The 56878-nt window shown below is 68.0% G+C and carries 51 protein-coding genes (1 of these 51 cut by a window edge); 26 read left to right on the top strand and 25 right to left on the bottom strand.

What is annotated here, in order from left to right:
* Window positions 1–337: 337 nt before the first annotated feature.
* From mnmE to FHP25_RS12470, 3 genes are all read right to left on the bottom strand, one after another.
* Entirely contained in the window at window positions 338–1828 is a 1491-nt protein-coding gene (gene mnmE / locus FHP25_RS12460; protein WP_147847264.1) for a tRNA uridine-5-carboxymethylaminomethyl(34) synthesis GTPase MnmE, read from the bottom strand.
* 190 nt (window positions 1829–2018) lie between these two features.
* A complete protein-coding gene (locus FHP25_RS12465) occupies window positions 2019–2303 on the bottom strand; it encodes a toxin-antitoxin system HicB family antitoxin (protein WP_147847265.1) in 285 nt (94 codons plus the stop codon).
* A gap of 302 nt (window positions 2304–2605) precedes the next feature.
* Complete coding sequence (locus FHP25_RS12470) at window positions 2606–3175, bottom strand: helix-hairpin-helix domain-containing protein (protein ID WP_147847266.1); 570 nt, start codon at window positions 3173–3175, stop codon at window positions 2606–2608.
* A gap of 188 nt (window positions 3176–3363) precedes the next feature.
* Between FHP25_RS12470 and FHP25_RS12475 the strand changes: the two genes are divergently transcribed.
* Window positions 3364–6198 (top strand): [protein-PII] uridylyltransferase, encoded by a 2835-nt coding sequence (locus FHP25_RS12475; RefSeq protein ID WP_147847267.1) that lies wholly within the window; start codon window positions 3364–3366, stop codon window positions 6196–6198.
* A gap of 196 nt (window positions 6199–6394) precedes the next feature.
* Here the strand turns inward: FHP25_RS12475 and FHP25_RS12480 are convergent, their stop codons facing one another.
* Together FHP25_RS12480 and FHP25_RS12485 are read right to left on the bottom strand one after the other, a co-directional pair.
* Window positions 6395–6832, bottom strand: coding sequence for a hypothetical protein (locus tag FHP25_RS12480; protein ID WP_147847268.1), 438 nt, complete (start codon window positions 6830–6832; stop codon window positions 6395–6397).
* A gap of 170 nt (window positions 6833–7002) precedes the next feature.
* Window positions 7003–7854, bottom strand: coding sequence for a pyruvate, water dikinase regulatory protein (locus FHP25_RS12485; protein WP_147847269.1), 852 nt, complete (start codon window positions 7852–7854; stop codon window positions 7003–7005).
* A 446-nt stretch (window positions 7855–8300) separates the two neighbouring features.
* On the opposite strand from FHP25_RS12485, the gene hemE reads away from it, so the two are divergent.
* The 7 genes from hemE to FHP25_RS12520 all read left to right on the top strand — a co-directional run bounded on the left by hemE (window position 8301) and on the right by FHP25_RS12520 (window position 13974).
* Window positions 8301–9368 carry a uroporphyrinogen decarboxylase gene (hemE, locus tag FHP25_RS12490; protein ID WP_147847270.1) on the top strand — a complete coding sequence of 356 codons (1068 nt, stop codon included), beginning with the start codon at window positions 8301–8303 and terminating at the stop codon, window positions 9366–9368.
* A gap of 2 nt (window positions 9369–9370) precedes the next feature.
* Window positions 9371–10414, top strand: coding sequence for a ferrochelatase (hemH, locus tag FHP25_RS12495; protein WP_147847271.1), 1044 nt, complete (start codon window positions 9371–9373; stop codon window positions 10412–10414).
* Window positions 10414–10839, top strand: a complete 426-nt coding sequence (gene hemJ / locus FHP25_RS12500; RefSeq protein WP_147847405.1) for a protoporphyrinogen oxidase HemJ — start codon at window positions 10414–10416, stop codon at window positions 10837–10839. Before hemH ends, hemJ begins: the two co-directional genes overlap by 1 nt.
* A gap of 192 nt (window positions 10840–11031) precedes the next feature.
* Window positions 11032–11559 carry a thiamine pyrophosphate-binding protein gene (locus FHP25_RS12505; RefSeq protein WP_218578348.1) on the top strand — a complete coding sequence of 176 codons (528 nt, stop codon included), beginning with the start codon at window positions 11032–11034 and terminating at the stop codon, window positions 11557–11559.
* A 1-nt stretch (window position 11560) separates the two neighbouring features.
* Entirely contained in the window at window positions 11561–12172 is a 612-nt protein-coding gene (locus FHP25_RS12510; RefSeq protein ID WP_147847272.1) for a thiamine pyrophosphate-dependent enzyme, read from the top strand.
* 191 nt (window positions 12173–12363) lie between these two features.
* Window positions 12364–13539, top strand: a complete 1176-nt coding sequence (locus FHP25_RS12515; RefSeq protein WP_178133480.1) for an MFS transporter — start codon at window positions 12364–12366, stop codon at window positions 13537–13539.
* Window positions 13540–13548: 9 nt separating this feature from the next.
* Complete coding sequence (locus FHP25_RS12520) at window positions 13549–13974, top strand: carboxymuconolactone decarboxylase family protein (RefSeq protein ID WP_147847273.1); 426 nt, start codon at window positions 13549–13551, stop codon at window positions 13972–13974.
* A gap of 71 nt (window positions 13975–14045) precedes the next feature.
* Here the strand turns inward: FHP25_RS12520 and FHP25_RS12525 are convergent, their stop codons facing one another.
* Window positions 14046–14669, bottom strand: coding sequence for a glutathione S-transferase family protein (locus FHP25_RS12525; protein ID WP_178133481.1), 624 nt, complete (start codon window positions 14667–14669; stop codon window positions 14046–14048).
* A 156-nt stretch (window positions 14670–14825) separates the two neighbouring features.
* On the opposite strand from FHP25_RS12525, the gene FHP25_RS12530 reads away from it, so the two are divergent.
* The 3 genes from FHP25_RS12530 (at window position 14826) to FHP25_RS12540 (ending at window position 22323) form a co-directional block, all read left to right on the top strand.
* Window positions 14826–18074, top strand: coding sequence for an adenylate/guanylate cyclase domain-containing protein (locus FHP25_RS12530; RefSeq protein ID WP_147847275.1), 3249 nt, complete (start codon window positions 14826–14828; stop codon window positions 18072–18074).
* Window positions 18075–18089: 15 nt separating this feature from the next.
* The gene (locus tag FHP25_RS42835) at window positions 18090–19205 is read left to right on the top strand and encodes a Bug family tripartite tricarboxylate transporter substrate binding protein (protein ID WP_218578349.1); all 1116 of its coding nucleotides are present in this window, start codon (window positions 18090–18092) and stop codon (window positions 19203–19205) included.
* Window positions 19206–19281: 76 nt separating this feature from the next.
* The gene (locus FHP25_RS12540) at window positions 19282–22323 is read left to right on the top strand and encodes an FAD-binding and (Fe-S)-binding domain-containing protein (RefSeq protein ID WP_231712309.1); all 3042 of its coding nucleotides are present in this window, start codon (window positions 19282–19284) and stop codon (window positions 22321–22323) included.
* Between the two features lie 101 nt (window positions 22324–22424).
* On the opposite strand, the gene FHP25_RS12545 is transcribed toward FHP25_RS12540, so the two are convergent.
* On the bottom strand, window positions 22425–23240 hold the full coding sequence (locus tag FHP25_RS12545) for an SDR family NAD(P)-dependent oxidoreductase (protein WP_147847276.1): 816 nt from the start codon (window positions 23238–23240) through the stop codon (window positions 22425–22427).
* An 82-nt stretch (window positions 23241–23322) separates the two neighbouring features.
* Window positions 23323–24699, bottom strand: a complete 1377-nt coding sequence (gene rho, locus FHP25_RS12550) for a transcription termination factor Rho (protein ID WP_147847277.1) — start codon at window positions 24697–24699, stop codon at window positions 23323–23325.
* Between the two features lie 359 nt (window positions 24700–25058).
* On the opposite strand from rho, the gene FHP25_RS12555 reads away from it, so the two are divergent.
* Together FHP25_RS12555 and FHP25_RS12560 are read left to right on the top strand one after the other, a co-directional pair.
* A complete protein-coding gene (locus tag FHP25_RS12555) occupies window positions 25059–25859 on the top strand; it encodes a glucose 1-dehydrogenase (RefSeq protein WP_147847278.1) in 801 nt (266 codons plus the stop codon).
* Between the two features lie 3 nt (window positions 25860–25862).
* Window positions 25863–26633: an alanyl-tRNA editing protein gene (locus FHP25_RS12560; protein WP_147847279.1), complete on the top strand. Its 771-nt coding sequence runs from the start codon at window positions 25863–25865 to the stop codon at window positions 26631–26633.
* A gap of 5 nt (window positions 26634–26638) precedes the next feature.
* Here FHP25_RS12560 and FHP25_RS12565 read toward each other — a convergent pair whose 3' ends face one another.
* The 5 genes from FHP25_RS12565 to FHP25_RS12585 form a co-directional block, all read right to left on the bottom strand.
* A complete protein-coding gene (locus tag FHP25_RS12565) occupies window positions 26639–27841 on the bottom strand; it encodes an LLM class flavin-dependent oxidoreductase (RefSeq protein WP_147847280.1) in 1203 nt (400 codons plus the stop codon).
* Window positions 27842–27880: 39 nt separating this feature from the next.
* The gene (locus FHP25_RS12570; protein ID WP_178133482.1) at window positions 27881–28663 is read right to left on the bottom strand and encodes an alpha/beta fold hydrolase; all 783 of its coding nucleotides are present in this window, start codon (window positions 28661–28663) and stop codon (window positions 27881–27883) included.
* A gap of 3 nt (window positions 28664–28666) precedes the next feature.
* The gene (locus FHP25_RS12575; protein ID WP_147847282.1) at window positions 28667–29902 is read right to left on the bottom strand and encodes an LLM class flavin-dependent oxidoreductase; all 1236 of its coding nucleotides are present in this window, start codon (window positions 29900–29902) and stop codon (window positions 28667–28669) included.
* Window positions 29903–29908: 6 nt separating this feature from the next.
* Window positions 29909–30694, bottom strand: a complete 786-nt coding sequence (locus FHP25_RS12580) for an alpha/beta fold hydrolase (RefSeq protein WP_147847283.1) — start codon at window positions 30692–30694, stop codon at window positions 29909–29911.
* A 112-nt stretch (window positions 30695–30806) separates the two neighbouring features.
* Window positions 30807–31190 carry a RidA family protein gene (locus FHP25_RS12585; protein WP_147847284.1) on the bottom strand — a complete coding sequence of 128 codons (384 nt, stop codon included), beginning with the start codon at window positions 31188–31190 and terminating at the stop codon, window positions 30807–30809.
* A 141-nt stretch (window positions 31191–31331) separates the two neighbouring features.
* Between FHP25_RS12585 and FHP25_RS12590 the strand changes: the two genes are divergently transcribed.
* Window positions 31332–31946 (top strand): LysE family translocator, encoded by a 615-nt coding sequence (locus FHP25_RS12590; RefSeq protein ID WP_147847285.1) that lies wholly within the window; start codon window positions 31332–31334, stop codon window positions 31944–31946.
* Window positions 31947–31977: 31 nt separating this feature from the next.
* Here the strand turns inward: FHP25_RS12590 and FHP25_RS12595 are convergent, their stop codons facing one another.
* Window positions 31978–32877 carry an NAD(P)-dependent oxidoreductase gene (locus FHP25_RS12595; protein ID WP_147847286.1) on the bottom strand — a complete coding sequence of 300 codons (900 nt, stop codon included), beginning with the start codon at window positions 32875–32877 and terminating at the stop codon, window positions 31978–31980.
* Between the two features lie 22 nt (window positions 32878–32899).
* Window positions 32900–33220, bottom strand: coding sequence for a carboxymuconolactone decarboxylase family protein (locus FHP25_RS12600; RefSeq protein ID WP_147847287.1), 321 nt, complete (start codon window positions 33218–33220; stop codon window positions 32900–32902).
* Window positions 33221–33428: 208 nt separating this feature from the next.
* Between FHP25_RS12600 and FHP25_RS12605 the strand changes: the two genes are divergently transcribed.
* The 5 genes from FHP25_RS12605 (at window position 33429) to aqpZ (ending at window position 38916) form a co-directional block, all read left to right on the top strand.
* Entirely contained in the window at window positions 33429–34643 is a 1215-nt protein-coding gene (locus tag FHP25_RS12605; RefSeq protein ID WP_147847288.1) for a pyridoxal-phosphate-dependent aminotransferase family protein, read from the top strand.
* 344 nt (window positions 34644–34987) lie between these two features.
* Window positions 34988–36283, top strand: a complete 1296-nt coding sequence (locus FHP25_RS12610) for a glycosyltransferase family protein (protein WP_218578350.1) — start codon at window positions 34988–34990, stop codon at window positions 36281–36283.
* Between the two features lie 44 nt (window positions 36284–36327).
* Window positions 36328–37605, top strand: coding sequence for a glycosyltransferase (locus FHP25_RS12615; protein WP_218578361.1), 1278 nt, complete (start codon window positions 36328–36330; stop codon window positions 37603–37605).
* A gap of 162 nt (window positions 37606–37767) precedes the next feature.
* Complete coding sequence (locus tag FHP25_RS12620) at window positions 37768–38175, top strand: DUF1036 domain-containing protein (RefSeq protein WP_178133483.1); 408 nt, start codon at window positions 37768–37770, stop codon at window positions 38173–38175.
* 42 nt (window positions 38176–38217) lie between these two features.
* Entirely contained in the window at window positions 38218–38916 is a 699-nt protein-coding gene (gene aqpZ, locus FHP25_RS12625) for an aquaporin Z (protein WP_147847290.1), read from the top strand.
* Between the two features lie 25 nt (window positions 38917–38941).
* Here aqpZ and FHP25_RS12630 read toward each other — a convergent pair whose 3' ends face one another.
* The 3 genes from FHP25_RS12630 to FHP25_RS40765 form a co-directional block, all read right to left on the bottom strand.
* Window positions 38942–39937 (bottom strand): D-2-hydroxyacid dehydrogenase family protein, encoded by a 996-nt coding sequence (locus FHP25_RS12630; RefSeq protein WP_408068524.1) that lies wholly within the window; start codon window positions 39935–39937, stop codon window positions 38942–38944.
* A 189-nt stretch (window positions 39938–40126) separates the two neighbouring features.
* Complete coding sequence (locus FHP25_RS12635; RefSeq protein ID WP_147847292.1) at window positions 40127–41116, bottom strand: tripartite tricarboxylate transporter substrate binding protein; 990 nt, start codon at window positions 41114–41116, stop codon at window positions 40127–40129.
* A 33-nt stretch (window positions 41117–41149) separates the two neighbouring features.
* Window positions 41150–41299 (bottom strand): hypothetical protein, encoded by a 150-nt coding sequence (locus tag FHP25_RS40765; RefSeq protein WP_178133484.1) that lies wholly within the window; start codon window positions 41297–41299, stop codon window positions 41150–41152.
* A gap of 349 nt (window positions 41300–41648) precedes the next feature.
* Here FHP25_RS40765 and rnk point away from each other — a divergent pair, with 349 nt between their 5' ends.
* The 5 genes from rnk (at window position 41649) to FHP25_RS12660 (ending at window position 48309) form a co-directional block, all read left to right on the top strand.
* Window positions 41649–42098, top strand: a complete 450-nt coding sequence (gene rnk / locus FHP25_RS12640; RefSeq protein ID WP_147847293.1) for a nucleoside diphosphate kinase regulator — start codon at window positions 41649–41651, stop codon at window positions 42096–42098.
* A gap of 173 nt (window positions 42099–42271) precedes the next feature.
* Complete coding sequence (aspT, locus tag FHP25_RS12645) at window positions 42272–43948, top strand: aspartate-alanine antiporter (RefSeq protein WP_147847294.1); 1677 nt, start codon at window positions 42272–42274, stop codon at window positions 43946–43948.
* A gap of 27 nt (window positions 43949–43975) precedes the next feature.
* Window positions 43976–45664 carry an aspartate-alanine antiporter gene (gene aspT, locus FHP25_RS12650; protein WP_147847295.1) on the top strand — a complete coding sequence of 563 codons (1689 nt, stop codon included), beginning with the start codon at window positions 43976–43978 and terminating at the stop codon, window positions 45662–45664.
* Window positions 45665–45709: 45 nt separating this feature from the next.
* Window positions 45710–47362 (top strand): bifunctional aspartate transaminase/aspartate 4-decarboxylase, encoded by a 1653-nt coding sequence (locus FHP25_RS12655; RefSeq protein ID WP_147847296.1) that lies wholly within the window; start codon window positions 45710–45712, stop codon window positions 47360–47362.
* A gap of 23 nt (window positions 47363–47385) precedes the next feature.
* The gene (locus FHP25_RS12660; RefSeq protein WP_147847297.1) at window positions 47386–48309 is read left to right on the top strand and encodes a pseudouridine-5'-phosphate glycosidase; all 924 of its coding nucleotides are present in this window, start codon (window positions 47386–47388) and stop codon (window positions 48307–48309) included.
* Window positions 48310–48319: 10 nt separating this feature from the next.
* Here FHP25_RS12660 and FHP25_RS12665 read toward each other — a convergent pair whose 3' ends face one another.
* The 7 genes from FHP25_RS12665 to FHP25_RS12695 all read right to left on the bottom strand — a co-directional run bounded on the left by FHP25_RS12665 (window position 48320) and on the right by FHP25_RS12695 (window position 55251).
* On the bottom strand, window positions 48320–49303 hold the full coding sequence (locus FHP25_RS12665) for a Bug family tripartite tricarboxylate transporter substrate binding protein (RefSeq protein ID WP_147847298.1): 984 nt from the start codon (window positions 49301–49303) through the stop codon (window positions 48320–48322).
* A gap of 29 nt (window positions 49304–49332) precedes the next feature.
* The gene (locus FHP25_RS12670) at window positions 49333–50256 is read right to left on the bottom strand and encodes a dihydrodipicolinate synthase family protein (protein WP_147847299.1); all 924 of its coding nucleotides are present in this window, start codon (window positions 50254–50256) and stop codon (window positions 49333–49335) included.
* Window positions 50257–50296: 40 nt separating this feature from the next.
* A complete protein-coding gene (locus tag FHP25_RS12675; protein ID WP_147847300.1) occupies window positions 50297–51082 on the bottom strand; it encodes an IclR family transcriptional regulator in 786 nt (261 codons plus the stop codon).
* Window positions 51083–51210: 128 nt separating this feature from the next.
* Window positions 51211–52074 carry a substrate-binding periplasmic protein gene (locus tag FHP25_RS12680; protein WP_147847301.1) on the bottom strand — a complete coding sequence of 288 codons (864 nt, stop codon included), beginning with the start codon at window positions 52072–52074 and terminating at the stop codon, window positions 51211–51213.
* Window positions 52019–52330, bottom strand: coding sequence for a c-type cytochrome (locus tag FHP25_RS12685; RefSeq protein WP_218578351.1), 312 nt, complete (start codon window positions 52328–52330; stop codon window positions 52019–52021). The genes FHP25_RS12680 and FHP25_RS12685 overlap by 56 nt, the downstream gene beginning before the upstream one ends.
* 114 nt (window positions 52331–52444) lie before the next feature.
* Complete coding sequence (locus tag FHP25_RS12690; RefSeq protein WP_147847411.1) at window positions 52445–54154, bottom strand: pyrroloquinoline quinone-dependent dehydrogenase; 1710 nt, start codon at window positions 54152–54154, stop codon at window positions 52445–52447.
* Between the two features lie 479 nt (window positions 54155–54633).
* Complete coding sequence (locus FHP25_RS12695) at window positions 54634–55251, bottom strand: helix-turn-helix transcriptional regulator (protein WP_147847302.1); 618 nt, start codon at window positions 55249–55251, stop codon at window positions 54634–54636.
* A gap of 209 nt (window positions 55252–55460) precedes the next feature.
* On the opposite strand from FHP25_RS12695, the gene FHP25_RS12700 reads away from it, so the two are divergent.
* Both FHP25_RS12700 and FHP25_RS12705 read left to right on the top strand, forming a co-directional pair.
* Window positions 55461–56444, top strand: coding sequence for a LysR family transcriptional regulator (locus FHP25_RS12700; protein ID WP_147847303.1), 984 nt, complete (start codon window positions 55461–55463; stop codon window positions 56442–56444).
* A gap of 25 nt (window positions 56445–56469) precedes the next feature.
* Window positions 56470–56878, top strand: the 5' portion of a protein-coding gene (locus FHP25_RS12705; protein WP_147847304.1) for a DeoR/GlpR family DNA-binding transcription regulator. Its footprint extends 362 nt past the window's final position; the window shows 409 of its 771 coding nt (coding positions 1–409); the start codon lies at window positions 56470–56472; its stop codon lies off the right edge, out of view.

The raw sequence follows: 56878 nt of genomic DNA on the forward strand, positions 1-56878 counted from the left end.
CCGTAGCACAATATATCCATAATTGCTACTCAAAAACACCATTTACATGCCTACATACTGGACGCAAAATCGCCGCTTTTTTCAACAAAGCCAAATACTTACCTGACTCTGTCAGGGGTAACTTCGGGCTAAACATCGATAAGAAATGAGTCGGGCTTGCGAAAGCAGGCCCGAGTGTTGGGAATCGCAGGTCGCTGATACATCCGTCATCCCGAGCGCAGCGAGGGATCTCCCGCATGGGACGCACAGTGCGCCACTCGCAGGAGATCCCTCGCTACGCTCGGGATGACAGTCGCGACTCACCTTCCACCGATAGCCGGTACGGACTGATTCCGCCTCACTTCCCGATGCAGAAGTCCCGGAAGATCACGTCCAGCAGGTCCTCGACCCCGACCCGACCGGTGATGCGGCCCAGCGCGCGGGCGGCCAGGCGGACGTCCTCGGCCACCAGCTCCGCCGGCGCCACCCCGTCGGCCGATGCCGCCAGCGCCCGGTCCAGCGCCGCCAGGCAGTCGGCCAGCGCCTCGCGGTGGCGCGCGCGCGTCAACGGTGGCGGCGCCAGCATGTTGTCCGATGCCGCCAGCGGCGCCGGATCGTTCGCGCCCGGCGCATCGCCCAGCAGCGTCGCCACCGTGGCGCCCAGCCGGCCCAGCAGCTCCGGCACGCCGGCGCCGGTGCGCGCCGATAGCCGCATGGACGCGATCCCGTGATGCCCTTCCGGGCCGGGATCCGCGGCCCCCAGCAGGTCCGCCTTGTTGACGATCACGAGGTCGGTGTCCGGGCTCCATGTCGAGAGCGCCGCGATCGCATCGTGCGCCAGCGCCGGCCAGTCGAGCGCCTGTCCATCGTCATCCGCGGCCGGCACCACCAGCAGACGCAAATCGGCGGTCTCGGCGCGCGCCCGGGCACGGCGCACGCCCTCCTGCTCGATCGGGTCGTGCGATCGGCGCAGGCCGGCGGTGTCGGCGATGGTGACCGGATAGCCGTCGAGATCGAGATGCACGTCGATCACATCGCGGGTCGTGCCGGCAACGGTCGAGACGATGGCGGCATCGCGCTGCGCGATCAGGTTGAGCAGCGACGACTTGCCGGCATTGGGCGGCCCCACGATCGCGATCGACACGCCGTCGCGCAGCCGCTCGCCACGCCGGTCGGCGAGATGGCCCGCGATCGCCGACCGCAACCCCGCGAGCTCGGGCCGCACCGCCTCGGCGACGCCCTGCGGCAGATCCTCGTCGGGGAAATCGATATCAGCTTCCAGATGCGCCAGCGCCCGCAGGAGGCTGGCGCGCCACGCCTCGTAGAGCCGGCCCAGCGCGCCATCCACCTGCCGCAGCGCCTGGCGCCGCTGCGCCGCGGTCTCGGCCCCCACCAGGTCGGCGACGCCCTCGGCGGCGGTCAGGTCGAGCTTGCCGTGCTCGAACGCCCGGCGGGTGAACTCGCCGGGCTCGGCCAGCCGGCAGAACGGCAGGCGTGCGATCGCCGCCAGCGCCGCGTCGATCACGGCCCGTCCGCCATGGAGATGGAATTCCACGACGTCCTCGCCTGTGTAGGACCGCGGCGCCGCGAAGCGCATGGCCAGCCCGCGATCGATCACCTCGCCGTTGGCGGGATCGAGGAAGGGGCGCAGCACCGGCCGCCGCGGTTCAGGCAGCGCCGGATCGCGCGCCGAGCCGCCGCGTGCGAAAGCGCCAGGCTCGGTGAGGAAGACCAAGGCATCGCAGGCCCGCGGCCCTGACAGGCGGATCACCGCGACCCCGGCGCCGCCGCTGCGCGTGGGCAGGGCCGACGCCAAGGCATAGATCGTGTTGCGCGCAGCGTCAGTCATGGGCGGCGGATATAACGGTCCGCTGCCGCCTGCAACGGTCAGTGGCGCCGGGCAGCAGCCATCGCCCGCTCCGGCGCCGCTCCCACCAATCGTCGTCAAGGATCAAACGGGCGCCCTCAACCTCACTATGACCGGCCGCAGCCGTGCCTATCACCATGCCGCTGGCGGCGTCTTCAGAGCAGGTACGCACTCATGGTTTTGTCGCGCGCCTGCCTTTGTAGCCTTCTGGTATTTCATCACCACCTTGCGGCGGCATACCCGTCTCGCGGCGCATGATTCTGTCGAACGCCGCCCAATCTGCATGGCCTTTTCTTTCAGCGAAGTAGCTTGCCGTGTGCAGGGCAGCGACCTTCTCAGCGACAGCGGTTGCCACGAATTGATTGAGGCTGATGCCCTCCTCGGCGGCGAGCTTCTCAGCGGCCGCTTTGATGGAACTGGGTAGCCGCAAGGCATAGGCAGACGTGGACGTCTTCATGGCACGACCCTCATCAAGGCTTCCGCGGGCAGAAGAACCTCAACAGCAAACCGATTCGCGGCCTCTTCGAAGTCCCGGCGGCAGCGCGGGCTCGAGCCGCTGCCACGAAAAAAGGCCGGGAGGTCGCGTCCCGGCCTTTTCTTCCCTGGGTGTCAGCTTGCGCCGGAGGATGTCACCCGCAGGGGAAATCCATCGATCATCAGCCGTGTACCGATCAACCGTGCACGACTTTTGCGTGCATCAGTCCGTTGAAGCGTACCACGTCTGTCGAGCATGTCACCTGCAAATTTCCCGGCACGCCATCACTGCGCCGGCTTCGGGGCCGGCGCCGGCAGCGGAACGGGGGTCGCCGGTGCCGACGGCTTGGCGGCCGGCGCGGATCCCTTGGCCGAAGCCGGCGTCACCGACGCGGCGACGCCCGATGCGGTGATGCACGACTTGATCTTGTCGTACGCCGCCTTCTTCAGGACCTTCTTCTTCAGCAGATCCTCCGGCGCCGCATAGGGGCGTGCGCGAACGATGGCATTGCTGCGCTGCACGCCGATCTGCGGCAGCTTCTTCAGCGTATCGGTCGTGGCGCTGTTGATGTCGACCTTCTCCTCAGGGCAGGCGTTGCTGGCCTGCGTCGGCTTGGCCGCCGGCTTGGTTCCGGCCGTGGGCGCCTTGGGCGGATCCGTCTTCACCGTCGGTGCCGGCGCGGACGGAGCCGGCGCCGCCGGCGGGGTCGACGGGGTCGTCGTTGTCTGGGGCACCTGCGGCGTGCCGCTGGGCGGCGGCAGGGGCTGCGACTGGACCTGGGCCAGCAGCGGCGTCGCGAGCAAGGCTGCGCCGGCAATCACTGCCGGCAGCACGAACTTCAAACCACGAATCATGAATGACTTCCTCCACATTGACGACCCCGGGGGAAGGGCCGGATGCACACTGAGCTGTCGCAATCGAGGCACGTGTCCCATATCAGCTGCCGGCGACGATAGAAGGCGCCGCAAGACGGCAAAAGTGCGGCGCAAGGGCGCCCTGTCGCCATTTGCGCGTCCTCTGTATGATGGCGGCAAGGAGCACCATGGCAGCCGGTCCCTACGATCATATTCCGCGCCGCCGCGACATCATCGACCGCAAGGCCCTGATGATGGCGATCGAGACGCTGCTGGGCGATTCGCCGGCCGGCACCGAGCCGCCGCGCCCCGCGACGCTGGCCCTGTTCAAGGACGCGCTGGCCAGCGGACGGGCCGAGATCCGCCGCCGGTTTCTCGGCGGCAACGGCGAGAGCCCATCCGACGCCAGGGGCCGCAACGACGGCCCTGCCGTGCTGGCCGCGACGTCGTTCCTGATGGACCAGCTTCTGCGGGTGTTGTTCGACCTCGCCAACGAGCATGTCTTTCCGGCCGCCAATCCGAGCATGGGCGAGCAGATCGCCCTGGTCGCCACCGGCGGCTACGGCCGTGCCGAGCTGGCGCCGCAGTCCGACATCGACCTGCTGTTCCTGAGACCCTACAAGCAGACTCCGCGCGGTGAGCAGATCGTCGAGTACATGCTCTATCTGCTGTGGGATCTCGGGCTGAAGGTCGGGCATGCGACGCGCTCGGTCGAGGAGTGTATCCGCCAAGCTGACAAGGACGTGACGATCCGCACGGCGTTGCTCGAGGTGCGCTACCTGTGGGGCGAAAAGACGCTGTTCGAGACCCTGCGGCGCGACTTCACCCAGAAGTTCCTGACCGGTGATGGCCGCGACTTCGTTGAAGCCAAGCTCGCCGAGCGTGACGCGCGCCACCGGCGCATGGGTGATTCGCGCTACGTCGTGGAGCCCAACGTCAAGGAAGGCAAAGGCGGCCTGCGTGACCTGCAGACGCTCTACTGGATCGCCAAGTACCTGTATCGCGTTGACGATGTCGCCGGCATGGTAACCAAGCACGTGCTGACCCAGAGCGAGGCGCGCCAGTTCCGGCGGGCCGAGCAGTTCCTGGTCACGGTGCGCTGCCATATCCACTATCTCACCGGCCGGCCCGACGATCGCCTGCCGTTCGACCTGCAGCGCGAGATCGCCCAGCTGCTGGGCTACGCCGACCGCCCCGGCTCGCGCGGCGTCGAGCGCTTCATGAAGCACTACTACCTGCACGCCAAGACGGTGGGCGACCTGACGCGCATCTTCGTGGCGGCGCTGGAGGACACGCGGCGGCGCAAGCCGCGGCTGCGCGTGCTGTGGGAGACCTTGCGGCCCAAGCAGCTCGAAGGCTTCCGCATCGACGGCCAGCGGCTGGCGGTGGCGGGCATCGACGACTTCGCCAAGGACCCCGTGCGCTTCCTGCGCCTCTTCCATGTCGCGCAGGAGAACGACATCGACATCCATCCCGCGACGCTGCGGCTGATCACGCAGAACATCAAGCTGGTGGACGCCAGGCTGCGCGACAACCCCGAGGCCAACCGCCTGTTCATGGCGATGCTGACCTCGCGCAAGGATCCCGAGACCACGCTGCGGCGCCTCAACGAGGCCGGCGTGTTCGGACGGTTCGTTCCCGACTTCGGCCGGGTCGTGGCGCAGACCCAGCACGACATGTACCACACCTACACTGTCGACGAGCACACGATCCGCGCCATCGGCATCCTCTCGCGCATCGAGGCGGGCACGCTGAAGGAGGATCTGCCGGTCTCCTCGGAGGTGGTGCACAAGGTGCTGTCGCGCGAGGTGCTCTACCTCGCCGTGCTGCTGCACGACATCGCCAAGGGCCGCGGCGGCGATCACTCGGTGATCGGGGCCGAGGTCGCCAACCAGCTCTGTCCGCGCCTGGGCCTGGATGCCGCCGAGACCGAGACCGTCGCCTGGCTGGTGCGCTACCACCTCGCGATGTCCGCCACCGCGTTCCAGCGCGACCTGCAGGATCCCAAGACGATCAGCGATTTCGCCCAGCTCGTGCAGTCGCCCGAACGCCTGCGGCTGCTGCTGGTGCTCACTGTCTGCGACATCCGCGCCGTCGGCCCCAACGTCTGGAACGGCTGGAAGGCCGCGCTGCTGCGCGAGCTCCATTTCGCCACCGAGCAGGTGCTGTCGGGCGGCACCCTGCAAGGCGGCCGGCGCAGCCGTGTCAGCTGGGCCCAGGCCGAGACCAACAAGCTGCTGGCGGACTGGAGCGAGGCGGACAAGGAGGCCTTTGCCGCCCGTGCCAATGCCGCCTACTGGCTGTCGTTCGAGCCCGCGGTCCTGGCCCGCCACGCCCGCATGATCCACGAGGCCGAGCGCACCGGCGCGCATCTGCGCATCGAGCACCGTGTCGACGCCGAACGCTCGGCCACCGAGGTCACCGTCTACACGGTCGACACGCACGGCCTGTTCGCGCGGCTGGCCGGGGCGATGGCGCTGTCGGGCGCCACGATCGTCGATGCCAAGATCTTCACCCTCAGCAACGGCATGGCCCTGGACACGTTCTGGATCCACGACCTGGAGGGCAAGGCGTTCGACCGCCCCGATCGCCTGGCCCGGCTGCGGGCGCGCATCGAGCTGGCATTGGTCAACCGCCTCGACATTGCCGTCGAGCTGCAGCGCCAGCAGCCGAACTACCCGACCCGCGACCGCGTCTTCACCGTCGAGCCCCGGGTGCTGATCGACAACAACGCCTCCAACAACCACACCGTGCTTGAGGTGAACGGGCGCGACCGTCCCGGCTTCCTGCATGTCGTGACCCGGGCGCTGACCAGCCTCAATCTACAGATCGCATCGGCCCACATCACAACCTACGGCGAGCGTGCCGTCGACGTCTTCTACGTCAAGGACCTGTTCGGCCTGAAGGTTGTCAACCCGCGCAAGCTGGCGGAGATCGAAACCACGGTCGAGGACACGATCCGCGCCTTCGACGCCAAGTTCCATCACCCGCCGGCCCTCGCCCGCAGCGCCGCCGCAAGGTAGCGCCAGATCGAGCACCGGAGAAAGAAGAGCCTTCATGGTGAGCTTGTCGAACCATGAAGGCGACTCACGGCGGTCTGTGCGGGACGCTTCATGGTTCGACAAGCTCACCATGAAGCGCTACTGCAGCGAAAAACGCCAATCCTATCGGGATAGTTTCCCGGATAGCCCTGCGCAAGCGGGGAAAGGCAACAAGAGCCTACTTCTTGCCCGGGTCGACGGCGATCACGCCGGTGCAGGGCTTGCCCCCCGACTCGCAGATCGCATCGGTCACCGTCACCGAAACGATATCGGGGCAATCGACACCCAGCGGCCGCGACATGTCGGGCTGCACGGTGAGGTTGGCGGTCGAGCCCGGTGGGATCGGCTGCTCGATTCCGTCACGGTAGCGGGACCGGAACTCCAGCGTCCGGGATTCGCCCGACTTCAGCGTGAAGCCGAGCACGACCTCGAGGTAATCGAGCATCATCGCCGTGTTGTTCAGGACCTTCAGCGACGGCATGCACGATCCATAGACGACGCGGTCGGCGCCGCGCGATATCTCGATGCGGTCCTGCGCCGCGACCCCGTCGCCGGCGGCCGACACCATCGCGGCCGTGACCAAAAGCGTCGCGAAACGAGCCTGCCCAGCACGCATCGCACCCTCCCTGGTGAACCCTCCCCCAACGCAGTTGGGGGAGGTGGCCGAAGGCCGGAGGGGGAGCCGACGTGATCTCTCAGTCGCAAACACCACGTCGGCTCCCCTCCGCCCCTTCGGGGCACCTCCCCACTGCGTGGGGAGGAAGATGTGTCCGGACGACGCCGACGCTACGCCGTTTCCATGCGGACCGACCCGGCAGCCTCGCGCCGCCGGTCCAGCATCTGCAGGATCGCGGCCGCCGTCTCCTCGATCGAGCGGCGCGTCACGTCGATGCTGGGCCAGCGATTGCGGGCATAGAGCCGGCGGGCGTTCTGCATCTCCTCCTGGACGTGCTCGAGATCCGTGTAGTCGGTCTCGGTCTCCTGCTGCAGCAGATGCAGCCGGTTGCGCCGGATCTGCACCAGGCGCTCGGGGTCGGTCACCAGGCCCACGATCAGGGGCCGCTGCACCGCATCCAGCTCCTCGGGCGGCGGCACCTTGGGCACCAGCGGCACGTTGGCGGCCTTGATGCCGCGATTGGCGAGGTAGACGCAGGTCGGCGTCTTGGAGGTGCGCGACGGGCCGACCAGGATCACGTCGGCATCGTCGAGGTCATGCGTCGACTGCCCGTCGTCATGGGCCAGGGTGTAATGCATGGCATCGATACGGCCGAAATACTCGTCGTCCAGCGCGTGCTGCCGCCCAGGCCACATCGCGGTCTTGCTGTGAAAATGCACCCCCAGCGTGCTCATGACCTGGTCGAGGATGCCGACACAGGGCAGGCCCAGCCGCCGGCAATGCTCCCGCAGCCTGTCGCGCAGCTCGTGGTCGACCAGGGTGTAGAGCACCGGACCGCGGTTCACCTCGATGGCATCGGCCACCTTGTCGATCTGCGCCGGCGTGCGGATCAGTGACCAGACATGCTCGGTGGCGAAGACGCCCTCGAACTGCACCAGGCAGGCTCGCGCCACGCTGGTCACCGTCTCACCCGTCGAGTCGGACACGAGATGGAGGTGAAAGTTTCGTGCGCGGACCGGCATGCCTCTCCGTTTCTCCTGGTGGACCGACTTTACTCCACTGACGGCGCGGGAAAAGGCCTGTATCGCCGGACACGTGATCCCCGCAATCCCCGCCGCGCCGGCCTCGGGCGTTCGGTCATGGACAACAGCCGGTCGGCCCGCCTGCCGCTTGCGCACGTGTGCGTGGCGGCTGCCCCCGCCCCGGGAAAACCGCCGGCGCCACCCGGCTTGCGCTCTTTGTCCCCGCAATCCACGCTTCTGCCGGCCTGAACCGCGCGCAGGCAATCTGCCTGACAAACATCGCTTTTTCTGGACTTGTCAGGTTTGACCCGATACCTGCCCCCAGATGGTGGACTGATGCCGATCGCTCCCGCTTCCCTTTGGATATGAGTCCGCGATCGATTTGATCCCCCGTTCTCCCAGGGCCTGCTATTTCTTCAACCTTCTAAGATTCTATGATTCAGATAATGGAAGAGCGTCAAACTCCTCAGGACCATGCCCTGGATAACCCGCTTGTCCGGGCGCTGAACGGCGAACGTCTGGCAACACCGCCGATCTGGCTCATGCGCCAGGCCGGGCGATACCTGCCCGAGTACCGTGCGCTGCGCACCCAGGCCGGGTCGTTCCTCGACCTTTGCTATGCGCCGGACCTGGCGACCGAGGTGACGCTGCAGCCTATTCGCCGCTATGGCTTCGACGCGGCGATCATCTTCTCGGATATCCTGGTCGTGCCGCAGGCGCTGGGCCGCAAGCTGTGGTTCGAGGAAGGCGAGGGACCGCGGCTCGATCCGCTGGCCGGCCCGGCCGACGTCGCGGCGCTGGCGCCCGAGGGCATCGAGGCGACGCTGCAGCCGGTCTATCAGGCGATCCGCCAGACACGTGCCGCCCTGCCGGCCGCGACGGCCCTGATCGGCTTCTGCGGCGCGCCCTTCACCCTGGCCTGCTACATGATCGAAGGCCGCGGCAGCCGCGACTTCCTGAAGGTCAAGCAATGGGCCTACGGCCATCCCGACAGCTTCCGCCGGCTGACCGAAACGCTGGTGCAGGCCTGCATCGAGCATCTCGACCTGCAGGTCCAGGCGGGCTGCAACGCGGTGCAGATCTTCGACAGCTGGGCCGGCATCCTGCCCGAGGAGCAGCTGTTCCGCTGGTCGGTGCAGCCGATGCAGGCCATTGCCCGCGGCCTGCGGGCGCGTCACCCGACCGTTCCGGTGATCGCGTTCCCGCGCGGCGTCGGCCCGGCGGCGCTGATGTATCGCCGCCTGCCGGAATTCGCGGCGCTGTCGATCGACACCACCATCGGCGCGCATTGGGCGGCCCAGGAGCTGCAGCCGCATATCGCCGTGCAGGGCAATCTCGACCCCGTGATGCTGCTGACCGGCGGGTCGATCATGGTGCATGAGGTGCGGCGCATCCTGGGCAAGCTGTCGGGTGGCCGGCATATCTTCAACCTGGGCCACGGCGTCCTGCCGCAGACGCCGCCCGACAATGTCGCCCGCCTCGTCGAGACGGTCCGCGACTGGACTAGCCGCTGAGCATGAGCCGCGTCGCCGTCGTCCTGTTCAACCTGGGCGGTCCCGATTCACCCGAGGCGGTCGAGCCGTTCCTGCGCAACCTCTTCGCCGACCCGGCGATCCTGCGGGTGCCGGGCTTCGTGCGCCGCTTCCTGGGGCCGTTCATCGCCAGGCGCCGCGCGCCGACGGCGCAGGCGATCTATGCCCGCATCGGCGGCCGTTCGCCGATCCTGCCGCAGACGCAGGCGCAGGCCGCCGCGCTCGACGCGGCGCTGGCGGACAGGTCGCCGGACCATTCCTGCCGTGCCTTCATCGCGATGCGCTACTGGCATCCGTTCAGCGCCCAGACGGCCGCGGCGGTGAAGGCCTACGGGCCCGATAGGGTGGTGCTGCTGCCGCTCTATCCGCAGATGTCGACCACGACGTCGCAGTCGTCGATCGACGACTGGCGGCAGGCGGCGCAATCGGTGGGCCTCGACGCGCCGACCCGGATCGTCTGCTGCTATCCCGTTCAGTCCGGCCTGATCGAGGCGGCGGCGGCGCTGATCCGGCCGCAGATCGACGCCGTGGCCGGCGGGAAGGTACGGCTGCTGTTCTCGGCGCACGGATTGCCGGAAAAGGTGATCCGCGGCGGCGATCCCTATCAATGGCAGGTCGAGTGCACGGCGCGCGCCATCGTCGAGCGGCTCGGGAGCGCGGGCCTCGACTGGGCCGTGTGCTACCAGAGCCGGGTCGGGCCGTTGAAGTGGATCGGCCCGTCGACCGACGACGAGATCAGGCGCGCCGGCGGCGACGGCAAGGCCGTGGTGCTGTTTCCCGTGGCGTTCGTCTCCGAGCACTCGGAGACGCTGGTCGAGCTGGACATCGAGTACCGCGAGCTCGCGCACCGGTCGGGCGTTCCCGCCTATCACCGGGTGGCGACGGTCGGCGTGCAGCCTGCGTTCATCGACGGCTTGGCCGAGCTTGTGCTGCGGACCCTGGCGGAACCGGCGCAGGCCGTGTGCAACGACGGCAGCATGCCGGCCTGCGACTCTCGCTTCCCCACCTGCCTGATGCGGGCATCGTGATGCTGTACCTGGTGCTGAAGTCGCTGCACATCGTGGCCGTGATCGCGTGGATGGCGGGCATGCTCTATCTGCCGCGCCTGTTCGTCTATCACTGCGATGCCGAGCCCGGATCGAAGCAATCCGAGACCTTCAAGGTCATGGAGCGCCGATTGATGCGCGCCATCATCAACCCGGCGATGAGCCTGGCCTGGGTGCTGGGCCTGTCCATGGCCTGGCTCAACGACTACTGGATGCAGGGCTGGTTCATCGCCAAGCTCGTGCTGGTGCTGGCCCTGTCGGGTGTGCACGGCCTGTTCTCGCGCTGGCGCCGCGACTTCGAAGCCGACCGCAACATGAGGCCGGCCCGCTTCTACCGCATCTGGAACGAGGTCCCGACCCTGATCATGATCGGCATCGTGTTCATCGTGGTGATGAAGCCGTTCTGATGCCAGGGCTCGCTGCGAGAATCGCTTCATGGTGAGCCCGTCGAACCATGAAGCGGGCGCACCGCTGCCAGTGCGACGCCTTCATGGTTCGACTCGGTGAATGCGAAGCATTCACCTGTGCTCACCATGAAGGCTATGTTCCCTGGGGCCGGAACATGTCCTACGATCACACCTCGATCGCAGGGAGACGGCATGACGATGGCCACCGCCGACTGGCGCGAGCAGATTTTCGAGACGTTGCAGGGGCACGATATCCGTCAGGTCTACTACGTGCCGGATGCGGGTCATTCGAAGCTGATCGAGGCGTGCCAGAATTCCAACTCGATGCGGGCCATCGTGCTCACCACCGAGGAGGAGGCGATGGCGGGCACCCTGGGTGCCTGGCTCGGCGGCGAGAAGAGCGTCACCCTGATGCAGTCATCGGGCGTCGGCAACTGCATCAACATGCTGGGGCTGAGCAAGACGCTGCGCTATCCCATGCTGATGCTGATCACCATGCGCGGCGATTTCGGCGAGATGAATCCCTGGCAGAATGCGATGGGCCAGGCAACGCCCAAGGTCCTGGAGGCGACCGGCTGCATCGTGTTCGCCGTCGACCGGCCGGAGGACGTGCAGCCGACGGTGAACGCCGCCGCCAACATGGCCTTCGAGGGCAACCAGGCCGTCGCCGTCCTGCTGCGCCAGAAGCTGATCGGCGCCAAGAGCTTCGGGAAGAACTGAGATGACCGCCACGCTCCACCGCCGCGACGTGGTCAAGGCGCTGATGCAGGATCCGACCGACGATCTGCTGGTGATCGCCGGCCTGGGCCAGTGCACCTGGGACATCACCGCCGCCGGCGACCGGCCGCAGAACCTGCCACTCTGGGGCGGCATGGGCGGCACGGTGATGATCGGCCTGGGCCTGGCGCTGGCGCAACCGCGCAAGCGGGTGCTGGTGATAACCGGTGACGGCGACATGCTGATGGGCCTGGGCTCGCTGGCCACGGTGGCGGCGCAGCGTTCGGCCAACCTCGCCATCGTGGTGCTCGACAACGAGAAGTTCGGTGAGACCGGCAACCAGGCGACGCACACTGCGCCGGTGGCCGCCGGGCCGAGCGATCGCGGCGCCGGCACCGACCTCACGGCCGTGGCGCGGGGCTGCGGCATCGCCGACTGCGCCACCGTGACGGCAGAGGCCGAGGTGGCGCAGCTGGTCAGGGACGCGCGCGCCAAGGCGGGGCCGATCTTCCGCACCGTCAAGGTGATGGTCGAGACGTTGCCGGCCGCCATGCCGCCCAAGGACGGCGCCCATCTGAAGGACCGCTTCCGCCAGGCCGTGCTGGGCGCGGCCTGACCTCCGGCTGTTTATTTGCGGCGCCGCCTTTCGTTCCGTTGCCGGCGCGACGGGCGATGCGCATATGGGCTGAACGCCTGTGGGCTTGGCTGGTATTTTCCGTATTTTGCGACGTTTGCGTCACGGGGTTTTTGCGGGTTGTTTTTGATCGATAAGCAATTTCAATAACTTAGCTTCTTGGGGCGGCGTCCGTGTCCCCGACCGTCACCCTGCATCTGCTGACCCTGGCGCGGGCCCTGCGGGCCTTCGCCGACGGGCTGGTGAGCGTGCTGCTGCCGCTGTATCTGCTGCGGCTGGGCTACGACGCCTTCGATGTCGGCATGATCGCCACGGCCACCATGCTGGGCTCGGCGCTGCTGACGCTGGCGGTCGGCCTGTGGTCGGCGCGTCTGCCGCGCCACGCCGTGCTGCTGGCCGGCAGCGGGCTGATGGTGGCGACCGGGCTCGCCTTCTTCAGCCTCGAGGCCTTCTGGGCGCTGCTGCTGGCGGCCGTGATCGGCACGCTCAACCCGTCGGTTGGCGATGTCAGCCTGTTCCTGCCGGCCGAGCAGGCGCGCATGGCCGACCTGGCGGCGCCGGAGCGGCGCACGACGGTGTTCGCGCGCTACAGCCTGTTCGCGAGCCTGGCGGGCGCCGCCGGCACCGGCGCGGCGGAGCTGTTCGACCGGCTGGCCTGGCCGCCGGCCACGGCCTTCCTCAGCTATGTCGTGGCCGGCCTGGCGCTGGCGCTGATCTATGCCGTGTCCATGCCGCGCGCCGAGCCGATGGCCGAGGCGCCGCGGGCCGGGCTGTCGCCGCAGACGCGGCGTCCGATCCTGGTGCTGACGGCGTTGTTCTGCATCGATGCCTTCGGCGGCGGCTTCGTGCTGCAGTCGTTGATCGCGCTGTGGCTCTACGACCGCTTCGGCTTCTCCGTCACCGACGCCAGCCGCACGCTGTTCGTGATGAGCATGCTGGGCGCCTTCTCCCATCTTGCCGCGCCCTGGGTGGCGCGCCGTATCGGGCTGGTGAACACCATGGTGTTCACGCACCTGCCGGCCAACCTCTTCCTGCTGCTGGCACCGTTCGCGCCCAGCCTCGAGGTCGCGCTGGTGCTGCTGTTCCTGCGCAGCGCGCTCTCGTCGATGGACGTGGCGCCGCGCACGGCGCTGATCCTGTCGCTGGTGCCGCCGGCCGAGCGCGCCGCCGCGACCAGTGTGACGGCCGTGCCGCGGGCCCTGGCGGCGGCCGGCGCGCCGATCATCGCCGGCTGGCTGCTGGCGTCGTCGCCCTTCGGCTGGGCCGTCGTGGTGGGCGGCGCGCTGAAGGCCAGCTACGATATCCTGCTGCTGCTCGTCGGGAGGCGGCTCGCGCGTGAACGCCCATAGGAGATGATGATGGCCAAGTCGAAGGTGAAGCCCCAGTCCAAGCCAAAGCCCAAGCCTGCCAATCCGAAGGTGTTCAAAAAGGGCCTGGAGATCCGCAAGGCGGTGCTGGGCAAGGAGTATGTCGAGAACTCTCTGGCCAATGCCGACGACTTCATGATGGCCTTCCAGGAAATCACCACCGAGTATTGCTGGGGCTATGTCTGGGGCCGCGACGGCTTGCCCAAGAAGACGCGCAGCATGCTGAACCTCGCCATGCTGGCGGCGCTCAACCGCGGCCCCGAGCTCAAGCTGCATATCAACGGCGCGCTGACCAACGGCGTCACCAAGGAGGAGATGAAGGAGATCTTCCTGCAGGTCGGCATCTATTGCGGCATCCCGGCCTGCCTCGACGCCTTCAAGACGGCGAAGGACGTGTTCAAGGAGCGCGGCGTCTAGGATCCGGCCGATTGCGGCGCCGATGGCGCACGACATCGTGATCCGCGCCGCCGCGGTCGACGAGGCCGCGGCTATGCCTTGAGGCGTGCCGCGTACTCGGCCTCGATCTTCATCGTACGCTGCAGCGCCGGACGCGCCTCCAGGCGCGCGACATAGGCGCCGAGCTCGGGACGTGCCGGCAACAGCTTGTTGGCGAGGCAGAAACGCACCATCGAGCCCAGCACGACGTCGGCGGCGGTGAACTGCTTTCCCAGTAGGTACGGGCCGCCGCGCACGGCGCCGGCGAGAGTCTCGATGACCGTCTCGTAGCTGCCCCAGCTGGTCTGGACGGATGGCACCGGCCACTTGTTCGTCTGCACCATCACGGCCGGCTCGACATTGCTTGCGGCGTAGAACAGCCAGGTCAGGTACGACGCGCGCTCGGGCGCGTCGGTGGCCGGCGCCAGTCCGGCACCGGGGAAGCGGTCGGCGAGGTAGGCGCAGATCGCCGCCGAATCGCGGATGATGTGCTCGCCGTCGCGCAGTGTCGGCACCTTTCCTGTCGGATTGATCGCGAGGTAGGCCGGGTTTCTCTGCTCGCCCTTGTGGGTGTCGATCAGCCGCAGGGCATAGGGCTCGTCCAGCTCCTCCAGCATCCAGAGCCCGCGTGATGCGCGGGTGAACGGCGAATAGTAGAGCGTCAGCGGCCGAGCCATGACGGGTCGCTCTCTCGATCGGTGGGATGGGCCGGGATTAAGCATGGCGATCGTGACGGAAGTGTGGGTGCATCCGGCCCGTGGAAAACGGCTTGACGGAACGCGGATCGCGGCGCGTTGTGGCGGCATGGGGCAACGTCTGCGGGGTATCGCCCGATGGATGTGTCGGCGTGGCTCGAGCAGCTCGGACTTGGGGAATACGCAGCCGCGTTCGCGGCCAACCATGTCGACGCCGCCACCTTGCATCAGCTCACGGCCGACGATTTGCGCGAGATCGGTGTCGGCTCGGTCGGCCATCGACGACGGCTGCTCGATGCCATCGCGCAGCTCAAGGCTGCGGCGCCGACGGCCGAGGCCGCAACCGCGCTCGATACGGAGCGCCGGCCGGTGGCGGTGCTGTTCGCCGATCTCTGCGGCTTCACGGCGCTATCGCGTGATCTGCCCGATGAACGCCTGCACGCCCTGCTGGACGGGTACCTGACAGCCGCTGACACGATCGTGAAGCGTCACGGCGGCATGGTCGACAAGCATATCGGCGACGCCGTGATGGCCTTGTTCGGCGCGCCGCTGGCGCATGACGATGATGTCGTGCGCGCCGTGCGCGCGGCCCTGGAGCTGCGTGCCCGGATGCCCGCGCTGTCGGGCGAGCTGGGCCGCGAGCTTGCGATGCATGCCGGCCTCACCGTCGGCGAGGTGATCGTCGGCGGCTCCGGCGGCGGCTACACCGCGGTCGGCGAGACCGTGAACCTGGCGGCACGGCTCACGGCCCTGGCCCCGGCCGGCGAGATCTTCGTGTCGGAGCCGGTACGGCGCACGTTGACGGGCCGGGCGATGTTCGAGGCCCGCGGCCGCCATGCGCTGAAGGGCTTCGCCGAACCCGTCGATGTCTGGCGGCTGTCAGGGCTTGTCGACCGCGATGCGGCGGAACCGACGCCGTTCGTCGGTCGCGGCGCCGAGCTGGCCCAGATCGCGGCGCTGGTCGAGAGCTGCCGTGCGCGATGCGCCGGCGCGGTGATCTACGTGCGCGGCGAGCCGGGGATCGGCAAGAGCCGTCTGGTCGGCGAGACCCGCGCCCTGGCGGTGGCATCCGGCATCGCCTGCCATGTCTGCCACGTCCTGGATTTCGGTGCCGGCCATGAGCGCGATCCGCTGCGGCGGCTCGCCGACAGCCTGCTCGGGCTGGTGCCGGACTCGGTGCCGGCGGTACGTGCCGCAGCCGTGGCCGGGGTGGTCGCCGCTGCTGCCGTCGAGCCGCGCCTGGAAGCCTTCCTTCGGGAGCTTGCCGAAGCGCCGCTGACGCCGGGCCTGCGCGGCCTGATCGACGCCTCCGACGAAGCCAGCCGCCGTGCCGGCCGCCACGAGGCGATGGCGATGCTCGTCGAGCGGGCGCTGGCCGATTCGCCTCTGCTGCTCGTGGTCGAGGACCTCCATTGGGCCGACGCGGCGCTGGTCGAGGCGCTGCTGCGCGTGTCGCGCATCGCCACCGACCGGCCGCTGATCCTGGCGCTGACCTCGCGACCCGAGAACGAGCGCCTGTACGAGGCGCTGCGCCTGCAGCCCGGCGGCGCACCGCTGGCCACGATCGATCTGGGGCCGCTGCGGGCGCAGGATGCGGTTGCGATCGTCGGCCATGTGGCGCGCCTGCCCGAGGCGATCCAGCAGCGATGCATCGAACGCGCCGGCGGCAATCCCTTGTTCCTGGAGCAGCTTCTGCGCAACGCCGCCGAAGTGGCCGGCGAGCTGCCGCCGTCGCTGCGCGGGCTGATCGTGGCGCGGGTCGATCGGCTGGGCGCGGCCGATCGGGCTGCGATCCATGCCGCCGCCGTGCTGGGCCAGCGCTTCGATATCGCGGCGCTGCGGGCTGTCGTCGTCAACCCGGCCTATGTCGCGGATCGGCTGCTGCAGGCCGGCCTCCTGCGCGCCGACGGCATGGAACTGGTGTTCGCCCATGCGCTGATCTGCGAGGCGGTGCAGCGCTCGCTGCTGGCCCAGCCGCGCCGCGTGCTGCACGGCCGCGCCGCGGCCTGGTTCGCCGGCCGTGATCCCATCCTGCGGGCTTCGCATCTCGATCGCGCCGAATCGCCCGAGGCGGCCGATGCCTACCGTGTCGCGGCGGAGGATCGGCTGCAGCGCTATCGTCCGGCCGAGGCGCTGCCCCTGGCCGCGCGCGGCCTGGAGCTGGCGGCGGAGCCGGCCAGCCGCGCTGCGCTGCTGCTGCTCAAGGGCGACGTGCTGTTGGACGGTGGACGTGCGCGGGAGGCGCTGGCCGCCTATCAGGAGATGCTGCAGGTCGGCGGTGATGACCGCAGCCGCAGCCTGGCGCTTCTGGGCAGCGCCTCGGCGCGTCGCATCCTCGATGACCTGCCGACGGCGCTCGACGATGTCGCGGCGGCGCAGGGATTGGCTGAGAAGGGCGGCTGGCTCGATATCCAGGCGCGCTGCCGGTTCACCCGCGGCAATCTCTGCTTCCCGCAAGGACGGGTCGAGGAATGCCTGGTCGAGCATGAGGCGGCGTTGGACTTGGCCGAGCGCGCGGGCAGCGCCGAAGCCAAGGCGCGGGCGCTGGGCGGGCTGGGTGATGCCGAGTACGCGCGCGGCCGGCTGGTCACCTGCGGCGCCCATTTCCAGCGCTGCGTCGAGGAAAGCCGCCGCATCGGCCTGGGCCGGGTCGAGGTGTCCAACCTGCCGATGTATGCCCACACGCTGCTCTTCGCGTTGCGGCTGGATGAAGCCATCGCGGTGGCCCGCGAAAGCGTGGCGCTGGCGGTCGCTGTCGGCCAGAAGCGGGCCGAGATGATCGCCAACCATGCCTGTGTCGGCGCCCTTCTCGAGCTCGCCGGCTACGACGAGGCGCGGCTGCGGCTGCAGCGTTGCCGCGCGATCGTGAAGGAGCTGGAAGCCTGGCGCTTCGAGCCTGAGAATCTCGCCTTCCTTGCCGACGTCGAGCTGGCGGAGGGCCGGCATGACGTCGCGCGCTCCCTTGTCGGCGAGGGCCTGGTCCTGGCGCGCAAGACGGGCATGGCCTACTGGGGCCCGGCCCTGCTGGCCTTCAACGCCCGGCTCAGCGACCAGGCCGATGCACGCGATGCGCTGGTCGGCGAATGCGAGACGCTGCTGGGCGGCAACGTCCTTGCCCATAACCACTACCTGGCACGGCATCACCTGATCGCGCTGGGCCGCGACATGGGCGATCCGGACTTCATCGAGCAGCAATGCGGGCGCCTCTCGGCCTACTACTGCCAGGAGGCCATGCCACTGGCCGACTTCATGGCCCGCCGCGGCCGGGTGCTGGCTGCGGCGCTGCGCGGCAAGCTGTCGCGCGAGATGGCCGCCGAGGCGCAGGCCCTGCGCGACTGGTCAGCCCGCATCGGCGCTGTGCGCCTCGCGGCCGGCCTCGACGCCTGAAAACAGTCTCTCACCATGCCGCTTGCCTGGCCCGGCGCGGCGGGGAAGGATCGGTGCTGGTTGTGGGACAACGACAGAACGATGCATCGAGGAGACGTCATGACGGTCAAGCGCAGGAGCCTGCTGGGGGGCATGGCCTCGGTGGCGGGGGCGGCGGTCCTGCCGCGCGCGGCCCGGGCGGATGCCTGGCCAGACAAGCCGATCACCTGGATCAACCCGTTTCCGGCCGGCGGCGGCACCGACGTGTTCGCCCGGCCGCTGGCGGCCCGGCTGACCGAGGCGCTGGGCCAGCAGGTGCTGATCGACAACAAGGGCGGCGCCGGCGGCACGGTCGGCGCGGCGCAGGCGGCCAAGGCCCGGCCCGACGGCTACACCTTCTTCGTCGGCGCCATCCATCACACCATCGCGCCCAGCATCTACAAGAAGCTGGAGTACGACCTGGAGAAGGACTTCGTGCCGATCACCATGATCGCGCTGGTGCCGCAGGTGGTGTCGATCCATCCGCAGCGTGTGCCGGCAGCCACGCTCAAGGAATTCATCGACTACGCCACGGCCAATCCCGGCAAGATCAACTATGCCTCGCCCGGCGCCGGCACGGCGCATCACCTCGCCGGCGAGCTGTTCCAGATCCTGACCAGGATCAAGCTGACGCATGTGCCATTCCGTGGCGCCGGCCCGGCGATGCAGGACCTGCTGGCCGGCCAGGTCGACATGATGTTCGACGGACGGCATGGGCACGTCGGCGCAGCCGATCCGCACCGGACGGCTCAAGGGACTGGCCGTCGCTACGCGCGAGCGCGTGACGGCGTTCTCCGAGATCCCCACCGCGCTCGAGCTCGGCGTGCCGGGATGGGAAGTCTCGACCTGGTACGGCGTCTGGGCGATCAAGAACACGCCCGCGCCGGTGGTCGAGCGCATGCACGCCGAGATCGCGAAGGCGCTGCAGCATCCGGAGATGCAGAAGATCTGGGCCGAGCAATCGGCGCAGGCGGGCGGCGAGTCGCGCGCCGACTTCGCCAAGCGCATCCGCGGCGAGATCGAGAAATGGGCCAAGGTCTGCCAGGAAGCAAGCGTGAAGCTAGAGTAGAGTTCGAGGAAAGATCGCTTCATGGTGAGCTTGTCGAACCATGAAGCGCCCTCTCCCACCTCCGTGCGAGGCCTTCATGGTTCGACAAGCTCACCATGAAGGCAGAGAGAAGCAGTGATCGTGATCGACACGACGGTGCCGACATCCAAACCCGCAACCGTGCCCGCGCTGACGCTGGAGCGGGCGTTGCGGCGCGAGCTGCGTGGCGAGGTGATGTTCGACGCCGCGACGCGCGGCCGCTACAGCACCGATGCCTCGATCTATCAGATCGATCCCGTCGGCGTCGTCGTGCCGCGCGACGAGGCCGAGCTGAAGACGATCGTCGACATCGCGCGCGGCCTGGCGGTGCCGATCCTGGCGCGCGGTGCCGGCACCTCGCAATGCGGCCAGACGGTGGGCGCGGCGCTGGTCATCGATTGCAGCAAGCATCTGCGCGAGATCGTGTCGTTCGACCGCGACCGCGCCGAGGTCACGGTGCAGCCCGGCCTGGTGCTCGATCACCTCAACGCCTGGCTCAAGCCGCACGGCCTCTGGTATCCGGTCGACGTGTCGACGGCGGCGCAGTGCACCCTGGGCGGGATGGCGGGCAACAACTCCTGCGGCTCGCGGTCGATCCGCTACGGCAACATGGTGCACAACGTGGCGGGCATCGACGCCATCCTCGCCGACGGCAGCGAGGTTGCGTTCGGCCGCCTCGACGGCAGCGAGCCTGCCGCCGTTCGTCGCCTGGGCGATGCCGTGCGGGCGCTGGCCGACCGCGAGCGCGACGAGATCGAGCGGCAGGTGCCCAAGGTGCTGCGGCGCGTCGGCGGCTACAACCTCGACATCTTCCATCCGCAAAGCGAGCTGCCCTACACCACCGACAACACCGTCAACCTGGCGCACCTGCTGGTCGGCAGCGAGGGTACGCTGGCGGTGACGCGCCGCCTGACCCTGAAGCTGGCGCCGCTGCCCAGGCATAAGGTGCTGGGCGTGGTGAATTTCCCGACCTTCCACAAGGCGATGGAGTCGGCCCAGCACATCGTGCGGTTGAAGCCGGTCACGGTCGAGCTGGTGGACCGCACCATGATCGAGCTGGCGCGCGCCAATCCGGCTTTCCGGGCAGTGATCGAGGACGCGCTGATCGGGGCGCCCGACGCGATCCTGCTGGTCGAGTTCACCGGCGATGCCGAGGACGCGCCGCGGCGCGACCTGAAGACGCTGGTCGAGCTGATGGGCGATCTGGGCCTGCCGGGCAGCGTGGTGGAGATGACGGATGCCAGGCGCCAGTCGGCGCTGTGGGAGGTGCGCAAATCAGGCCTCAACATCATGATGTCCATGAAGGGCGATGGAAAGCCGGTGTCCTTCATCGAGGACTGCGCCGTGCCGCTGGAGCACCTGGCCGACTACACCGCGCGCCTCACCGACGTCTTCGAGCGCCACGGCACCCGCGGCACGTGGTACGCGCATGCCTCGGTCGGCACGCTGCATGTGCGGCCGATCCTCGACATGCGCCGCGACGGCGCCGCCAGGATGCGCGCCATCGCCGAGGAGGCATCGGCGCTGGTGCGCCAGTACAAGGGCGCGTATTCCGGCGAGCATGGCGACGGGCTGGTGCGCAGCGAGTGGGTAGCGTGGCAGTTCGGCCCGCGCCTTGCGCGTGCCTTCGAGGAGATCAAGGGCCTGTTCGATCCGCAGGACCTGCTCAATCCCGGCAAGATCGTGCGGCCGACCCGCATGGACCAGCGCGAGCTGTTCCGCTACCGGCCGGGCTATCGCGGCATCACGCTCAGCACCGCGCTCGACTGGTCGGCGTGGGACGTGCAGAACGACCCGCGCACCGAGGCGCTGACGGCGCCGGGCAGCGGCAGTGATCCCGCCGGCGGCTTCGGCAAGGCCGTCGAGATGTGCAACAACAACGGCCACTGCCGCAAGTTCGATGCCGGCACCATGTGCCCCAGCTACCGCGCCACCCGTGACGAGCAGCACCTGACCCGCGGCCGCGCCAACACGCTGCGGCTGGCGCTGTCCGGCCAGCTCGGCGCCGAGGCCTTCACATCGCAGGCGCTGCACGAGACGCTGGATCTGTGCGTCTCATGCAAGGGCTGCAAGCGCGACTGCCCGACCGGCGTCGACATGGCGCGCATGAAGATCGAGTTCCTGCACCACTACAAGGCACGCCACGGCCATACGCTGAAGGATCGGCTGATCGCGCACCTGCCGCGCTACGCGCACTGGGGCGCCCGCCTGCCCTGGCTGTTCAATCTGCGCGATACGCTGCCGGGCGCGGCCGCGCTGTCGCAGCGCATGCTAGGCTTCTCCGCCCGGCGCAAGCTGCCGACATGGCGCCGCGATACGTTCCTCGGCGGATTGGCTTTTTCCATCGGCAGCGACGGCAGGAGCCTGCCTCAGTGCGAGGGAGCGGCCGGCGAGGTCGTGCTGTTCGCCGACACGTTCAACAACGCCTTCGAGGCGGAGAACGCGCACAGCGCGCTGGCGGTGCTGGAGACGGCCGGATACACGGTCCATGTCGCGATACCGGCCGCCGAAGGGCGCCGCTTCCGGCCGCTGTGCTGCGGGCGCACCTATCTGGCGAGCGGCATGGTCGACGAGGCCAAGGCCGAGGCCCGCCGCACTTTGGCGGCGCTGGAGCCCTACGCCGCGCGCGGCGTGCCGATCGTCGGCCTCGAGCCGTCATGCCTGCTGACGCTGCGCGACGAGTACACGGTCATGGGCCTGGGACCGGCTTCAGGCCGCGTCGCGGCCAACAGCTTCCTGCTCGAAGAGTTCCTGGTGCGCGAGCACAAGGCCGGGCGGCTGAAGCTTGCCCTCCAGGCGCTGCCGCACAAGGCCGCGCTGGTGCACGGCCATTGCCACCAGAAGGCGTTCGACGCCTTCACGCCGGTGCAGACGGTGCTGGGCTGGATCCCCGATCTTGCCGTAAAGCCGATCGAGTCGAGCTGCTGCGGCATGGCCGGTGCCTTCGGCTACGAGGCGGCGCACCACGACGTGTCGATGGCCATGGCCGAGCTGTCGCTGCTGCCGGCCGTGCGGTCGGCCGACGCCGGCACGCTGATCGTCGCCGACGGCACCAGCTGCCGGCACCAGATCCACGACGGCGCCGGCCGCGAGGCGCTCCACGTCGCGCGTGTGCTGGCGATGGCGTTGGATCAAGGCAGGTAGCTGGTCGGGCCGCGTCGCTCCAGCGACGCTCATGGCAATAGATCGCAAGGGCGCCGCTGGAGCGGCGCGGCCCGACCGATTGCCAGCGGTAACGCGGACGCCTACCGCGTCGCGGCCTGGGTGAAGCCAGGCCGTGGGATCAGGCCCATCAGGGTCTGCGTGACGCCACCATCGACGATCACCTCCTCGCCGCTGACATAGGCGGCCCGGTCGCTGGCCAGCCAGACCACGGCATCGGCGATGTCCTGCGGCGTGCCGACCCGGCCGGCAGGCACCAGCTCGGCGCGTCGGTGGGCCGTCTCCTCGTGTTGGTAGAAGGCCTCCGACATCGGGGTGCGGATCAGGCCCGGGCTGACGGCGTTGCTGCGGACCCCCTGCGATCCCCACTCGGCAGCGAGCTGCCGCGACAGCATCGCGACACCCGCCTTGGTGACGCTGTAGGCGCCGCTCCAGGGCTGCGGGTTGGTGGCCGCGATCGAGGCGATATGCACCAGCGCGCCGCACTTGCGCTCCAGCATGGCGCGGCCGAAGACCTGGGCGCAGATGAAATAGCCGGTCAGGTTGACCGCGATGTTGGCGTTCCAGGCCTCGAGCGGCAGGCTGGCGAGCGCGCCGGGGCTCAGGAACCCGGCATTGTTGGCCAGCACGTCGCACGGTCCCAGCGCCGTCGTCACCGCGGCGGCGGCGGCCTCGACACTGGCCGGGTCCGCCGTGTCGCATGCCAGCGCGATAGCCTTGCTGCCCTTGGCGGCCAGCGCATCCGCGGTCTGCCTGCAGGTCTCGGTGTTCTTGTCCAGCAGCGCCACATGGGCGCCGGCAGCCGCGAAGCTGGCCGCGATCGCGCTGCCGATGCCGCCTCCGGCGCCGGTCACGACACAGACACGCCCGGAAAGCCCCAGCCAATCGCCGCCAGCCATCGCCCTCTCCCTCGCTGCCGGGACCTTTCGTCCCGGCACGAGCAGATCACCGGCGGCGGCGCGACTCAAGCGGCCATAGCCGCTATTGGTTCATGGCCGAGAAGAAGTCGGCGTTGTTCTTGCTGGTGCGCAGCTTGTCGAGCAGGAACTCGATGGCATCGACCGGGCCCATCGGCATCAGGATGCGGCGCAGCACCCACATCTTGCTGAGCGTGCCGCGGTCGACCAGCAGCTCCTCCTTGCGGGTGCCCGACTTGGTGATGTCGATGGCCGGGAAGGTGCGCTTGTCGGCCACCTTGCGGTCGAGGATGATCTCGCTGTTGCCGGTGCCCTTGAACTCTTCGAAGATCACCTCGTCCATGCGGCTGCCGGTATCGATCAACGCCGTCGAGATGATGGTGAGGCTGCCGCCCTCCTCGATGTTGCGGGCGGCGCCGAAGAAGCGCTTGGGCCGCTGCAGGGCGTTGGCGTCGACACCGCCGGTCAGCACCTTGCCGGAGCTGGGCACCACGGTGTTGTAGGCGCGGCCCAGGCGGGTGATCGAGTCGAGCAGGATCACGACGTCCTTCTTGTGCTCGACCAGGCGCTTGGCCTTCTCGATCACCATCTCGGCCACCTGCACGTGGCGCGACGCCGGCTCGTCGAAGGTCGAGGAGATCACCTCGCCCTTCACCGTGCGCTGCATGTCGGTGACCTCCTCGGGGCGCTCGTCGATCAGCAGCACCATCAGGAAGCACTCGGGATTGTTCTGCGCCACCGCATGGGCGATGTTCTGCAGGATCATGGTTTTGCCGGTGCGCGGCGGCGCCACGATCAGCGCGCGCTGGCCCTTGCCGATCGGCGCGATGAGGTCGATCACGCGGGTGCTGATGTCGACCGTCTGGGCCGGCGACGACTGCTTCTTGGCCGTCAGCGTGCCGCGCCGGCCGGTGCTGACCCGGCCGGCAGTCGATACCCGGGCGGAGCCCGCCTCTTCGGCCATGGCCACGGCGGCGGCATAGCCGGCGCCTTCCATCTCCAGGTTCAGCTTCTCGTCGGGATAGAGCGGCGTGAGGTTGTCGAAGTTGATCCGGTGGCGGACCGCGTCGGGATCCTCGAAATTGATCAGGTTGATCTTGGTGAGGGCGAAATAGCGCTCGCCGTCCTTCGGCGCGCGGATCTCGCCGTCGACCGTATCGCCGGTGCGCAGGCCGTGGCGGCGGATCTGGGCCGGGCTGACATAAATGTCATCAGGCCCCGGCAGGTAGTTCGACTCGATCGAACGCAGGAAGCCGAAGCCGTCGGACAGCACTTCGACCACGCCGGAGCCGTAGATCGCCTGGTCGCTGTCGGCCATGCGCTTGAGGATGGCGAACATCAGCTCCTGGCGCCGCAGCGTGGAGGCGCCTTCGATCTGCAGCTCCTCGGCGGCAGCCAGCAGCTCGGCGGGGGTCTTCTTTTTGAGGTCGTTGAGATTCATCTTGAGTGTCGGGGGTGGCAGTAGGCGGTGCCTGGGCGGGCGCAGGCGATGGATGAACCGACCACCAGGTCGAATTCATGAGAAACGTCAGGAGGTTAGCCGCAGACGTCGGCCGCCTGAAGACGGCTTACCTGAGGTATGTGACGCAGCGGAGTCTGGCGCGACCCGGTGCTGCGCCACTCATCGGGGCACCCCGGTATCTGCGCCCTAGATAGCGACGGGTTCCGAGAATGTCAAAGGGCGTCAGCGAATTTGGTTCCCTTCGGCTGCACGTCGCCGCATGGCAGCCCCGCCGCGCCGCCGGCTCGTCTCGGCCGGCGGCCGCGGCGATACTGGCGCTCAATTTGGGAGGTGTGGGCATGGATTTCACCGGCAAGATCGCCCTGATCACGGGCGGCGCCAACGGCATCGGCCGCGCGGCGGCCCTGGCTTTCGCCACCCGCGGCGCCAAGGTGGTGGTCGTGGACCGCGACGCCGCCAGCGGCGAGGGCACCGCCGGCGCCATCCGGCAGCAGGGCGGCGACGCCCGCTTCGTGGCCGCCGACGTCACCAAATCGGCCGACGTGCAGGCCTATGTCCAGGCGACTCTGGACGCCCATGGCCGGATCGACTGCTTTTTCAACAATGCCGGCATCGAGGGGCGGGTGCAGCCGACTGCCGACTATGACGAAGCCATGTTCGACGCCGTCATCGGGGTCAACGTGAAAGGCGTGTTCCTGGGCCTGCGCCACGTGCTGCCGGTGATGCTGCGGCAGAAGGCCGGCACGATCGTGAACACGGCCTCGGTCGCCGGCTTGGTCGGCACCCCCGGCATGCCGGCCTATGTCGCCTCCAAGCACGCGGTGATCGGCCTCACCAAGACGGCCTCGGGTGAGGTGGCGCGGCATGGAATCCGGGTCAACGCCGTCTGCCCCGGGCCGGTCGACACCCGCATGATCCACTCCCTGGAGGCGCAGCTCAGCCCCGGCGACCCGGGAGTCGCCAGCCAGCGCTACCAGGCCTCGTTGCCCACCGGCCGCTACACGACGCCGGAGGAGATCGCCAACATCGTGCTGTTCCTGTCCAGCGATCTCTCCGGCAACGTCACGGGCGCGCAGTGGGTCGTCGATGGCGGCCGCACCGCCACCGGCGGTGCCGCGACCAGCGCCATGCAGAAGTAAGCGTTGCCCGGCACCATCCGCCTGTATCTGCAGGACGATCACTGCGTCGACGCCACGGCCACGGTCGTCGCGGTGCGCGGCGCCGCCCTCGCCATCGATCGCACCTGCTTCTATCCCGGTGGCGGCGGCCAGCCGCCGGACCAGGGACGCATCGAGCCCGCGGGCGGTCCGGCGCTCGAGGTCGTCTCCGTCCATGCCGGCGAAGACGCCCTCGTATGGCATGTCTGCGCGCCGCCACCGTCGCCCGACATCGTGGGCCGTCCGGTCCGGCTGGCGGTCGATCCTGTCCGGCGGCGTGCCCTGGCGCGCTACCACACCGTGCTGCACGTGCTGAACACGATCGCTCTGCGCGACTACGGCGCCTGGATCACCGGCGTGCAGATCGGCGTCGACTACTCCCGCATCGACTTCAAATGGGACGGCTTCACCACCGCCCTCAGCGCCGAGCTTGAGGACAAGGTCAACGCAGTCCTCGGCGCCAGCCGGCCGCTGCGGTCGTACTACATCAGCGAGGACGAATTCCGGCGCCGCGAGGACCTGCTGCGCACGCTGGAAGTCAGGCCACCGGTCGTGCAGGGCCGCGTCCGCGTCGTCGAGATCGAGGGGTTCGACGCCCAGGCCTGCGGCGGCACGCACATGCCGACCACCGGCGATGTCGGGCGGTTTTCGATCTTCCGCACCGAGAACAAGGGCCGGATCAACAAGCGGCTCTACGTGCGGCTGGACGAGCCCGTCCCCGGTGCCATCCCCGGCGGGGTCCGCGACCTGTTCTGAGGCTCCTACCTCACCGCTGCGGTCGCGGTCCTTGCCGGCGCCGGGCTGAGCTCGCGCAGGCGCGGCAGCACCTCCCGCGCGAACAGGGTGATGTTCGCGACCGTGTCATTGTGATCGAGGAAGCCGCCCTGCCCGAAGAACAGCAGGTGACCGAAGCCGCCGATGCGGTCGTTGAAATCGCGGATCTGGTTGAAGACGTCGTCGGGCGTGCCGGCAAACACCGTGTCGGAAGCCATGAACTGCTCGACCGTCGCGGTGCGATGGTCGACGGGCTTGCCGTCGCGGTCGAGCACGAAGCCACCCCGCTTCGGGCCGGCCTTCAGCATCGCGACATTGGCGCCGACGGAGTTGTAGCCCGGCGGATTGGTGAACGGCTCCAGCACGACGGGTGCCGTGCGCACATAGCCGGCAGCGAGGTCGGCGCGGCGATAGCCCTCTTCCCGCGTGTCGCCGACGCCGACCACCGCGGCATAGGCAAAGCGGTCGGGCCCGGCCGTCCAGCCCAGCTCCTGGGCGCGCTTGCGGTAGGTGTCGAACATCGGCTTGGCGACGGCGCCGGACAGCAGGGTGCCGATGACGTGCCCACGCTCGGCGGCGGCGCGCCCGGTATCGGCGCTCAGCCCCGTCATCCACACCGGCGGGGTCGGCTGCTGCAGCGGCCGCGGCCAGATGTTGACATTGCGGTAGTGGAAGAACTCGCCCTCCCAGTTGAACGGCCCGTCGGTGGTCGACATCGCCTTCAGGATCAGGTCGTGCGCTTCCCAGTAGCGGCGCATGAGGTTGGCCGGGTTGCTGTTGGCCGGCGCGATTTCGTAGGGCGCGCCCTTGACCAGCCCCATCTCCAGCCGGCCACCCGACAGCACGTCAAGCCATGCCATCTCCTCGGCGACGCGCACCGGATCGGGCCGGTTCGCGATCGGCGTGCCCAGCGACAGCAGCCGCGCCCGCTTGGTCTCGCGCGCCAGGATCGCCAGCGCCATCGACACCGAAACCGTGAGGCACGTCGCGGTGCTGTGGTGCTTGTTGACCATGATGTCGAGCCCGACCTCGTCGCACAGCGCGAACTCGTCGAGGTAGCGGTTCAGCAGGCCGTGCCCGACCTGCGGATCGAAGTTCTTGTTGGGCAGCACGACGCGCATCGAGCCGCGGCTGAGACCTTCGTCCCAGGCCGGATGGTAGGCCATCTCCGAGAAGTACCAGACGCGCATCGCTCGATTCTCCTCTTTCGGCCGTGCGCGGTCCGAGATCTATGACGGAACCTTCCCGTCCACGAACGCGGCTAGCCGATCGACAAACTGTTCCGGCTGCTCCCAGTGCGGGAAGTGACCGGCCTGCGGGATGATCTCCAGCCGGGCGTCGGGGATGGCGTCGCACCAGCCTTCGCCGTAGGCCGGCGTCACGATGCCGTCCTGCGCGCCCCACAGCAGCAGGGTCGGCAGGTCGATCCGATGCAGCCAGCGCTTGAGCCGCGGGTTGTGCATGTAGGGCTTCCAGCCGAACAGCGCGAACGCATCGCGGCCGCGGACTCGGGCGGCGATCTCGGTCTCGGGCATGGCCGCATAGTCGATGGCGCCCTTGGCCGGGTCGGCCCAGGCCAGCTTCATGTACGCCTCGCGCGGCATGCCATGCATGTCGGCGATGTCGCGATCGTGCACGCCGCCGTTCTTGATGCCCAGAGGATCGATGAGCACGAGGCGCGAGAACCGCCTTGTGTCGCGCACCGCCATCTCGGCCGCGATCCAGCCGCCGAAGCAGGCGCCGGCAAGGATGGCGTCCTCGAGCTCCATGCGCGCGGCGAGATCGAGATAGAGATAGGCGAGGTCCTCGACGCTGCTCATCCAGCCCGGCAGCTCGGACCGGCCATAGCCCGGATGCGCGGGGGCGATGACGCGATAATGCGCGGCCAGCAGGTCGAGCCACGGCTTCTGCGGCTCAAGCCCTTCGCCGGCATGCAGGAACAGCAGCGCCTGGCCCTTGCCGCGCTCGACGACGTCAAGCGTCATGCCGGCCACGGGAGTGGTTGTTGGCACCTCCTACTCCGCCGCCACCTTCCTGAGATCCTTCGAATAGGCGATGCTGACCGGCGCGTCGGCCTCGAACGGACTCTTCAGGCCCAGGGCATCACCGTGCTCGCGCAGCGCCGGCAGGACCTCCTGCGCCAGCAGGCGGATGCAGGTCATCGAATCCTGGTGCGAGACGGCGCCGTCGTTGGCCCACAGCGCCATGATGCTGGGCCGCGTCTCGTCGAGGATGCGCTTGAGCTTGGGAATCACCGTCCGCGGTGTGCCGGCGATGATCTGCATGTCCTCGAGCTGCTGCTCGAAGCTGGGCCGTCCACGCGGGCTGACCGCCCGGCCCGAGGCGAACTCGACGAAGGCGCGCCGCTGCGTCGGCGAGAAGTAGCCCGAGGGGCTGCTCCACACCGGATGCGCCAGCCCCGTGAACTCGCCCTGCATCCACATGAACTGGCGCGCGTTCTCGATCGCCTTCTCCTCGGTCTCGGCGACGTGCACGCGCTGCAGGTAGCCGCGGTTCTCCGGGCCGGCGGTATAGCCGGCCTCGGCCGCCGCCTTGTCGTAGGTCTCCCAGATCTTCTTGGTGGCCTCGATCGAAGTGTTGAGCGCGATGTAGGGGTAGCGCTGCTGCGCCGACCAGACGATGGTCTCGCGGCTCACGACGCCGGGGATCCAGACGCGCGGATAGGGCTTCTGCAGCGGCACGGCCCAGGGATTGACCACGCGGTGCTGGTAGTGGGTGCCTTCCCAGCGGAACGGTCCGGGCTGCGTCCAGGCCTTGACGATGAGGTCATGCGCCTCCTCGAAGCGCTCGCGGTTGTAGGCCGGGTTGACGCCGGTCGCGAGCTGCTCCTGGCCGCCGCCGCGCACGAAGCCCGACACCAGCCGGCCCTTGGAGATCATGTCGATCATCGCCAGCTCTTCGGCCAAGCGAACCGGGTTTTCGGCTAGCGGCAGCGGATTGCCCAGCATCACCAGCTTCACCCGCTTGGTGACGCCGGCCAGCACGCTGGCGAAGATGTTGGCCTTGGCCTGCATGCAGAACGGCGCGTTGTGGTGCTCGTTCAGCATGATGCCGTCGAAGCCCGTGTCCTCGGCGTGCACGTACTGCTCGATATACTCGTTGTAGAGCCGGCTGCCGGCCGCCGGGTCGAAGTGCTTGTTGGAGAACAGCAGCGCCGTGGCGCCGAACTTCAGCCCCTCGGCCGAGGCATAGGCCGACATCGGTTGCTCGGTGAAGTACATCAGGTGCATGACGAGTCACCTTCCATCCGTGAACGACGTGACCAGGGCAGCGAACGCGTCCGGCTTCTCCATCTCGACGCAATGGCCGCAGGCTTTGACGATCTCCAGGCGCGCATCGGGCAGGCGCGATGCCCAGAGGTGGCCGGCGCTGAGCGGCACCACGCGGTCGTCGTCGCCCCAGACGACCAGCGACGGCACGCGCACGCCGCCCAGCAGGTGCGGCAAGGTCTGGCTGTACATGTAAGGCTTCCAGGCGATCCGGAAGCTCATCTCGCGGCAGATGTCCCACTGCTCCAGCTGGTCTGTGGTGGGCTCCTCGCCGTAGCAAGCGACGAAGGCCTTAGGCGCGTGGAAGCCCGCCCCGGCATAGTCGATGTAGCTCAGCAGCGCCTGGTCGAGGATATCGCCTTCGGGCGGCTTCAGGCCCATGGCGCCGACGAGCACGAGCCGTTCCACGTCGCGCGGCGCCATGCTCGCCATCTCGGCGGCGATCCAGCCGCCAAAGCCCAGGCCGATCAGGGAAGCCTGGCTGATGCCCAGGTCGGCCAGCAGCCAGCGATACATCACCGCCACGTCGCGCACGCTGCGCAGCCAGGCCGGGCGCTCCGACTTGCCGTAGCCGGGGTGATGCGGCACCAGCACGTCGAAATGCTGCGCCAGCGCATCGTAGATGGGCAGCCGCTCGAGCGTGCCGATGTCATGATGCAGGACAAGAAGCGGCGCGCCTTTGCCGGCGCGCGACAGGTGCATTTTCACGCCGGCCACATCGACGTGCTTGTCAGTCCACGCCACCGCCACCATCGCGTTTCCTCGATCCGTTGTTTGAGCAACGCTCGCAACGGGCGTTTGGCGAGTCAATTGAGGCCGGATGCGCTTGGCGCAACCCTGTCAGTCGGCAAGTGGTGGTGTTTTTCTAGGCATCGGTGACGACGGCGGTGGCTTCGATCTCCACCAGCAGGCCGGGCACGGCCAGCGCCGTGATGGCAACGAGGGTCGAGGCGCAGCGCGATTTCTTGATCCAGCGCGCCAGCTCGGTGGTGATCGCGCCGCCGTCGCGGATGTCGGTGCAGTAGATGGTCAGGCGCGTCACGTGCTGCATGCCGGCGCCGGCCTCGCGCAAGGCACGCGCGATCTTGCTCATCGTGATGCGCGTCTGGGCGCCGGCATCCTTGCCGCGCGGCTTGCCCTTGGCATCGAGCGACGTGGTGCCGGCCACGAACACGAACGGGCCTGTCTTGACCGCCCGCACATACCAGCCGGCGATCTCGGTGCCGTCGGGAAATTCCTCGCGTGTCATTCGAACTGATCCCCTGTGTCGTTCAAAGCGGGCAGACCACCACGTTTCGCCGACAATGGCCAGCTTGCACCGCCATTGCGGTGCTCTTGTCGCCGGATGCACCACATGACAAGGTCGCCGCCCTCGCGTCGGGGAAGGTCCATGTCGCTCGAGCTGTACGTCGCCTATCTCGTGGCTTGCGTCGTGATCACCATCGTTCCCGGCCCGACGGTGACGCTGATTGTCGCCAACAGCCTCACGCACGGCATGCGTGCCGGCCTGCTCAACGTTGCCGGCACGCAGCTGGGCATCGCCATGATGATGGTGGTGCTCGTGGTCGGGTTGGCCTCGATCGTCGAGACCATGGGCTTCTGGTTCGACTGGGTTCGCCTGCTGGGCGCGGCCTACCTGGTCTGGCTCGGTTGGAAGATGCTGCGCACATCAGGCGCCATCGACGCGGGCGGCGCCGTGCCGAAGCCACGCGGTGGCTTCTTCCTGCAGGGATTCCTGGTGATGCTCAGCAATCCCAAGACGCTGATCTTCTTCGGCGCGTTCATTCCGCAGTTCGTGAATCCCAATGGCGACTATGTCGGGCAGGTCGTGCTGCTGTGCGCCACCGCGATGGCGGTGGCGATGGTCACGGACAGCCGCTACGCGATCCTCACCAGCCGGGCCCGCATGCTGTTCTCACGCCGCCGCGTGCGGCTGATGTCGCAGGTCAGCGGCGCCACGCTGATCGGCGGCGGCGTCTGGCTTGCGCTTTCGCGCAGCCGCTAGGCCGATTCGTTTCGCCGCCTTCTATGCTGCGCTATCGCTCCGCCAGGAAGCGGTGGATCGCGGTGTGGTCGGCATCCTTGCCGAGCTTGGCCATGGCCTCGGCCCAGATGTCGGCCATGGCCTGCAGCGTGTCGGCGCGCACGCCGATCTGATCGGCAAGATCGGCGGCGGTCCTGAGATCCTTCGACATCAACCCCATCGCGAAGCCGGCCGTGTAGTTGCGCGGGATCACGAACGGCTTGGCCTTGACCTGCGTGCTGTTGCTCATGCCGCTGGAGGCGTTGAACACGTCCGCCATGACGGCCGGGTCGAGGCCGAACGCCTCGCCCACGATCAGCGCCTCGCACATCGACAGCAGGCTGGTAGCCGAGAGGTAGTTGTTGAGCGCTTTCAGCGCATGACCCGAGCCGATGGCGCCGGTGTGGAACACCGATTTTCCCATCGCCAGCAGCAGGGGCCGGCATTGCTCGACATCCTCGGCCGCGCCGCCGGCCATGATCGCCAGCGACCCGTCGATGGCGCGCCGCACGCCGCCCGAGACCGGCGCATCGACACAGCGCAGGCTGCGCGCCGCCAGATCGCTGCCCAGGGTGCGTGTGCCTGTCGGCGCGCTCGACGACATGTCGATCACGATCGTGCCGGGCGCCAGCCCGTCGGCGGCGGCCTCCGCGCCGTCGAGCACGGCGGCGCGCACGATCTTGCCGTCGGGCAGCATGGTGATCACGGCATCGGCGCCGCTCGCCGCGGCCCTGGCGGATGCGGTCGCGAGCGCCGCCGGATGGGCGCCCACGAAGTCGGACATTGCCTGCTGCGACGCATCGTGCACACGCAGGCTGTAGCCTGCCGCAACGAGGCGTGCAGCCATCGGCTTGCCCATCATGCCCAGGCCGATGAAGGCGATGGTGGCTGGCGGCGTCAACGGTGCGGGCATGGCGTGCATTCCTGGCGTGGCGTCACTTCTCTTCGAACACGTCCTTTGCCACCGTCACGGCCGACATCGCGGTCGGCCAGCCGGAGTAGAACGCCAGATGGGTGATCAGCTCGAGCAGCTCGTCCTGCGTGACGCCGTTGTTCTGGGCCCGCACCAGATGGCCGCGCAGCTGCTCGGTGCGATTGAGCGCCACCAAGGTCGCGACCGTGATCAGGCTGCGATCGCGCTTGGAGAGGCCGGGACGCTCCCAGACATCGCCGAACAGCACTTTCTCTGTGAGGTCGACCAGCTTGGGCGCGAACGATCCCAGCCGGTCACGGGCGGAGGGCAGAGGTTTGGCCATGGCGGTCCATCTCCTGTCGTCAGGATGCGGCAAGTGTAGCATCGATCCGATGCATGAGAACGACGGGCCCTGCGCAGGCGCTGCATCGCTGCGCTGCTGCAAGGCACGGCGCCGGTCGACTGCTGGCATCGAGGCCGGGTTGAGGAACGCTATGTCAGGCTGCCGCGATGCGCTAGGCTGAGCGGACTGTCCGACCCGGAGAACGTCGATGGCTCGCTTGAACGCGCATCCCAGCGGCCGACACTTCCTGCAGATTCCCGGCCCCACCAACGTGCCCGACCGCATCCTGCGGGCCATGGATCATCCCACCATCGACCATCGTGGGCCCGAGTTCCAGGCGCTGGCGAAGCGGGTGCTGGCCGGCGTGCGCCCGATCTTCCAGACCCGTGGTCCGGTGGTGATCTATCCGTCGTCGGGCACCGGCGCCTGGGAGGCGGCGCTGGTCAACACGCTGTCGCCTGGCGATGCCGTGCTGATGGTCGAGACCGGCCACTTCGCCACCCTCTGGAAGAAGCTGGCGGAGCGGCTGGGGCTGCAGCCCGAGTTCATCGCCGGCGACTGGCGCCACGGCGTCGATGCGGCGCAGGTCGAGGCCCGGTTGCGCGCCGACAAGGGCCATGCGCTGAAGGCCGTGTGCATCGTGCACAACGAGACCTCGACCGGCGTGACGTCGGACGTCGCCGCCGTGCGCCGCGCCATCGACGCTGCGGCTCATCCCGCCCTGCTGATGGTCGACACGATCTCCTCGCTGGGCTCGATCGACTATCGTCACGATGCCTGGGGCGTCGACGTCACCGTGGCCGGCTCGCAGAAGGGCCTGATGCTGCCGCCGGGGCTGTCGTTCAATGCCGTCAGCGACAAGGCGCTGGCAGCAGCCAAGGGGGCACGGCTTCCCCGGTCGTACTGGGGCTGGGACGAGATGCTGTCGGCCAACGCCAATGGCTGGTTCCCGTTCACGCCGGCGACCAACCTGCTCTACGGCCTGGCCGAGGCCATCGACATGCTGATGGAAGAGGGCCTCGACGCCGTCTTTGCCCGTCACGCCCGCCATGCCGAGGCCACCCGCGCCGCGGTGCGCGCCTGGGGCCTGGAGCTGCTGTGCCTCGATGAGGCCGGCTACAGCAATTCGCTGACCGCCGTGCTGATGCCGGCAGGCCATGACGCCGACGCTTTCCGCGCCACCGTGCTGCAGCACTTCAACATGTCGCTGGGCCAGGGCCTCACCCGACTGGCCGGCAAGGTGTTCCGGATCGGCCATCTCGGCGACTTCAACGACCTGACCCTGGTGGGCACGCTGGGGGGTGTCGAGATGGGGTTGGCGCTGGCCGGCGTGCCGTGCCGACAGGGCGGCGTGCAGGCGGCCATGGACGTCCTGCGGGCCACGGCCACAGGCGCCGCCGCCGTGCGCCGCGCCGCGGAGTAGGCGAGCGGGTGGATCGTGCCATCCTGCGCGCTCCTGCGACAAGATCGGTCATGGATCGGCCGCTGCGGCTCTGCTGAAACGTCACGCTGGCGGATGGGCGAGCGCTTCCTATCTTCCGAGGCATCTGGCGTGCGGCCGCAAGACCATGGACTGCGCATGGATTTGGCGACAGCACGTGTCCCGAAACTGGAACCGTCGTGTAACCCATTGATGTCAAGCCCAAAACGGCTGCGCGCGGCGCTTTTTCGATCGCCACGCGCGGCGGCTTCGTGCCATAGTCCGGCCCAGGATCGGCCGTCGGACTGGCGTTGGGGTGCTCGACGGGTCGGGGGGAGATACAGCGTATGACCGGAACCGACCGGGCCAGGCGCGTGCTGATCTACAGCCACGACAGCTTCGGGCTTGGACATCTCAGCCGCTGCCGGACGATTGCCAACGCGTTGGTCGGCGCCGACGACGATCTGTCGGTGCTGATACTCTCGGGCTCACCGATCATCGGCAGCTTCGACTTCAAGGCCCGGGTCGACTTCGTGCGCGTCCCCGGCGTGGTCAAGCGGCAGGATGGCGAGTACGAAGCGCTCAATCTGAATATCGGCATCGAGCGCACGCTGGATATGCGCGCGGCGCTCATCCGCAGGACGGCCGAGATCTTCGAGCCGGACCTCTTCATTGTCGACAAGGAGCCGCTGGGCCTGCGCGGCGAGGTTGCGGCCACCTTGCGCATGCTCAAGGAGCGCGGCACGCCCCTGGTGCTGGGGTTGCGCGACGTCATGGACGAGCCGGCGTTGCTGGCGCCCGAATGGAAGCGCAAGAACGTCCTGCCGGCCCTGCGCGACCTCTATGACGACATCTGGATCTATGGCCTGCCGCAGCTCAACGACCCGCTGGCCGGCATCGCGCTGCCCAAGTCGGTGAAGCGCAAGGTGGTCTACACCGGCTATCTGCGGCGCGACCTGCCGACCGAATCAGGGCTGCCGGCTGTGGTGCGTGGGCTCGACCGCCCCTACATCCTGGTGACACCCGGCGGCGGCGGCGATGGCGAGCTGATGGTGGACTGGGTGCTGCGAGCCTACGAGCACGACACCAAGATCCCCTATGCCGCAGTCATTGTCTTCGGCCCGTTCATGGCGCCCGAGGTGCGCGAGGGCTTCCGGCAGCGCGCGTCGCGCCTGTCGGGCATCCGCACGATGACGTTCGAGACCAACCTCGGCGCCCTGATGGCATGCGCCGCCGGCGTCGTGGCAATGGGCGGCTACAACACGTTCTGCGAGATCCTGAGCTTCGACAAGAAAGCGCTGATCGTTCCGCGCACGCGCCCGCGGCTGGAGCAGTTCATCCGGGCGCAGAGCGCGCGCCAGCAGAAGCTCCTCGAGATGCTGGCGGACGACGGGCGGCGCGATCCGGCCGTGATGGCGACCGCGCTGCGCCACCTGCCGCAGCAGGGGCTGCCTTCGGATGCGATCATTCCCGGCCTGCTGGACGGCCTGCCCAATGTCGGCAAGCTGGTGGCCAAGCACCTCAAGCGGCCGCTGCGCCGACCGGTCTCGGTGGTCACGCCGGACGACGGCGTGGTTACCGGCGCGATACAGGAGCCGGTGCCGTACGAGCCCGCCCTGGAACGCCGCCGTGGCGCTGCGTGAACGATCTGCCGAAATCACCGCCGGCTGATGCTCTATCCGCCGACCTGGATCCGTGCGCGGCGGACGGCCCGCCGACGCTGGCGATAATCGTCAAGGGCTACCCGCGGCTGTCCGAGACCTTCATTGCGCAGGAGATCGAAGGCCTCGAGCAACGCGGCCTGCGCGCCGTGCTGATCTCGCTGCGCCATCCGACCGAGACCACGCACCACCCGGTCCATGAGCGTATCCGGGCAGCCGTCTCGTACCTGCCGGAGTACCTGTACCAGGAGCCGCTGCGTGTGCTGCGCGGCTGGTGGGCGGCGCGGCGTCTGCCGGGCTACCGGGCCGCGCGGGCGCAGTGGCTGCGGGATTGGCGACGTGACCGGACTGCCAATCGCGGCCGGCGCTGGGGCCAGGCGCTGGTGCTGGCACATGAGCTGCCCGCCAGCGTGCGCTGGCTGCATGTCCACTTCCTGCACACGCCGGCATCGGTGACGCGCTACGCCGCGATGATGCGCGGCTTGCCGTGGAGCGGCTCGGCGCACGCCAAGGACATCTGGACGACCCCGGACTGGGAGATCACCGAAAAGCTGGCGGACTGCCGCTGGCTGGTGACGTGCACCGCCGCCGGCCGGGATCGGCTGGCGGCGCTGGCGCCGGGCCCGGAAACGGTGTCCCTGGTCTATCACGGCCTTGACCTGGCGCACCTGCCGGCGCCATCGGCAACGCCGCGCCTGCGTGACGGGCGTGACGCGACGGATCCGGTCGTCATCCTGTCGGTTGGCCGTCGCGTCGAGAAGAAGGGCCTTGATGACGTGCTCGAAGCGTTGGCGCTGCTGCCACGCGATCTGCATTGGCGCTTCGAGCATATCGGCGGCGGTCCGCTGGGCGCGAAGCTGAAGGCGCGCGCGGCGCAGCTGGGCCTGGCGGCGCGCTGCACCTGGCATGGCCCGCGCGAGCGGTCCTTCGTCTTCGACGCCTACGCACGGGCCGATGTGTTCGTGCTGGCCAGCAAGATCGCTGGCGATGGTGACCGGGACGGCCTGCCCAACGTTCTGATGGAGGCGCAGAGCCAGGGCGTCGCCTGCGTCGCCACACGCGTGTCGGCGATCCCCGAGCTGATCGATGACGGCGACAGCGGCCTGCTGGTGCCACCGGGTGATCCGGCGGCGCTGGCGGCGGCGCTTGAGTCGGCGATCCGCGATCCTTCGCGCCGGGCACGGATGGTGGCGAAGGGAGCCGCCATCGTGCGATCGCGGTTCTCGTTCGACAGCGGCGTGGAGCGCATCGCCGGCTGGCTGAAATCCGGCATCGCTGCCGCACGCCGTGCGCCGCCAACCTGACGCCGCATCACGCTGCGATGGGAGATGCCAGCCCGACGGCGGCTGTCGTGCATGACATTGCTTGAGGCGTTGTCGATGCGGCGTTAAGCTTAGCAACGCAGCCGTGTCGGCGAGGGGGAGAGGTTCGCGATGCGTTGGTGTACTGTGCTGGGGACCGCGTTCATGGCGCTGTGGTTTGCGACCGCGGCGCACGCGCAGGGTGGTCAATTCAGCGACGTGACGTCGGTCCGCGCCTGCAACCAGAGCAGCAAGGTGATCATGGTCGCCAAGGCGGCCGCCACCGGTCAGCAACAGGAGGGCAAGAACGTATTCCTGTCGCAAGGCTGGTACGAGCTCAACCCGTCGCAGTGTGTCACGCTGTGGAATGGACCGCTCGCCAACCGCTACTACTACGTGTACGCTGAATCGTCGAGTTCGCATTGGTCCGGTAGCTATCCGATGTGTGTCAGCGAGAAGTCCTTCCGTATCGCGGAGGTACAGTGCGGCCAGGGTTATGTCCGGCGGCAGTTCAATCAGATCGATGTCGGCGGCAAATCAGGGGTCTTCACCTACTACTTCCAAGGGAGCTGATGCGGCTCGTCACGCGATAGGGTCTGAGTGGGGAGAGTAATCATGCCCTTGACGAACCGCTGTTTGGCCGAAGCTGTTGGCACGTTCTGGCTGGTATTGGGCGGCTGCGGCAGCGCCGTCCTTGCCGCGGCATTTCCCGAAGTCGGCATCGGGTTCGCCGGGGTCGCCCTGGCGTTCGGCCTCACGGTGCTGACGATGGCATTTGCCATCGGCCATGTGTCCGGCTGCCACCTCAATCCGGCCGTGACGGTCGGCTTGGCCGTGGGGCGCCGCTTCCCGATCGGCGAGGTCGTTCCCTACATCATCGCCCAGGTGATCGGCGGCATTGTCGGCGCCGGGATCCTGTACCTGATCGCCAGCGGCAAGGCGGGGTTCGACCTGGCCGGCGGCCTCGCGGCGAACGGCTACGGCGACCACTCGCCGGGCAAGTACACGATGGTCTCGGGACTGGTCTGCGAGATCGTCATGACCTTCATGTTCCTGATGATCATCCTGGGCGCCACGGACAAGCGGGCGCCGGCCGGCTTCGCGCCCATCGCCATCGGGCTGGGGTTGACGCTGATCCATCTGATCAGCATCCCGGTCACCAACACGTCGGTGAACCCGGCCCGCAGCACCGGCCCCGCCGTGTTTGTCGGCGGCTGGACCCTGAGCCAGCTCTGGTTGTTCTGGGTCGCTCCCATCATCGGTGCCGCAGCCGCGGGCATCGTCTACCCGCTGATCGCGGGCGACAAGAACTGACGTTCCACTTTCCGGAGGCGCCGGGTCAGCCTTTGCCCATCGCCTCCGGATTGATCACGCGGATCGGCTTGCCGTCCAGCCAGGCCAGCAGGTTCTCAAGGCTGTCGCGGTAGAAGGTCCGGAAGATCGAGTCGGCGACATAGCCCAGGTGCGGCGTCAGCACGACGTTGTCGAGCGTGGTCAGGGGATGGCCCGGCGGCAGGGGCTCGATATCGTAGACGTCCAGGCCGGCGGCTCCCAGGTGCCGGGTTCGCAAAGCCTCGATCAATGCCGCCTCGTTGACGATCGGGCCCCGCGAGCTGTTCACGAGGACGGCGCCTTTCTTCATGCGGGCAAGCTCGGGCGCGCCGATCAGGCCGCGCGTGCGGTCGCTCAGGACCAGATGGATCGTGATGACGTCCGACGTCGACAACAACTCGTCCTTCGAAACCAGCGTGGCGCCGCCCTCCCGGGCCTTCTCGGGCGTCAGATTCTGACTCCAGGCCACCACCTCCATGTCGAAGGCCTTGGCGTAGTGCGCCATTTTCGCGCCGAGCTTGCCAAGCCCGAGGATCCCAAGTCGCCTGCCGGCCAGGATCGTGCCCATCTCCAGGCCGCCATGCCAGCCGCCGGCACGCACCAGCCGGTCGGCCCGGGTCACATGCCGCGCCGCATCCATCAGCAGCGTCCACGCCAGCTCTGAGGTCGACGACTGGCTGGGGCCGGTGCCGGTGTTGCTGACGGGAATGCCGCGCGCCGTGCAGGCGGCAAGATCGAGGCTGGGTGCGCGGGCCCCTGTCAGGATCATGAATTTCAGGTTGGGCAGCCGGTCGATCAGGGCCTTGGGCATGGCCTGCCGTTCGCGCATCAGCAGCACGGCGTCGAACGGCGCCAGCACCGCCGCCGCCTGGTCCAGCGTGCCCAGGTGGTGGTCGAACGCCGTGATCTCGACGCCGCGGGCACGGGCCTTGTCCCAGTCGGCATAGCCCAGCGCCAGCTTCTGGTAGTCGTCCAGGATCGCGAGCTTCACAGGGTCGGTCACGGGCATCCTCCGGTCGTCAAAGTCGCGTGTCTGCGCGAGCGCAGTGGCCAAATGTGCGCCCATGCCGGGACGCTGCTGTGGCTTGCGGCGGCAGCGTCCGGCCATGTTGTCCCTTCCTGGCGCGGTCCACGCCTCGCTGTCAGGTCGCCATGTCACTTTCGCGGTGGGCAGGCGGCGGCGTCAACGCCGTCAGTCGGGCTTGATGTTGTTGTCCTTGACCACCTTGCCCCAGCGCGCGACCTGCTCGCTCAGGAACGTGTTGAACTGAGCCGGCGTGCTGGCCACGAGGTCCATGCCCAGCTGCTCGCCAAGCTGCTTGCGCACCGCCGGCTGCGCCAGCGCCTTGGCCAATTCTGCGTGCATGCGGTCCTGGATCGCCTTCGGCGTGCCCGTTGGGGCCAGTACCCCCCACCAGGCGAGCGCCGAGAAATTCGGGAAGCCCTGCTCGGCCAGCGATGGCACTTCCGGCAGCACGGGCGAGCGTTTGTCACCGGTCACGGCCAGCGCCCGCACCTTGCCGGCCTGGATCTGCGGCGTCAGCAGCGCCACGGTGCCGATGGCGAGATCGATCTGGCCGGCGACCACATCCTGGGTCATGGGCCCGCCGCCCTTGTATGGCACGTGCACGATGCGGAAGTCGCCGGCCTGCTGCACCAGGGTCAGGGTCAGGTGGCCCAGGCTGCCGTTGCCGATGGAGCCGTAGGTGATCGTGTCCGGCTTGGCCTTGGCAGCGGTCACGACGTCGCCGAAGGTCTTGAACGGCCGGCCCGGCGGCGTCACCACCGCCATCGGCGAGGTGCCGACCAGCATGACGGGCGCCAGATCCTTCAGGGTGTCGAACGTCATGTTCGGCAACAGGCTGGGATTGACCGCGTGCGTGTCGAACACCACGACCCAGGTGTATCCGTCGGCCGGGGACTTGGCCGCCGCCGCGGTCCCGATCGAGCCGCCGGCGCCTGGCCGGTTGTCGACGATGATGTTCCAGCCGGTCGCGTCCGTGATCTGCTTCTGCAGGATGCGGGCCACCGGATCGACGGTGCCGCCGGGTGGGAAGGGCACGATGAACTTGATCGGCTGCTTGGGCCAGTCATCGGTTTGCGCCACGGCTGGTGCGATTCCCGGCATGGCCGCGGCTGCGATAGCCAGCGTGACAGCTCGGCGTGAGAGGGTGGTGGGCATGTCGGCGTTCCTTCCGAAGGTGTTCGGGCGGGGTCAATCGGCAAGGAACATCACGTAGCTGACGATGCCGAGCGCCACGAGCAACGACATGACGCTGGCGATGCGGCTGCCATAGCGAACAATGTCGTAGCCAGTGCGAATATAGCGATCCTGGGCATACGCGATGAACCAATCACGCAACATCAGGGGCATTCCTCTTATGATTGCCCCAGTGCTTGGCACTGGAGTCGGTTGAACGCAAATACTTCCACGCCCCACGCAATGCGATCAAGCCAGCCTGAGCGTGAGCCGGCCCTCGCCTTGACTTTCGCAACTCTCCTGCCCATCTATACCCGATCATGACGATGAATCGGCACATCCAGGTTTTCGCTCGCGCTGGGCGCGTGCGCGCAGGCTAGTCCGCCCCGGAGCCGCTTCGCGCCATTGCGCGCCCTCGGCCCCTCCGGGGCCGATTTCGTCATCACCCTCCCTGCATCTGATGCGCTCGGTGCCACCGCCCGCGGCGCAATTTTGTCATTGAAAGGAACCAACCATGACAACCCTGCTTCAGGCCGCCACCACCGTGGCGCTGCCCACGATCACGCTGACCGCCGACAACCATGAGCGGCTCAGCCGCCTGGCCGATGCCGCGGCGGACGGCATGTCGGCCGAGGCGGACTTCCTCGCCCGCGAAGTCGACCGAGCCGTCGTGGTCGACCCCGAGCGGATCGCGCCCCAGATCGTGACCATGAATTCGCGCTGCGTCTTCCGCGACGACTCGAACGGGTTCGATCGCACCGTCACCCTGGTCTATCCCGAGGACGAGGACGCTGCCGCCGGCCGGATCTCTGTGCTCACCCCCATCGGTTCGGCCTTGATCGGGCTTGCCGAAGGCCAGTCGATGTCCTGGCGGACACGATCCGGCGAGCGCCGCGTGCTCACCTTGCTGAGGGTCGCCTTCCAGCCGGAAGCCGAGGCACACGAGACGGCGCTCGTGCACTGACCGCTGGCAGCTCATGTCATCCTGCGCCGTGCGCGGGATGACAGCTGCTCGCGGCGACGAAGTTTCTGCCAAGAAGTGCCGATACCTTTAAAGCTCAGAATTCCCATTCCGGTTAGTAGCCGCAAGACCCGCGAAAGTAGCATGCCGCAGCAGGACATCTTTCGGCATGCATCATGGACTTCATTTCGAACCGGCCTGAAGTCGCGCTGTTCGTGGCCATCGCGCTGGGGCACTTGATCGGCTGGTTGCGTGTCGGGCCGGTTCAGCTCGGTGGCATCTGTGGCACGCTCATCGTCGCGCTCGTGCTGGGCCAGTCGGGCGTCGTGCTCAGCCCCGACCTGCGCGCGGTAGCCTTCGCATTGTTCATCTTTGCGCTCGGCTTCACGGCCGGTCCGCAGTTCTTCACCAATCTGCGCAACGGCTGGCGCTACGGCATCCTGTCGTTCGTCGAGGTCGTGACCGTGGTCACCCTGATCGCCATCGCCGTCGTGGTGCTGAAGCTGGACCCGGGCACCGCGGCGGGCTTGCTGGCCGGCTCGGCTACCGAATCGGCCGTGATCGGCACGGCTGCAGAAGCGCTGGGGCGGCTCGCCCTGCCAGCGGAAGCGGTCAAGGCGCTCGAATCCAATATCGCGACGGCCTACAGCATCACCTACCTGTTCGGCCTGATCGCCATCGTCGTTTTCACCAGCCAGATCGCACCGCTTCTGCTGCGCATCAACCTGCGAAAGGAAGCAGCCGCGCTGGCGCATGCGCTGGGTGCTGAAGATGGTGATGGCGACGATGGCGGCACGGCGTTGCCATCCATTGTCGGGCGTGCCTTCCGCGCCGGCCCGGTGATGGGCCAGACGGTCGATGCGTTCGAGCGTGAATACAAGCAGCTTTTGACGATCCAGCGGGTCCGGCGCGGTGGGGAGGTGCTCGAGGCGACACCTGACCTCGTGATCCGCGACAACGACATCCTCCTGCTCTTCGGACGTCGCAAGGCCGTCATCGCCGCACAGGAGAGGCTGGGTGGTGAAGTCCCCGTGCCGCCGGAGATCAACCTGCCGATCGTGTCACGCGATGTCGTGCTCGATCGCCGCGAGGCGATCGGCCAGAAGATCGGCGCGCTGCGCCAGCTGGCGGGCGGCGACATCCATCGCGGCGTGTTCATCGCGCGCCTGCGGCGGCTGCAGAACGACGTGCCGCCGCTGCCGGGCACGGTGCTGCAGCGCGCCGACGTGCTGACCCTCTACGGCACCGAGCCGGCCGTCGATCGCGCGCTTGCCGAGCTTGGCCACCCGATGCCTGCCACGGACAAGACGGATCTGGTCTATCTCGGCCTGGGTGTGGTTGTCGGCATGCTGATCGGCAGCCTCAGCCTGAAGATCGGCACGCTCGACCTGACACTGGGGACCGGGGGCGGCGCGCTCGTGTCCGGCCTGGTGTTCGGCTGGTTGCGCACGCGTCATCCGAAGCTCGGCACTCTTCCGGCGCCGGCCGCCGAAGTGCTGAAGGATCTCGGCCTGGCGACCTTCATCGCCGCGGTCGGGCTATCCGCAGGGCCTGACGCGATCCGGTTGATCCGAGAGTACGGCCTGGTGCTGCCGGTGATCGGTGTGCTCGTCTCCGCCGTGCCCGCGGCGGTCTCGCTGTTGATCGGGCATCGTCTTCTCAAGATCGAGGCGCCGATCCTGCTCGGTGCGATCGCCGGCCAGCACTGCAGCACGCCGACCATCAGCGCGCTGGTATCGATCGCCGGCAATTCGACGCCGGTGATCGGCTACACCGTGACCTACGCAATCTCGAATGTCCTTCTGCCGCTTCTCGGTCCCATCGTCGTCTGGATGGCGTTTGCGCTGGGCTAGGCAGGCGGCAGCGAAAGGAGGCTGACGATGGAGTGGATTCACGATCATCTCAAGCAGGCACCGGAGATCGCGCTCTTCCTGTCCTTGGCCTTCGGCTACTGGATCGGCCAGATCCAGTTCGGGAAGTTCCAGCTCGGTGGCGTCGCCGGCTCGCTGCTGGTGGCGGTCATCGTCAGCCAGATCGGCGTGTCAGTCGATGCTGGCGTGAAGTCGATTCTCTTCGCGCTCTTCATCTACGCGGTGGGCTTTGAAAGCGGCCCGGGATTCTTCCGGTCCCTCGGCCGCCAGTCCGTGAAGGAGATCATCCTTGCGGTCGTTCTTGCCGTCTCGGGCCTGGCCACCGTCGTGATACTGGCGCGGTTGTTCGATCTGGACAAAGGCCTGGCGGCCGGCGTCGCGGCTGGTGGGCTGACGCAGTCGGCGATCATCGGCACCGCCGGCGATGCGCTCACCAAGATGGGCCTGTCGCCTGACGAGGTCCATCGGCTGCAGGCCAATGTCGCGATCGGCTACGCCGTGACCTACGTGTTCGGTTCGTTCGGCGCCATCATCGTCTGCGTCAACATTCTGCCCTGGTTCATGGGCCGTGGCATCCGCGACGACGCCGTCGCGGCGGAAGCGGCGATGAACAAGGGCCAGGCCGTGCTCGGCATCGGACAGACGCTTGCGCTGCCGGGCCTGGTCGGCCGCCTGTTCCGCATCGACCAGGGCGCCGGCAAGACCGTGGCACAGATCGAGGGCGCCAACCGCGAGGATCCCGTCACGGTGGAGCGCGTGAAGCGCAACGGGCGCATCATCGATGTCAGCGCCGACCTGGCGCTCGAGCGCGACGACACCGCCCTGGTCGTCGGCCGCCGCGCCGGCATGGTCGACGCGGCGGCGCAGCTTGGTCCGGAGGTGCAGTCGGCGACCGGCATGGATCTGATCATGCAGACGCGCGACGTCATGCTGACCAACCCGGCCTACGCCGACCGCACCATCGCGGATATCCGCGAGGCCACGGCCCAGGACATCCGCCATGGCATCTACGTGCCGCAGATCCACCGTGCCGGCACGCCGGTGGCGATGACGCCGGACACGGTGGTCAAGCGTGGCGACGTGGTCACGCTGTACGGCAGCGAGCAGGACATCAGGCGCGTCTCCAAGGTCATCGGCGACGTCGTCCTGCCGAGTGACAAGACCGATTTCGTGTTCCACGGCCTCGGCCTTGTCGTTGGGCTGCTGATCGGCCTCGTGGTGGTGCGCATCAGCGGCATTCCCCTGACCCTGGGTGCCGGCGGCGGTGCGCTGCTCTCGGGCCTGATCTTCGGCTGGATCCGCAGCGGCCACCAGACCATGGGCAACATGCCCACCGGCGCCGTCCAGCTTCTCAAGGACATCGGCCTGGCCGGCTTCGTAGCCGCTGTCGGCCTGTCGTCCGGGCTGCAGGCGGTGCAGACCATCCGCGAGAGCGGCCTCACCATCTTCCTCGTCGGCGTGATCGTGACCATCGTGCCGCTGCTGATCACGATGGTGTTCGGCCGCTGCGTGCTGCGCTACGACAACGTCGCCGTCTTTGCCGGCGCGCTGTCCGGATCGCGCAGCGCCAATCCGGCTTTCGGCGAGGTGCTCAACAAGGCGGAGAATGCGGTCCCCACCGTTCCCTTCGCGATCACCTACGCCCTCGCCAACGTCTTCCTCACGCTTCTCGGTCCGCTGATCGTGGCCTTCGCCTGAGGACGTCGCCAGACCACCTGCAGCCTGCTCTAGGGAGAACGCCGCATGACCAAGGTCGACTATGCCAAGCTCGCCCAGCTCAGCCCGTTCGAGCTGAAGGATTCGCTGATCGCGCTTGCCTCCAGCCACGCCGATCGCACGATGCTCAATGCCGGTCGCGGCAATCCGAACTTTCTCGCGACCCTGCCGCGGCGCGCGTTCTTCCAGCTCGGCCTGTTCGCGGTCGCCGAAGCCGAGCTCTCCTTCTCCTACATGCCGGAAGGGGTGGGCGGCCTGCCGCGGGCCGATGGGCTTCAGGCGCGCTTCGACACGTTCGTCGCCGAGAACCGCGACAAGCCCGGCGTCGTCTTCCTGGGTCGCGCCGTCTCCTATGTCCGGGATCAGCTCGGCCTGTCCGCTTCCGACTTCCTCCTGGAGCTCGTTGCCGGCGTGCTGGGCTGCAATTATCCGGTGCCGCCGCGGATGCTGGTGATCAGCGAGGAGATCGTCAGGCACTACATCGTCAAGGAGATGATCGGCGGCAGCTTGCCGCCGACGGGCATCGACCTGTTCGCCGTCGAAGGCGGCACGGCTGCGATGACGTATCTCTTCAACACCTTGCGGCAGAACCGGCTGATCGCGCCCGGCGACAAGATCGCGATCGGCATGCCGGTCTTCACGCCCTACATCGAGATCCCGCACCTCAACGACTATCAGCTCGTCGAGGTCGCGGTGAACGCCGATCCGAATGCCGGCTGGCAGTACCCGAAGTCGGAGCTGGAGAAGCTCGCGGACCCGGCCGTCAAGGCCTTCTTCGTCGTCAACCCGAGCAATCCGCCGTCGGTCAAGATCGACGCGTCAGGGTTGAAGACCATATGCGACATCGTCAAGACACGGCGGCCCGATCTGATCATCCTCACCGACGACGTCTATGGCACGTTCGCGGACGGCTTCGAGTCGCTGTTCGCGACCTGCCCGCTGAACACCATTCTCGTCTATTCCTATTCGAAATATTTCGGCGCGACGGGCTGGCGGCTCGGCGTCATCGCCACCCATGAAGGCAACGTCCTGGACCGTGCGCTCGCAGCCCTGCCGGAGAAGACGCAAAAGGAGCTGGATGCGCGCTACGCGTCGCTGACACCCGAGCCGCGCAAGCTCAAGTTCATCGATCGCGTGGTTGCGGACAGCCGCACCGTAGCGCTGAACCATACGGCCGGCCTCTCGACACCGCAGCAGGTGCAGATGGTTCTCTTCTCGCTCTTCGCGATGATGGACCAGCACGACAGCTACAAGGCGGCGCTGAAGATGCTGATCAGGCGGCGGGAGGCAGCGTTGCACCGCGAGCTCGGGCTGAAGGCCGAGTCGGATTCCAACGCGGTCGACTACTACACGCTGATCGATCTTGAGCGCACATCGCGCGTGCTCTACGGCGATGACTTCGCCGCCTGGGTGATGAGGACGCAGAACCCGACGGAGATTCTGTTCCGGATCGCCGACGAGACCGGCATCGTGCTCCTGCCCGGCGGCGGCTTCGGGGCAACCCATCCGTCCGGCCGCGCCTCGCTTGCCAACCTCAACGAGTCCGACTACGCCAAGATCGGCCGTGCGCTGCGCCGCCTGGCGGGCGAATATCATAAGCAGTACGAGGCGGCCGGCGCCAAGCCGAAGCCGCCATCGGCGCCCGCCGGCAAGAAGGAGCGGGGCGGCAGAAAAGCCTGAGACATGCGGCCGGAGGCTGGCGGATGGGTGAGCGTGATGACGACCTGATCGAGGTGGCGCCCGATGTGTGCGCCGCTCTTGCCGAAGGGCGGCCGGTCGTGGCGCTGGAATCGACCATCATCACCCATGGCATGCCCTATCCTGCCAACCTCGACGTGGCGGTATCGCTCGAGGAGATCGTGCGCAAGGCAGGCGCCGTGCCGGCGACCATCGCCGTCATCGAGGGCCGCATCCGGGTCGGCGTCGACGAGGCTGGGCTGGGGCGGCTCGCTCGCGCTGGCGACGCCCGCAAGGCATCGCGCCGTGACCTTGCCGCCGTCGTTGCAAGCCGCGGCACGGCGGGCACGACGGTTGCCGCCACGATGCTGATTGCCGCCCGCTGCGGCATTGCGGTCTTCGGCACCGGCGGCATCGGCGGCGTGCACTACGGTGCCGGGGAGACGTTCGACATCTCCGCCGACCTGATCGAGCTGGGCCGCACGCCCGTGGCCGTGGTTGCCGGCATCAAGTCGATCCTCGACATCGGCAAGACCTTGGAGGTCCTCGAGACCCAGGGCGTGCCCGTGCTGGGCTACAGGACCGATGCGGTGCCGGCGTTCTTCGCCCGCGACAGCGGCCATGCGGTGGACTACCGCTTCGACACGCCGCGGGCGCTCGCCGAGGTGATCCATGCCCAGCGCCGCCTGGGCATGCAAAGCGGCATCCTGATCACCCATCCCGTGCCGCAGGAGCACGCGCTGCCGGCGGCCGACATGGAGGCGCTGATCGCCGACGCCAATCGCGAGGCGATTGCGGCAGGGGTGGCGCGCAAGGACCTGACGCCGTTCCTCCTGGCGCGCGTCAACGCGATGAGCGGCGGCGCCAGCCTCGATGCCAATATCGCGCTGGTCAGGAGCAATGCCGGGCTTGCCGCCGGCATCGCCGTGGAGCTCGCTGCGCTGCGTTGAGGCTACATCGTCACTCGGCTCGTGCGCCGGATATGCGCACGACGTCGCGCCACACCGTGATCTCGGTGTCGAGCGTCCGGCGGAAATCGGCCGGGCTGCTGACCGTCAGGTCGGCGTCGAGCACGGCGAGGCCGGCCTGCGTCTTGGGCATGGCCATGGTCTGCCGCAGGCCGTCATTGACCCGATCGATGATCGGCTGCGGTGTTCCGGCCGGCGCGAGCACGCCGAACCAGGTCTGCACATTGAAGCCGGGAACGCCCTGCTCGACGATGGTCCGCAGGTCCGGCGCCGACGCCATGCGCTTGGTGCCGCTCGAGCCGAGCAGCTTGAGCCGGCCGTCCTTCACGTAGCCGGCCACCGGCGGCATGCCGGTGAACATCACCTGGATCCTGCCGACGAGCAGGTCGGTGATCGCCGGGCCGTTGCCGCGATACGGCACATGCACCAGATCGATGCCGGCTTTCGCCTTCAGCAGCTCCATCGACAGATGAGGCGACGATCCGCTGCCGCCGGAACCGTAGCTGAGCTGGCCGACACGGGTCTTGGCCAGCGCGACGAACGCGGCGGCGGAGTCCGCCGGCACGGACGGATGGGCCACGAGCACGAGCGGGTAGCTCGCCACCATCCCGACGGGACTGAAGTCGCGGGCCGGATCGTAGGGCAGGTCGCGTCGCAGGCTGGGGTTGATCGTGAAGTCGGGTGTCGCCAGCATCAGCGAATAGCCGTCGGCAGGCGCGCGGGCGAGCGCCTCGGTGCCGATGACGGTGCCGCCGCCGCCGCGGTTCTCGACCACCACCGTCTGGCCCCACACCTCGCCCAGCTGCTGGGCGAGCACGCGGCCGACAATGTCGGTGGTGCCGCCCGGCGCGAAGGGAACGATCAGCCGTACCTGGCGGCTCGGGAACTCGTCCGCGCCGGCGGCGGGCTGGGCTGCGACGCCGCTCGCGGCGCCCAGGACGGCGAGGGCGCCGAATCTCCGTCTCGTGATCTTCATCCTGTTTCCTCCCGATGCCGTGCTGGCGGTCAAGCCGCCGCGGCGAGCTCGTCGTCGTTCAGCACGAGCCTGATGACAGCGCGCACGGCGGCCTTCTGCCGTTCGCTGGCGGGTGTGAGCGGCCGCCGCGTGCGGCCCGTCGGCACGCCCTGCAGCGAGAGCGTGTACTTGGTCACCGCCACGCGGTTGTCCGAGCTGATGGCGTTCCAGACCTGCAGCATGCGCTTGTGCAGGTCGAGCGCCGCGCGGTGATCGCCCTGCTCGACGAGGTCCCACATCTGCACGCAGGGCCGCGGCAGCGCCGCCAGGATCTGCGAGATCATGCCGTGGGCGCCGACCGCCAGGCAGGGATAGACCAGGGCGTCGATGGCGCCCAGGATGCGCTCGTCGGGGCGCGCCGCCGTCACCAGCTCGCTCAGCAGCTTCAAGTCGCCGGCGCTCTGCTTGACACCGATCACGCCCGGCACCTCGCGCATGATGCGCAGAAGCAGCGCCGGCGAGAGATAGTTCCAGGGCACCACGTTGTAGATCAGGATCGGCAGCCCGACCTCTGCCTGGATGTCGCGGAAGTGCTGCAGCATCGCGTCATCGTCGGTGCGGAAGATGTAGTGCGGTGGCGTGATCTGCAGCGCATCGACGCCGAGATCGGCCAGCGCCTTGGCCCGCAGCACCGCCTCGCGCGTGCTGTTCACGATGATGCCGGGGATCAGCGGCAAGCTTCCGTTCACCTCCTCAGCGGTGACGGCAACGATGCGCCGCAGCTCGTCCAGGGTCAGAGTGAAGCCCTCGCCGGCGCTGCCGCCGACCACGATGCCGTGCACGCCGCACGACATCATGTGGCGGACCTGAAGCCGCAGCGCCGCCTCGTCGATCGTCTCGTCGTCAGCGAACGGTGTGACGAGCGGCGGGATGATCCCGCGTATCGCCCCCGGGGCGCATGGTTTTCTGGCCATCGTCTGGTCTCCTGGGATGTGATGAAGATGCCGGATCGGCTTACGGCGACGCGGCTCGGGGCGGCTCGGGCGCTGTCGCCCGCAGCATCCGGGTGATCTCGGCGGCGGCCCACACCACCTGCTCGCGCATCGCCGTGCGCGCCGCGAGATAGCGATGGGTCGGCGCGCCGAGATTGATGGCGGCGATGACGCGCGCCGTGCTGTCGAAGATCGGGGCTGAGACGCCGGATGCGCCGGGCACGTGGCCGTCGACAACCTCGGCGTGCCCGTCACGCCGCGCAGCGTCCAGGACGGCGCGCAGGGCATCGCGGTCGACAATCGTCTGCGGCGTCAACGGCGCGAGCGGCGCCGTCGCCAGGAACCGTTCCCGCTCGCCGTCGTCCTTGCAGGCCAGGATGATCAGTCCGGCGGACGTGGCATGCGCCGGCCGCGCCGATTCGATGTCCGCGTCGTAGCGGACCGGGTTCGGGCTCGGAACCTTGTCGACGTACTGGACCTGCCAATCGGCGGTGGCCACGACCAGGAACGAGGACTCGCCGGTGCGCGCCACGATGGTCTCCATCACCGGGCGCGCGATCCGCCGCAGCTCGCCAAAGGGACCGCCGGCCCAGCCGCGGCCGCGCAGCGCCGGCGCCAGCACGTATTCGGCGCCGACCCTTTCGACGTAGCCGCGTGCCAGCAGCGTGCCGAGCAGGGCCTGGGTGCTGCTCTTCGGAGCCGCCAGCCGCCGTGCCGCCTCGCTGACGCCGATCGGCCGCGAGAACGCCGCCAGCATCTCGAGGAGATCCAGCACCCGGGCCGCGGACTTGACATTGTCACCTGTCATATGTTCATGTATACGAACGACGTATTCATATGAGAACGATAGTCGGTGCGGCGACAGGAGTCAAACCGTCCCGTCCCGAGTCGTTGCGGGATTGAAGTCGTTGCGAGGGCTGAAAGCGGCGAAGGCGGCTAGCGCGCGGTCACCGGCGGCCGATGCTCGATGCCGTACCGCGCGTAGATGTCGCGAATGGTCCCGTCGGCCAGCATGCGCTGGACCGCGGCATCGATCTTCTGGCCGAGCAGGGCGTCGGCGCCGCGCATGCCGACCGCGATATTCCAGGCCAGCTCCGGCTCCTGCTCGTAGGCATGGACGAGCCGCACGGCGCGCCCTGGGTTCTTGAGGTTGAAGTAGCCGGCGCTGGCCGGCGATATCGCCGCCGCGTCGATCGTGCCTTCTGCCAGGGCTTCGATCATCTCATCCTCGAAGCCATAGGGTGTCGTGCGCAGGCCGCGCTGGCCGAGGACCATCTGAGCCAGGGAGCCGACCTGCACGCCAACGCGCCTGTCGCGGCCCAGCTCGCGGAAGGACGCGAGGCCATCGGTGCCGGCCGGCAGAGCCAGCGCGACACCGCTGTGGTGATACGGCCTGGAGATCCGGATGCGGCTCTCGGCCTGGACGTCCCGGTTCACGATCGTATCGAGGACGATGTCGCATTCGGCGGAACGGTATTGGACCGGGCTGACCACCCAGGCGACGTCGAGGCTGACGCCGAGATGGCGCGCAAGCGCACGGGCCATCTCGATCTGAAAGCCGGGCGGACTGTCCTTGCGGCTGGCGAACGGCAGCGCGTTGGGATGCGCGCACAGGCTGATGACGCCGCGTCCTTCGATCGCGGCCAGGGACCGCGGGACGGCTGGCGGGACGATACAGACGGCCGCCACGGCGAACAGCGCAACGCCCAGGGCCGCGCCGTAGCCGATGCCGCGACGCCGCGCCTCAGGGCGTATCGGGCAGGGCGCGAATGTAGGAGATGATCGCCTGGATCTGCTCATCGTTGAAGCTCTTGCCGAAGGCCGGCATGCCGGGCGGCTTTCCTTGCTTGATCCGCGTGACCATGAAAGCGTCGGACTTGTCGGTGCCGGCAAGCTTCGGCCCGCGGCCCTGCTTGCGGCCGCCGCCCTCATGGCACCAGCCGCACGTGGTCGCGAACAGCTTGGCCACATCCATCTTGCCGGCCTGGCCCTGTTCCTGGGTGGCAGGCGGTGAACTCTGCCCGTAGGCAGCGGCGGCAACCAGTGCGATCGCCATGCTCAAGCCGGCACGCGGCAGAAGCCAGTGTCGATTCATGATGCGATTGGTACCTGCTGGATACGGCCACGCACGGGCGGGCCGATCGGCCCGCCCGTCGAAGGTCAATGCTTCCTACGGCAGCGCGAACACGACGAGCGTGCCGGTATCAGTCGCCATGCTCTTGTACGGCTCGCCGAACAGTGCTCCGTAGCCTTCGCCCACCAGCGAGTTCCAGCCGGTCATGACTGCAACGTACTGCTTGCCGCCGGCCCGGTAGCTGATGATGCCGCCGTTGTGTCCGACGCCGTTGTTGTGCGACCACAGCTTGTCGCCCGTGGTGGCATTGTAGGCCGTCAGCACGCCGCGCGCGTCGGGCACGAACACGAGGTTGCCGCCGGTGGAAAGCAGGCTGGCCAGCGGCGGCTCGTCGTACTTGACCTCCCACTTCTTTTCGCCGGTCACCGGGTCGCGCGCGCTCACATGGCCGTGCGCCTTGCCGCCTACGGGGTTGGTGAAGGTGAAGTCGGCGCCGATGTTGAGCTGCGCCATGGGCTCGAGGATCGGCGTCGTCTTGACGATCTTGAGGTCCATGCACCATTCCTGACCGACCTTGTAGTACAGCCCGGTCTGCGGATTGTAGGCGCCCGAGTTCCAGCTGATGCCGCCGGCAATCGCGGGACAGAGGTTCTTGTGCTCACCTTCGACCATGTCGCGGCGACCGATCAGCTCGCCGGTCTTGGGGTCGATGCTCTTGACGAAGTTGATGTTCTGCACCAGCGGCCAGACATTCGCGACCTTGCCGTTGCCACGGTCGTACACGAACACGAAACCGCTCTTGTTCGGGTGCACCATGAGATTGCGACCGTCGCGCTCGATCATCAGGAATTCGCCGACCGAGCTGTCGAAATCCCAGGCGTCATGCGGCAGTTCCTGATGGTAGAACTTCAGCTTCCCGGTATCCGGATCCAGCGCGATCACGGACGTCGTATAGAGATTGTCGCCAGGACGCGGCCCCTTCGTCTTCCACTCCGGGCCGGCCCAGTCATACAGCGGCGCCGGGTTGCCGGTGCCCCACCAGACGGAGTTGGTCTGAGCATCGTACGTGCCGGGCATCCAGCCGCCCCCGCCCCCGGTGCGCCAGGAATCGCCGCCCCACGTTGCCTTGGCTTCCTCGGTTCCGGCGACAGTGAAGAACTCCCACTTCTTCTCGCCAGTATTGGCGTCGACGCCGAAGATCGGCCCGCGCCACGGCCACTCGCCGCCCTGGGCGCCGATCACCACCTTGTCCTTCACCAGCAGCGGTGCGCCGGTGAAGCCCACTGTCAGCTTTTTCGAATCGATGAGCTTGGTGTCCCATGCGACCTTGCCGGTCGCCATGTCGAGGGCGATGAGGCGCCCGTCCACCGTGCCCACGAACACCTTGCCATGCCCGAGCGCGATGCCCCGGTTGTAGGGTGAATGGGTCTGGGCAGCGACCAGCTCATCGTCAAGCTTCGGGAAGTACGTCCACTTCACCTGTCCGGTGGCGCCATCCAATGCGAACACACGGCTGTACGAGCCGGAATAGTAGAGCGTTCCGTCCGCTACCAACGGCATCGATTGCAGGCCGCGGGTGGAGCGGCCGGGCTGATGCATCCAGGCAACCTTGAGCTGCTTGACGTTGCCCGCGTTGATCTGGTCCAGCGGGCTGAAATGATACGACCGGTAGGTGCCATGATAGGTGAGCCAGTCATCCGGGCTCTCCTTGTTCAGGTCGGCGGCTCCGGCCGGGCCGCCCAACAGGCTGGCGGCCAGCACAATGCCGGCGGCGAGCATCGATAAGCCTTTATCGTCCTTTGTCATCGGCTTTCCTCCCCTGAGGTCATGCAACGCGACAACGCCCATGGGTACGTAGGCCAAGCTGCGGCGGCCGTTGGCACTGATGTCGAAGCTGCAAACGCGAAAGCACGCTGAGCAAATCGCCGGCCGGCGGAGGCAACTGCCGCGGACAATCGGTCCGCGCGTCGCTCGAGCAGTGAGATCCCCGTTCAACTGCAAGAACCCCACACCCCGTCACGCAGGGCGGATGGCCGTGACTTGATCGTAGCGCTTCGCCGACGCCGGCCGCAACGGCGCGTCGCGGCCAGAAGGAGTGAAATTGATTGCATTCGTGCGATGATTGGCACGCCGGTTGGCGCCCGCTGGTCGCGCGACGGCTCATCGCCCTGTCAATCGATCTCCAAAGAAATCCTTATCGATTCCATCAGAACACCAAATGTGACACGCACGGCACCGGCAGCAATTATCGTGAGGCCTCACGCCACGGGCTCCTTGCTGACCGGTCATGCGTGTGAAACGGCGAAGCTGCGCAGCACCAGGCGCACCAGGTTCGCCTGGCGGCGGGTGCCGGTCTTGTCCAGCGCGCGCTTGAGGTACTCGCGCGCGCTGGACGTTCCGATGCCCAGCGTGCTGGCGGCCTGTGTGAGATCGGCGCCGCGCGACAGCAGCGCGGCGATCGAGGCCTCGCGCGGCGTGAGGCCGTAGGCCGTGCCCAGGCCCTGCGTGTCGATGCGCAGCGGCGCCTCGGGATCGACAATGAACAATGCTGTGCACGGCGCGTCGGGACGTCCGTCCTCGGCCAGCCTGCCGAGGGGAATGATGGTCACGACCAGCGACGCGAGTCCCGATGGACGCGACAGATATACCCGCCGCGCCTCCGTGTCGGCGGTACCCCCCGCTGTGGCGATCGCCGCATGCAAGGTTCGACCATCGGCCAGGAACGAGGCTGCAACGCCGTTCTGGTCGGCCCTCAGTCCATCGCCGCGTGCCACGATCCTCGCGGCGCGGGCATTGATGAAGCTTGGGCGTCCCGCCACGTCGAGCAGGACGACGCCAACGTCCAGGTGCTCGAGGATGGCACCATAGGTCTTGCGGATGAGGTCGAAGGCGATGCGGGTCATGAGGGCTGTCCTCTGGCTGGAATCGGGCGCTGTGGGCGCTGGCTGACGGTTGGCTGACAGGCAGCCGTCGATTCCTGAACACGCGATGCAGTTTACTCTTCCACAAATAGCAACATTTTTGCTATAATTGCCAAGTAATACCAACGGTCGCCGCAAGACCGGTCAAGCGCGCTCGTTTTCGCTGATGGTTCGATAAGGAATTCCTTGGCATGCGCAGCATCAACCTCGATCAATTGCGGACCTTCACCGAAGTGGTGGCGTGCGGCAGCTTCTCGGCGGCCGCGCGCCGGCTCAATCTCACGCAGCCCGCCGTGAGCCTGCAGGTCCGCGAGCTGGAGCGGCGCCTGCGCATCAGCCTCATCGAGCGCATGGGCCGGACGGCACGTGCGACCGCGCCGGGCCGGGAGCTTATCGAGCACGCCAGGCGCATCTTCCGTGAATGCGAGTCGGCGACCTCGGCGATGGACCGCTTCCGCGACGGTCGTGTCGGCCGCGTCCATATCGCCACGACCCTGACCGCACTGACGTATCAGCTACCATCCGTCCTGACGCGGCTGCGCCAGGACCATCCCGGCATCGAGCTGCAGGTCACCAACATGTCGACTTGCGACTCCGTCGAAGCCATCATCGACAACAGTGTCGACCTGGCGCTGATCACGCTGCCGGTCGACGAGACGCATCTGCGTGTCACGCCGCTGCGTCCCGAGATGCTGGTGGCGATCGTGTCCGAGGCCACGACCGACATTCCCGACTTCGTGACGCCCGACTATGTCGCCAGCCAGCCGCTGGTTCTCGAGCACGCGCGCGGCGCCATCCACGGGCTGATCATGCAGTGGCTGTCCGGGCAGCTGCCGCTGGCGCGCGAGCCGATGCGCCTGGGCACGGTCGAGGCGTTGAAGAACGTCGTCGCCCTGGGGCCCTGCATGTCGATCGTGCCGGACGTGGCGGTGGCCGACACCCTGCCCGGCATCGTCGTGCGGCCGCTGTCGCCGCCGCTGCCTTGCACCTTGGGGCTTGCCGAGCATCACAACAGGCCCAGGGAGCCGGCGCTGGACGTCGTGCGCCAGGCGCTGCTTGATCTCGGGACGATCACATCCGTCGACATGACGCCTTGTAGTCAGGGCCGTGGGCACCTGTTGAATGGCGCTCGCGGCGTGCGCGGCCCGGTGCCGGCAATGGCCCGTGTTCCCTGAGGTCCAGCCCGGAAAGGTGACCGCGGTGTTGGCTGAAGAGCGCCAGAACCTGATCCTCGACCTCGTCAACCAGCGAGGCTCGCAGTCCATCACCGACCTGCAGCGCCAGTTGAAGGTATCGCGCGAGACCATTCGCCGCGACCTGATGCTGCTGGCCGATCGCCATGCGCTTCGCAAGACCCATGGTGGCGCGTTGTCGCTGGCGCATGGTGAGCCCGGCATCGCGGTACGGGAAGTGATCAATGCCGAGGCCAAGCGGGCGATTGCCTGGCGGGCAGCCGGCCTGGTGCCCGACGGCGCCACGGTGCTGCTGGCCGGCGGCAGCACCGTGCAGGCAATGGCGGACATGCTGCTCGACCACCGCGAGCTGACGGTGATCACCAACAGCGTCGCCAACGCCAGCAAGCTCGCGGCGCGCAACAACAATCGCGTCC

Source organism: Vineibacter terrae (assembly GCF_008039615.1).
In the GTDB taxonomy this organism is placed as follows: Bacteria; Pseudomonadota; Alphaproteobacteria; order Reyranellales; family Reyranellaceae; genus Vineibacter; species Vineibacter terrae.

Coding starts and splice junctions, on each gene's coding strand:
- mnmE (WP_147847264.1), bottom strand. CDS start 1,828: ATGACTGACGCTGCGCGCAACACGATCTATGCCTTGGCGTCGGCCCTG.
- FHP25_RS12465 (WP_147847265.1), bottom strand. CDS start 2,303: ATGAAGACGTCCACGTCTGCCTATGCCTTGCGGCTACCCAGTTCCATC.
- FHP25_RS12470 (WP_147847266.1), bottom strand. CDS start 3,175: ATGATTCGTGGTTTGAAGTTCGTGCTGCCGGCAGTGATTGCCGGCGCA.
- FHP25_RS12475 (WP_147847267.1), top strand. CDS start 3,364: ATGGCAGCCGGTCCCTACGATCATATTCCGCGCCGCCGCGACATCATC.
- FHP25_RS12480 (WP_147847268.1), bottom strand. CDS start 6,832: ATGCGTGCTGGGCAGGCTCGTTTCGCGACGCTTTTGGTCACGGCCGCG.
- FHP25_RS12485 (WP_147847269.1), bottom strand. CDS start 7,854: ATGCCGGTCCGCGCACGAAACTTTCACCTCCATCTCGTGTCCGACTCG.
- hemE (WP_147847270.1), top strand. CDS start 8,301: ATGGAAGAGCGTCAAACTCCTCAGGACCATGCCCTGGATAACCCGCTT.
- hemH (WP_147847271.1), top strand. CDS start 9,371: ATGAGCCGCGTCGCCGTCGTCCTGTTCAACCTGGGCGGTCCCGATTCA.
- hemJ (WP_147847405.1), top strand. CDS start 10,414: ATGCTGTACCTGGTGCTGAAGTCGCTGCACATCGTGGCCGTGATCGCG.
- FHP25_RS12505 (WP_218578348.1), top strand. CDS start 11,032: ATGACGATGGCCACCGCCGACTGGCGCGAGCAGATTTTCGAGACGTTG.
- FHP25_RS12510 (WP_147847272.1), top strand. CDS start 11,561: ATGACCGCCACGCTCCACCGCCGCGACGTGGTCAAGGCGCTGATGCAG.
- FHP25_RS12520 (WP_147847273.1), top strand. CDS start 13,549: ATGGCCAAGTCGAAGGTGAAGCCCCAGTCCAAGCCAAAGCCCAAGCCT.
- FHP25_RS12525 (WP_178133481.1), bottom strand. CDS start 14,669: ATGGCTCGGCCGCTGACGCTCTACTATTCGCCGTTCACCCGCGCATCA.
- FHP25_RS12530 (WP_147847275.1), top strand. CDS start 14,826: ATGGATGTGTCGGCGTGGCTCGAGCAGCTCGGACTTGGGGAATACGCA.
- FHP25_RS42835 (WP_218578349.1), top strand. CDS start 18,090: ATGCCGCTTGCCTGGCCCGGCGCGGCGGGGAAGGATCGGTGCTGGTTG.
- FHP25_RS12545 (WP_147847276.1), bottom strand. CDS start 23,240: ATGGCTGGCGGCGATTGGCTGGGGCTTTCCGGGCGTGTCTGTGTCGTG.
- rho (WP_147847277.1), bottom strand. CDS start 24,699: ATGAATCTCAACGACCTCAAAAAGAAGACCCCCGCCGAGCTGCTGGCT.
- FHP25_RS12555 (WP_147847278.1), top strand. CDS start 25,059: ATGGATTTCACCGGCAAGATCGCCCTGATCACGGGCGGCGCCAACGGC.
- FHP25_RS12565 (WP_147847280.1), bottom strand. CDS start 27,841: ATGCGCGTCTGGTACTTCTCGGAGATGGCCTACCATCCGGCCTGGGAC.
- FHP25_RS12575 (WP_147847282.1), bottom strand. CDS start 29,902: ATGCACCTGATGTACTTCACCGAGCAACCGATGTCGGCCTATGCCTCG.
- FHP25_RS12580 (WP_147847283.1), bottom strand. CDS start 30,694: ATGGTGGCGGTGGCGTGGACTGACAAGCACGTCGATGTGGCCGGCGTG.
- FHP25_RS12585 (WP_147847284.1), bottom strand. CDS start 31,190: ATGACACGCGAGGAATTTCCCGACGGCACCGAGATCGCCGGCTGGTAT.
- FHP25_RS12590 (WP_147847285.1), top strand. CDS start 31,332: ATGTCGCTCGAGCTGTACGTCGCCTATCTCGTGGCTTGCGTCGTGATC.
- FHP25_RS12595 (WP_147847286.1), bottom strand. CDS start 32,877: ATGCCCGCACCGTTGACGCCGCCAGCCACCATCGCCTTCATCGGCCTG.
- FHP25_RS12600 (WP_147847287.1), bottom strand. CDS start 33,220: ATGGCCAAACCTCTGCCCTCCGCCCGTGACCGGCTGGGATCGTTCGCG.
- FHP25_RS12605 (WP_147847288.1), top strand. CDS start 33,429: ATGGCTCGCTTGAACGCGCATCCCAGCGGCCGACACTTCCTGCAGATT.
- FHP25_RS12610 (WP_218578350.1), top strand. CDS start 34,988: ATGACCGGAACCGACCGGGCCAGGCGCGTGCTGATCTACAGCCACGAC.
- FHP25_RS12620 (WP_178133483.1), top strand. CDS start 37,768: ATGGCGCTGTGGTTTGCGACCGCGGCGCACGCGCAGGGTGGTCAATTC.
- aqpZ (WP_147847290.1), top strand. CDS start 38,218: ATGCCCTTGACGAACCGCTGTTTGGCCGAAGCTGTTGGCACGTTCTGG.
- FHP25_RS12635 (WP_147847292.1), bottom strand. CDS start 41,116: ATGCCCACCACCCTCTCACGCCGAGCTGTCACGCTGGCTATCGCAGCC.
- FHP25_RS40765 (WP_178133484.1), bottom strand. CDS start 41,299: ATGTTGCGTGATTGGTTCATCGCGTATGCCCAGGATCGCTATATTCGC.
- rnk (WP_147847293.1), top strand. CDS start 41,649: ATGACAACCCTGCTTCAGGCCGCCACCACCGTGGCGCTGCCCACGATC.
- aspT (WP_147847294.1), top strand. CDS start 42,272: ATGGACTTCATTTCGAACCGGCCTGAAGTCGCGCTGTTCGTGGCCATC.
- aspT (WP_147847295.1), top strand. CDS start 43,976: ATGGAGTGGATTCACGATCATCTCAAGCAGGCACCGGAGATCGCGCTC.
- FHP25_RS12655 (WP_147847296.1), top strand. CDS start 45,710: ATGACCAAGGTCGACTATGCCAAGCTCGCCCAGCTCAGCCCGTTCGAG.
- FHP25_RS12660 (WP_147847297.1), top strand. CDS start 47,386: ATGGGTGAGCGTGATGACGACCTGATCGAGGTGGCGCCCGATGTGTGC.
- FHP25_RS12665 (WP_147847298.1), bottom strand. CDS start 49,303: ATGAAGATCACGAGACGGAGATTCGGCGCCCTCGCCGTCCTGGGCGCC.
- FHP25_RS12670 (WP_147847299.1), bottom strand. CDS start 50,256: ATGGCCAGAAAACCATGCGCCCCGGGGGCGATACGCGGGATCATCCCG.
- FHP25_RS12675 (WP_147847300.1), bottom strand. CDS start 51,082: ATGACAGGTGACAATGTCAAGTCCGCGGCCCGGGTGCTGGATCTCCTC.
- FHP25_RS12680 (WP_147847301.1), bottom strand. CDS start 52,074: ATGAGCAGATCCAGGCGATCATCTCCTACATTCGCGCCCTGCCCGATA.
- FHP25_RS12685 (WP_218578351.1), bottom strand. CDS start 52,330: ATGGCGATCGCACTGGTTGCCGCCGCTGCCTACGGGCAGAGTTCACCG.
- FHP25_RS12690 (WP_147847411.1), bottom strand. CDS start 54,154: ATGACAAAGGACGATAAAGGCTTATCGATGCTCGCCGCCGGCATTGTG.
- FHP25_RS12695 (WP_147847302.1), bottom strand. CDS start 55,251: ATGACCCGCATCGCCTTCGACCTCATCCGCAAGACCTATGGTGCCATC.
- FHP25_RS12700 (WP_147847303.1), top strand. CDS start 55,461: ATGCGCAGCATCAACCTCGATCAATTGCGGACCTTCACCGAAGTGGTG.